The organism is Hylemonella sp. GW821-FHT12C09 (assembly GCF_058807395.1).
Genome location: NZ_JBXAQQ010000006.1, coordinates 111,268 through 165,918, shown reverse-complemented (window position 1 = coordinate 165,918; position 54,651 = coordinate 111,268). Strand labels below are relative to the sequence as shown.

General features: G+C 66.4%; 55 protein-coding genes (1 of these 55 only partly in view). 21 read left to right on the top strand and 34 right to left on the bottom strand.

Features of this window, described 5'->3' with window-relative positions; all coding sequences use genetic code 11:
* Positions 1–47: 47 nt before the first annotated feature.
* Entirely contained in the window at positions 48–938 is an 891-nt protein-coding gene (locus tag AC1RRP_RS11825; RefSeq protein ID WP_493036383.1) for a LysR family transcriptional regulator, read from the bottom strand.
* Positions 939–1,099: 161 nt separating this feature from the next.
* On the opposite strand from AC1RRP_RS11825, the gene AC1RRP_RS11820 reads away from it, so the two are divergent.
* From AC1RRP_RS11820 to AC1RRP_RS11810, 3 genes are read left to right on the top strand one after another with little or no spacing between them, the layout of a single operon-like run.
* Positions 1,100–1,639, top strand: a complete 540-nt coding sequence (locus tag AC1RRP_RS11820) for a carboxymuconolactone decarboxylase family protein (protein WP_493036381.1) — start codon at positions 1,100–1,102, stop codon at positions 1,637–1,639.
* 35 nt (positions 1,640–1,674) lie between these two features.
* Positions 1,675–2,637, top strand: coding sequence for a DMT family transporter (locus tag AC1RRP_RS11815; RefSeq protein ID WP_493036379.1), 963 nt, complete (start codon positions 1,675–1,677; stop codon positions 2,635–2,637).
* A 20-nt stretch (positions 2,638–2,657) separates the two neighbouring features.
* On the top strand, positions 2,658–3,320 hold the full coding sequence (locus tag AC1RRP_RS11810) for a peroxiredoxin-like family protein (RefSeq protein ID WP_493036377.1): 663 nt from the start codon (positions 2,658–2,660) through the stop codon (positions 3,318–3,320).
* A gap of 126 nt (positions 3,321–3,446) precedes the next feature.
* Here AC1RRP_RS11810 and AC1RRP_RS11805 read toward each other — a convergent pair whose 3' ends face one another.
* Positions 3,447–3,788, bottom strand: coding sequence for a hypothetical protein (locus tag AC1RRP_RS11805; RefSeq protein ID WP_493036375.1), 342 nt, complete (start codon positions 3,786–3,788; stop codon positions 3,447–3,449).
* 7 nt (positions 3,789–3,795) lie between these two features.
* Positions 3,796–4,362, bottom strand: a complete 567-nt coding sequence (locus tag AC1RRP_RS11800; RefSeq protein WP_493036373.1) for a cob(I)yrinic acid a,c-diamide adenosyltransferase — start codon at positions 4,360–4,362, stop codon at positions 3,796–3,798.
* A gap of 99 nt (positions 4,363–4,461) precedes the next feature.
* Between AC1RRP_RS11800 and AC1RRP_RS11795 the strand changes: the two genes are divergently transcribed.
* Positions 4,462–5,889 carry an FAD-binding oxidoreductase gene (locus tag AC1RRP_RS11795; protein ID WP_493036371.1) on the top strand — a complete coding sequence of 476 codons (1,428 nt, stop codon included), beginning with the start codon at positions 4,462–4,464 and terminating at the stop codon, positions 5,887–5,889.
* A gap of 22 nt (positions 5,890–5,911) precedes the next feature.
* Positions 5,912–9,313, top strand: a complete 3,402-nt coding sequence (locus AC1RRP_RS11790) for a sensor domain-containing protein (protein ID WP_493036369.1) — start codon at positions 5,912–5,914, stop codon at positions 9,311–9,313.
* A gap of 46 nt (positions 9,314–9,359) precedes the next feature.
* Here the strand turns inward: AC1RRP_RS11790 and AC1RRP_RS11785 are convergent, their stop codons facing one another.
* Positions 9,360–10,079, bottom strand: a complete 720-nt coding sequence (locus AC1RRP_RS11785; protein ID WP_493036367.1) for an OmpA family protein — start codon at positions 10,077–10,079, stop codon at positions 9,360–9,362.
* A 130-nt stretch (positions 10,080–10,209) separates the two neighbouring features.
* On the bottom strand, positions 10,210–10,623 hold the full coding sequence (locus AC1RRP_RS11780) for a hypothetical protein (protein WP_493036365.1): 414 nt from the start codon (positions 10,621–10,623) through the stop codon (positions 10,210–10,212).
* Between the two features lie 219 nt (positions 10,624–10,842).
* On the opposite strand from AC1RRP_RS11780, the gene AC1RRP_RS11775 reads away from it, so the two are divergent.
* The gene (locus AC1RRP_RS11775; protein WP_493036363.1) at positions 10,843–11,307 is read left to right on the top strand and encodes a hypothetical protein; all 465 of its coding nucleotides are present in this window, start codon (positions 10,843–10,845) and stop codon (positions 11,305–11,307) included.
* 43 nt (positions 11,308–11,350) lie between these two features.
* On the opposite strand, the gene AC1RRP_RS11770 is transcribed toward AC1RRP_RS11775, so the two are convergent.
* The 11 genes from AC1RRP_RS11770 to mnmG form a co-directional block, all read right to left on the bottom strand.
* Positions 11,351–12,181 (bottom strand): EamA family transporter, encoded by an 831-nt coding sequence (locus AC1RRP_RS11770; protein ID WP_493036361.1) that lies wholly within the window; start codon positions 12,179–12,181, stop codon positions 11,351–11,353.
* A 121-nt stretch (positions 12,182–12,302) separates the two neighbouring features.
* A complete protein-coding gene (locus AC1RRP_RS11765) occupies positions 12,303–12,521 on the bottom strand; it encodes a hypothetical protein (RefSeq protein WP_493036360.1) in 219 nt (72 codons plus the stop codon).
* A gap of 20 nt (positions 12,522–12,541) precedes the next feature.
* Positions 12,542–13,117, bottom strand: a complete 576-nt coding sequence (locus AC1RRP_RS11760) for a PIN domain-containing protein (protein ID WP_493036359.1) — start codon at positions 13,115–13,117, stop codon at positions 12,542–12,544.
* Entirely contained in the window at positions 13,118–13,582 is a 465-nt protein-coding gene (locus tag AC1RRP_RS11755; protein WP_493036357.1) for a helix-turn-helix domain-containing protein, read from the bottom strand.
* Positions 13,583–13,705: 123 nt separating this feature from the next.
* Positions 13,706–14,443: a class I SAM-dependent methyltransferase gene (locus AC1RRP_RS11750; protein WP_493036355.1), complete on the bottom strand. Its 738-nt coding sequence runs from the start codon at positions 14,441–14,443 to the stop codon at positions 13,706–13,708.
* Positions 14,444–14,458: 15 nt separating this feature from the next.
* Entirely contained in the window at positions 14,459–15,400 is a 942-nt protein-coding gene (locus AC1RRP_RS11745; RefSeq protein ID WP_493036353.1) for a ParB/RepB/Spo0J family partition protein, read from the bottom strand.
* 19 nt (positions 15,401–15,419) lie between these two features.
* Positions 15,420–15,980: an RBBP9/YdeN family alpha/beta hydrolase gene (locus AC1RRP_RS11740; protein ID WP_493036351.1), complete on the bottom strand. Its 561-nt coding sequence runs from the start codon at positions 15,978–15,980 to the stop codon at positions 15,420–15,422.
* Positions 15,981–16,013: 33 nt separating this feature from the next.
* The gene (locus AC1RRP_RS11735; RefSeq protein ID WP_493036349.1) at positions 16,014–16,799 is read right to left on the bottom strand and encodes a ParA family protein; all 786 of its coding nucleotides are present in this window, start codon (positions 16,797–16,799) and stop codon (positions 16,014–16,016) included.
* Between the two features lie 28 nt (positions 16,800–16,827).
* On the bottom strand, positions 16,828–17,442 hold the full coding sequence (locus AC1RRP_RS11730) for a LysE family transporter (RefSeq protein ID WP_493036347.1): 615 nt from the start codon (positions 17,440–17,442) through the stop codon (positions 16,828–16,830).
* Positions 17,443–18,063: 621 nt separating this feature from the next.
* On the bottom strand, positions 18,064–18,729 hold the full coding sequence (gene rsmG / locus AC1RRP_RS11725) for a 16S rRNA (guanine(527)-N(7))-methyltransferase RsmG (RefSeq protein WP_493036345.1): 666 nt from the start codon (positions 18,727–18,729) through the stop codon (positions 18,064–18,066).
* The gene (gene mnmG, locus AC1RRP_RS11720; protein WP_493036343.1) at positions 18,726–20,687 is read right to left on the bottom strand and encodes a tRNA uridine-5-carboxymethylaminomethyl(34) synthesis enzyme MnmG; all 1,962 of its coding nucleotides are present in this window, start codon (positions 20,685–20,687) and stop codon (positions 18,726–18,728) included. Before mnmG ends, rsmG begins: the two co-directional genes overlap by 4 nt.
* A 252-nt stretch (positions 20,688–20,939) precedes the next feature.
* Here mnmG and AC1RRP_RS11715 point away from each other — a divergent pair, with 252 nt between their 5' ends.
* Both AC1RRP_RS11715 and AC1RRP_RS11710 read left to right on the top strand, forming a co-directional pair.
* Entirely contained in the window at positions 20,940–22,235 is a 1,296-nt protein-coding gene (locus AC1RRP_RS11715; RefSeq protein ID WP_493036341.1) for a Glu/Leu/Phe/Val family dehydrogenase, read from the top strand.
* 18 nt (positions 22,236–22,253) lie between these two features.
* On the top strand, positions 22,254–22,511 hold the full coding sequence (locus AC1RRP_RS11710; RefSeq protein WP_493036339.1) for a YkgJ family cysteine cluster protein: 258 nt from the start codon (positions 22,254–22,256) through the stop codon (positions 22,509–22,511).
* A 66-nt stretch (positions 22,512–22,577) separates the two neighbouring features.
* Here AC1RRP_RS11710 and AC1RRP_RS11705 read toward each other — a convergent pair whose 3' ends face one another.
* From AC1RRP_RS11705 to AC1RRP_RS11680, 6 genes are all read right to left on the bottom strand, one after another.
* Positions 22,578–24,032, bottom strand: a complete 1,455-nt coding sequence (locus tag AC1RRP_RS11705) for an aldehyde dehydrogenase (RefSeq protein ID WP_493036337.1) — start codon at positions 24,030–24,032, stop codon at positions 22,578–22,580.
* 27 nt (positions 24,033–24,059) lie between these two features.
* Complete coding sequence (locus AC1RRP_RS11700; protein ID WP_493036335.1) at positions 24,060–24,866, bottom strand: ABC transporter ATP-binding protein; 807 nt, start codon at positions 24,864–24,866, stop codon at positions 24,060–24,062.
* Positions 24,863–25,669 (bottom strand): ABC transporter ATP-binding protein, encoded by an 807-nt coding sequence (locus AC1RRP_RS11695; RefSeq protein WP_493036333.1) that lies wholly within the window; start codon positions 25,667–25,669, stop codon positions 24,863–24,865. The genes AC1RRP_RS11700 and AC1RRP_RS11695 overlap by 4 nt, the downstream gene beginning before the upstream one ends.
* A complete protein-coding gene (locus AC1RRP_RS11690; protein ID WP_493036331.1) occupies positions 25,662–26,690 on the bottom strand; it encodes a branched-chain amino acid ABC transporter permease in 1,029 nt (342 codons plus the stop codon). Before AC1RRP_RS11690 ends, AC1RRP_RS11695 begins: the two co-directional genes overlap by 8 nt.
* Positions 26,687–27,577, bottom strand: coding sequence for a branched-chain amino acid ABC transporter permease (locus tag AC1RRP_RS11685; protein ID WP_493036329.1), 891 nt, complete (start codon positions 27,575–27,577; stop codon positions 26,687–26,689). Before AC1RRP_RS11685 ends, AC1RRP_RS11690 begins: the two co-directional genes overlap by 4 nt.
* A 148-nt stretch (positions 27,578–27,725) precedes the next feature.
* Positions 27,726–28,916 (bottom strand): amino acid ABC transporter substrate-binding protein, encoded by a 1,191-nt coding sequence (locus AC1RRP_RS11680; protein WP_493036327.1) that lies wholly within the window; start codon positions 28,914–28,916, stop codon positions 27,726–27,728.
* 174 nt (positions 28,917–29,090) lie between these two features.
* Between AC1RRP_RS11680 and AC1RRP_RS11675 the strand changes: the two genes are divergently transcribed.
* Positions 29,091–30,044, top strand: a complete 954-nt coding sequence (locus AC1RRP_RS11675; RefSeq protein WP_493036325.1) for an AraC-like ligand-binding domain-containing protein — start codon at positions 29,091–29,093, stop codon at positions 30,042–30,044.
* Between the two features lie 70 nt (positions 30,045–30,114).
* Positions 30,115–30,870 carry a class II aldolase/adducin family protein gene (locus AC1RRP_RS11670; RefSeq protein ID WP_493036323.1) on the top strand — a complete coding sequence of 252 codons (756 nt, stop codon included), beginning with the start codon at positions 30,115–30,117 and terminating at the stop codon, positions 30,868–30,870.
* Between the two features lie 18 nt (positions 30,871–30,888).
* Here AC1RRP_RS11670 and AC1RRP_RS11665 read toward each other — a convergent pair whose 3' ends face one another.
* From AC1RRP_RS11665 to AC1RRP_RS11655, 3 genes are read right to left on the bottom strand one after another with little or no spacing between them, the layout of a single operon-like run.
* Positions 30,889–32,160, bottom strand: coding sequence for an AsmA family protein (locus AC1RRP_RS11665; RefSeq protein WP_493036321.1), 1,272 nt, complete (start codon positions 32,158–32,160; stop codon positions 30,889–30,891).
* A 7-nt stretch (positions 32,161–32,167) separates the two neighbouring features.
* Positions 32,168–32,596, bottom strand: coding sequence for a c-type cytochrome (locus AC1RRP_RS11660; RefSeq protein ID WP_493036319.1), 429 nt, complete (start codon positions 32,594–32,596; stop codon positions 32,168–32,170).
* A gap of 22 nt (positions 32,597–32,618) precedes the next feature.
* Complete coding sequence (locus AC1RRP_RS11655) at positions 32,619–33,311, bottom strand: PA4824 family protein (RefSeq protein WP_493036317.1); 693 nt, start codon at positions 33,309–33,311, stop codon at positions 32,619–32,621.
* 23 nt (positions 33,312–33,334) lie between these two features.
* On the opposite strand from AC1RRP_RS11655, the gene AC1RRP_RS11650 reads away from it, so the two are divergent.
* Positions 33,335–34,069 carry a hypothetical protein gene (locus tag AC1RRP_RS11650; RefSeq protein ID WP_493036315.1) on the top strand — a complete coding sequence of 245 codons (735 nt, stop codon included), beginning with the start codon at positions 33,335–33,337 and terminating at the stop codon, positions 34,067–34,069.
* A 9-nt stretch (positions 34,070–34,078) separates the two neighbouring features.
* Here AC1RRP_RS11650 and AC1RRP_RS11645 read toward each other — a convergent pair whose 3' ends face one another.
* Both AC1RRP_RS11645 and AC1RRP_RS11640 read right to left on the bottom strand, forming a co-directional pair.
* On the bottom strand, positions 34,079–35,482 hold the full coding sequence (locus tag AC1RRP_RS11645) for a sensor histidine kinase (RefSeq protein ID WP_493036313.1): 1,404 nt from the start codon (positions 35,480–35,482) through the stop codon (positions 34,079–34,081).
* The gene (locus tag AC1RRP_RS11640) at positions 35,479–36,174 is read right to left on the bottom strand and encodes a response regulator transcription factor (RefSeq protein ID WP_493036311.1); all 696 of its coding nucleotides are present in this window, start codon (positions 36,172–36,174) and stop codon (positions 35,479–35,481) included. The genes AC1RRP_RS11645 and AC1RRP_RS11640 overlap by 4 nt, the downstream gene beginning before the upstream one ends.
* A gap of 107 nt (positions 36,175–36,281) precedes the next feature.
* Between AC1RRP_RS11640 and AC1RRP_RS11635 the strand changes: the two genes are divergently transcribed.
* The 3 genes from AC1RRP_RS11635 to AC1RRP_RS11625 are packed head-to-tail and all read left to right on the top strand — an operon-like array spanning position 36,282 to position 41,870.
* Entirely contained in the window at positions 36,282–37,562 is a 1,281-nt protein-coding gene (locus AC1RRP_RS11635) for a TolC family protein (protein WP_493036309.1), read from the top strand.
* Positions 37,563–37,587: 25 nt separating this feature from the next.
* A complete protein-coding gene (locus tag AC1RRP_RS11630) occupies positions 37,588–38,799 on the top strand; it encodes an efflux RND transporter periplasmic adaptor subunit (RefSeq protein WP_493036307.1) in 1,212 nt (403 codons plus the stop codon).
* Positions 38,796–41,870, top strand: a complete 3,075-nt coding sequence (locus AC1RRP_RS11625; RefSeq protein ID WP_493036305.1) for an efflux RND transporter permease subunit — start codon at positions 38,796–38,798, stop codon at positions 41,868–41,870. Before AC1RRP_RS11630 ends, AC1RRP_RS11625 begins: the two co-directional genes overlap by 4 nt.
* 9 nt (positions 41,871–41,879) lie before the next feature.
* Here the strand turns inward: AC1RRP_RS11625 and AC1RRP_RS11620 are convergent, their stop codons facing one another.
* From AC1RRP_RS11620 to AC1RRP_RS11610, 3 genes are all read right to left on the bottom strand, one after another.
* On the bottom strand, positions 41,880–42,464 hold the full coding sequence (locus AC1RRP_RS11620; RefSeq protein ID WP_493036303.1) for a hemerythrin domain-containing protein: 585 nt from the start codon (positions 42,462–42,464) through the stop codon (positions 41,880–41,882).
* A 98-nt stretch (positions 42,465–42,562) separates the two neighbouring features.
* Positions 42,563–44,164, bottom strand: a complete 1,602-nt coding sequence (locus tag AC1RRP_RS11615) for a methyl-accepting chemotaxis protein (protein ID WP_493036301.1) — start codon at positions 44,162–44,164, stop codon at positions 42,563–42,565.
* Between the two features lie 94 nt (positions 44,165–44,258).
* Positions 44,259–46,478: a heavy metal translocating P-type ATPase gene (locus AC1RRP_RS11610; protein ID WP_493036299.1), complete on the bottom strand. Its 2,220-nt coding sequence runs from the start codon at positions 46,476–46,478 to the stop codon at positions 44,259–44,261.
* A 158-nt stretch (positions 46,479–46,636) separates the two neighbouring features.
* Here AC1RRP_RS11610 and AC1RRP_RS11605 point away from each other — a divergent pair, with 158 nt between their 5' ends.
* The 7 genes from AC1RRP_RS11605 (at position 46,637) to AC1RRP_RS11575 (ending at position 50,156) form a co-directional block, all read left to right on the top strand.
* Positions 46,637–46,834: a heavy-metal-associated domain-containing protein gene (locus tag AC1RRP_RS11605; protein WP_057674299.1), complete on the top strand. Its 198-nt coding sequence runs from the start codon at positions 46,637–46,639 to the stop codon at positions 46,832–46,834.
* 14 nt (positions 46,835–46,848) lie between these two features.
* Complete coding sequence (cueR, locus tag AC1RRP_RS11600) at positions 46,849–47,256, top strand: Cu(I)-responsive transcriptional regulator (RefSeq protein ID WP_493036627.1); 408 nt, start codon at positions 46,849–46,851, stop codon at positions 47,254–47,256.
* A gap of 52 nt (positions 47,257–47,308) precedes the next feature.
* Positions 47,309–47,512 carry a YgaP family membrane protein gene (locus AC1RRP_RS11595; protein ID WP_493036297.1) on the top strand — a complete coding sequence of 68 codons (204 nt, stop codon included), beginning with the start codon at positions 47,309–47,311 and terminating at the stop codon, positions 47,510–47,512.
* A 103-nt stretch (positions 47,513–47,615) separates the two neighbouring features.
* Complete coding sequence (locus AC1RRP_RS11590) at positions 47,616–48,497, top strand: pirin family protein (RefSeq protein ID WP_493036295.1); 882 nt, start codon at positions 47,616–47,618, stop codon at positions 48,495–48,497.
* A gap of 124 nt (positions 48,498–48,621) precedes the next feature.
* Positions 48,622–49,113, top strand: coding sequence for a Spy/CpxP family protein refolding chaperone (locus AC1RRP_RS11585; RefSeq protein ID WP_493036293.1), 492 nt, complete (start codon positions 48,622–48,624; stop codon positions 49,111–49,113).
* 12 nt (positions 49,114–49,125) lie between these two features.
* Positions 49,126–49,947 (top strand): DUF2189 domain-containing protein, encoded by an 822-nt coding sequence (locus AC1RRP_RS11580; RefSeq protein WP_493036291.1) that lies wholly within the window; start codon positions 49,126–49,128, stop codon positions 49,945–49,947.
* On the top strand, positions 49,947–50,156 hold the full coding sequence (locus AC1RRP_RS11575; RefSeq protein WP_493036289.1) for a DUF2788 domain-containing protein: 210 nt from the start codon (positions 49,947–49,949) through the stop codon (positions 50,154–50,156). The genes AC1RRP_RS11580 and AC1RRP_RS11575 overlap by 1 nt, the downstream gene beginning before the upstream one ends.
* A 15-nt stretch (positions 50,157–50,171) precedes the next feature.
* Here AC1RRP_RS11575 and AC1RRP_RS11570 read toward each other — a convergent pair whose 3' ends face one another.
* The 4 genes in view from AC1RRP_RS11570 to gyrB are tightly spaced (at most 50 nt apart) and all read right to left on the bottom strand, a layout consistent with a single transcriptional unit that may run on beyond the window.
* Positions 50,172–50,750 carry an NnrU family protein gene (locus tag AC1RRP_RS11570; RefSeq protein WP_493036287.1) on the bottom strand — a complete coding sequence of 193 codons (579 nt, stop codon included), beginning with the start codon at positions 50,748–50,750 and terminating at the stop codon, positions 50,172–50,174.
* Between the two features lie 23 nt (positions 50,751–50,773).
* The gene (locus AC1RRP_RS11565; protein WP_493036285.1) at positions 50,774–52,309 is read right to left on the bottom strand and encodes a sensor domain-containing diguanylate cyclase; all 1,536 of its coding nucleotides are present in this window, start codon (positions 52,307–52,309) and stop codon (positions 50,774–50,776) included.
* A gap of 50 nt (positions 52,310–52,359) precedes the next feature.
* Positions 52,360–52,971 carry a 3'-5' exonuclease gene (locus AC1RRP_RS11560; protein ID WP_493036283.1) on the bottom strand — a complete coding sequence of 204 codons (612 nt, stop codon included), beginning with the start codon at positions 52,969–52,971 and terminating at the stop codon, positions 52,360–52,362.
* A 33-nt stretch (positions 52,972–53,004) separates the two neighbouring features.
* Positions 53,005–54,651, bottom strand: the 3' portion of a protein-coding gene (gene gyrB / locus AC1RRP_RS11555; RefSeq protein ID WP_493036281.1) for a DNA topoisomerase (ATP-hydrolyzing) subunit B. It continues 936 nt past the right edge of the window; 1,647 of the gene's 2,583 nt are visible here — the last part of the coding sequence; its start codon lies off the right edge, out of view; it ends in the stop codon at positions 53,005–53,007.

Sequence of the window (54,651 nt, the reverse complement as noted above, 5' to 3'; positions counted from 1 at the left end):
CGCTTCGGTACAGTCGTTCGATCGGCCCTTGGCACAGGCGGATCGTTTCAGCCCGCAGCGACGTGCTGCGCAAACGCCTGCGCTTTGGCCGACTGCCGACGCTGGGGCGGGCTGACGATGTGGATGGGCAAGGGCGGTGCGGACCAGTCCGGCAGCAGCACCTGCAACTCGCCGGCCGCCACCTCGTCCTCGAAAAGCCAGGTGGGCGAGTAGCCGATGCCCATGCCGGCCAGCACCGAGGCGCGGATGACTTCACTGCTGTTGGTCTGCAGATTGCCTTGCGCACGGATGGTGACCTGCGAGCCCATCGGCGCTGGCGCTTCAGGCCCGGCGGTGAACGACCATGCGTTCTGCGTGGCGAGTTCTGAATAGATGATGCAGTTATGCAGCAGCAGGTCCTGCGGCTCACGCGGAGGCTTCACGCCCTTGGGCAAGCCACTCAGGTACTTGGGGCTGACCATTAAAGCCCGCTGCGTGGTTGCAATGCGCCGCGCGATCAGGGAGCTGTCGGCCAGTTCGCCCACGCGCACGGCGACATCAATGCCCTCTTCGACCAAATCGATGAAGCCGTCATTCAAGCGCAGATCGATCTTCACCTCGGGGTGAGCGGCCAGGAAGGTCTTCACCAGCGGCAGCAGCTTGAGCCGCCCATAGCCCACCGACGCGGCCACGCGCAGCCAACCACTGAGTTGCTGTTCACCCTGGCGCAGCACGGACTCAGCCTCGGCGATTTCGGCCACCAGGCGGCGCGCCTGCTCGAAGTAGCGCTCGCCTTCCTCGGTCAGCGCCAGTGATCGTGTGGTGCGGCTCAGCAGCTTGGCACCCAGGGCCCGCTCGAGTGCGGCCACCTGCTTGCTCACGCCACTCTGCGTGGCGCGGAGTTCGCGAGCCACGGCCGAGAAGCTGCCGCTTTCCACCACGCGGACGAAGGTTTGCATCGCGGCCAGCCTATCCATGTCTTGCCTCTATTAATTCCAAATAGGACTAGATATTAGGCCCGAAGGTGGTCTAGCGCAATTGTTTCGACTGAGTCAAAGTCCACTCCATCGATCCCGCCCTGTCTGTTCAACCCGTCCCTCTCAACCTCAAGGAACCCATCATGACCACCTTCAACATCCCCACCTATGCATCCGTCAGCCCCGCCAACCAGGCGCTCTTTGACAACCTGAAGAAAGGTCTGGGCATGGTGCCCAACCTGTATGCCACGCTGGCGCACTCAGACACCGCGCTGGGCAACTACTTGGCCTTCCAGAACGCCAAGAGCAGCATCAACGGCAAGGCGCGCGAAGTGGTGAACCTTGTCGTCAGCCAGGTCAACAGCTGCGACTATTGCCTAGCCGCACATACCGTCATTGGGGGCATGGTGGGCTTTTCGCCAGAGCAGATCATCGAGATCCGCCGCGGCCGCGCCACCTTCGACGCCAAGCTGGACGCGCTGGCCCTCCTGGTGCGCAACATTGCCACCGAGCGTGGCCACGCCGATGCGGCGCTGGTCGACGCCTTCCTGGCCGCCGGCTGGACGCAGGGCAATCTGGTGGACGTGATCGTGGCCATCGGCGACAAGACGGTAACGAATTACCTGCATGGCACCACCAAGGTGCCGGTGGACTTCCCGGCCGCTCCTGCCCTCACCGCCTAAAGACCAACCGTCCACCGAAGCCCAAGGACACCGCGATGAACACCACCATCATGAACTTGCCACCTGTTTTGACCAGCGCGGCGCCGGCAGAGGACACCACCCGATTCGCCAAAGGTGTGGCGGTGGGTTTGCTGGCTGCCAGCATCGGTGCGCTGTACACCGTGTTCGCGCGCTGGGGCATCTCGCACGGACTGCACTCACCTGACTTGACGGTGCTGCGCTTCGGCGTGGCTGGCCTGTTGATGCTGCCGGTGCTGGCCTTGGCCTGGCGGCGCGACAGCACGCAGTTCACGCTGCGCTGGCGCGTGTGGCTGCTGGTGTCACTGTTGGCCGGCACACCCTTTGGCCTCTTGATGTTCGGTGCCCTGCAGTTCGCGCCGCCCAGCCATGCCGCTGTCTTCCCCTTCGCGGCGATGAGCGTGATGGGTATGGTTCTGGGCGCGGTAGTGCTGGGCGATCGGATGACGGCACGCCGAGTGGTGGGCATCGTGGTGGTGCTGACGGGTCTGGTGCTGGTCTCTGGGCTGGAAGCTTCCAGCCTGACGCTGCGCGCTGCCTTGGGCGACATCATGTTCCTCGCTGCGGGCACGCTGTGGGCGGGCTTCGGCATCGTGCTGCGCAAGCACCGCCTCGACCCCCTGCTGGCCACGGCCGTGGTTTCGTTCAGCGCTCTGCTGACCTATGTACCCGCCTACCTGTTGTTCACCGGCGGTGCGGGCTTGGCCATCGCCGCGCCCCAAGTGGTATGGGTGGAGGTATTGGTGCAAGGCGTGATCGCCGGCGCCGGCACGCTCTACACCTACTCCAAGATGGTGTCGCTGCTCGGGCCCTCGCGGGCCGCAGTGTTCCCGGCGCTTGCGCCAGGCCTGGCCGCGTTGATGGCCTGGCCGGTGCTGGGCCATATTCCGGCAACGCTCGAAACCGCCGGTCTGCTGCTGGCCATGGCCGGGCTGATCGTCGCTGTCACAGCACCGGCCGCCGCTTCCCGCAAGTCTTGATCAACACAAGGAGACTCTTCATGAACAGCCCCTCTCTGACCCAGCAGCTCGCCGACTACAAAGCCGGTTTTGTGCAACGCGCAGCCCCGGAGCGCGTCGCTCTGATGGAAAGCGCCACCGCCGATCTGCGGACCAGCGGCATTGAGAACAGCGCGCTACAGGTGGGCGCGCAAGCCCCTGACCTCACCTTGCCCGACGCCACGGGCAACCCGGTGCGCCTGGCGGACCTGTGGCGGCAAGGGCCGCTGGTGTTGATCTTCTACCGCGGAGGCTGGTGTCCCTACTGCAACCTGGAGCTGCGCGCATGGCAGCAGCAGTTTGCTGCACTGGCCGTGCACGGCGCGCGCCTGGTGGCCGTGTCACCGCAGACGCCCGACAACTCGCTATCCACCGCTGAGAAGAATGAACTGGCCTATCCGGTGCTGAGTGACTCCAGCCTGGCGGCGGCCACCGGTTTCGGCATCGCTTTCGAGATGCAGCAGGCCTTGGTCGACCTGTACAGCCAAGTGGGCAACGACCTGCCAGTCCTTAACGGCAACGGCCGCTGGGTGCTGCCGCTGCCGGCCACCTACGTCATCGGGCAAGACGGTCGCATCGCCTTCGCGCACATCGAGGCGGACTATCGGCTGCGCGCCGAACCTGCAGACGTGTTAGCAGCTGCGGCTCGGGTACGCCCTGCTTGAATCGGCGCAATGGCTGGTGTGCCCCCGGTGGGCGAGATCAGGGTGTCGTCCGGGAGCCGCCGGCGCAACGACGCGCCAACAACGGTGGCTCGTTCGACGCGAACATCCCCGAAGGGTCGACATCAGCTACTCGTCACCATTCCGCTCGCAACGCCCCCGCCCCTGAGCCTGCCCCCGGAAATCGCTTTTCCACTGCCCACTGGCGGTGTCCAGGGAGATGCGCTCATTGTCCAGCGCGGTGTGGATCACGGTCCCATCGACGGAAAAGCTGTAGACCGCTACCCCGTCGATACGCAAAACACGGATGCGGCGATCGTCGTACTCGATCTCCACGCTGCGCACCCAGGTGCTGCGCGCCGGCAGATAAACCGCCTCGCAGCGGTAACGCACCTGCTGCCCGTCGATTGCCTGCGCCGTCGCGATCTGCAGCCAGGCCAGCAAGGCGAGTCCGATCGACCGCAGCATCATGGCGCGCTCACTCTGCGGTCGCGCCCTTGAGCCGCTCGCTCTTCCAGTACACATCGTCGCCGCCGTTCATGCGGTTGAGTACACGCGCCAGCACGAACATCAGGTCGCTCAGTCGGTTGAGGTACTGGCGTGGCGCTTCCTTGATGGCCTCCTCATTGCCCAGCGCCACCACGGCACGCTCGGCGCGGCGCGCCACCGTGCGGCAGACATGGGCCAGCGCCGCCGCGCGCGTACCGGCCGGCAGGATGAACTCCTGCAGGCGCGGCAGCTGCTCGTTGTGCGTCGCCAGCGCCTCGTCCAGCGCCAGCACGGCTTCGCCCTTGAGCAGCTCGAAACCGGGGATGGACAACTCGCCGCCCAGGTTGAAGAGCTGGTGCTGGATCTCCACCAGCAGTTCGCGCACGTCGGCGGGCATCTCCTCGCACAGCAGCACGCCGATGTTCGAGTTCAGCTCGTCGACCTCGCCCATGGCATGCACGCGCAGGCTGTTCTTGGAGACGCGCTGGTTGTCTCCCAGGCCGGTGGTGCCGTTGTCGCCGGTGCGGGTGGCGATTTGTGTCAGGCGATTTCCCATGGTGGCAACCTTGCTTCAGAATGTCAGGGTAAGGCCGGGCTTGCCCCGGCATCACAATCGTCACATTATTCCCCAGACCCGCCGTGCGGAGACCCCGACATGAATGCACCCGCCCCCGCCCACCAGCTCCAGCCTGACGTCGCCCTGCGCGCCGTCCCGTCCGCGCTGATCGACGCCCTCAAGGCCCGCTTCGGCGAGCGCTGCTCCACCGCCCTGGTGGTGCGCGAACAACACGGCCGCGACGAATCGGCCTACACCAGCGTGCCCCCGCCCGCGGCCGTGGTCTTTGCCGAAAGCACGGCCGACGTGGCCGCCGCCGTGCAGCTGGCCAGCCAGTACGAGGTGCCCATCATCCCCTTCGGCGTGGGCTCCTCGCTCGAAGGCCATCTGCTGGCCATTCAGGGCGGCATCAGCATCGATGTCAGCCGCATGAACAAGGTCCTGGCCGTCAACGCCGAAGACCTCACGGTCACCGTGCAGCCCGGCGTGACGCGCAAGCAGCTCAACGAAGAGATCAAGAGCACCGGCCTGTTCTTCCCCATCGACCCGGGCGCCGACGCCAGCCTGGGCGGCATGAGCGCCACGCGCGCTTCGGGTACCAACGCGGTGCGCTACGGCACCATGCGCGAGAACGTGCTGGCACTGGAAGTGGTGACCGCCAGCGGCGAGGTCATCCGCACCGGCACCCGCGCCAAGAAGAGCAGCGCCGGCTACGACCTCACCCGCCTCATGGTGGGCAGCGAAGGCACGCTGGGCGTGATGACCGAGATCACACTGCGCATCTACCCGCTGCCCGAGGCTATCTCGGCCGCCATCTGCTCTTTCCCCTCCATCGAGGCCGCGGTGCGCAGCACCATCCAGATCATCCAGATGGGCATCCCGATCGCGCGCGTGGAGCTGATCGACGCCAACACGGTGCGCATGGTCAACGCCCATGCGAAGCTGAGCCTGCGCGAGGAGCCGCTGCTGCTGATGGAGTTCCACGGCTCGCCCGCCAGCGTCAAGGAGCAGGCCGAGACCGTTCAGGAGATTGCCAGCGAGCACGGCGGCAACGCCTTTGAATGGGCCGTCACGCCCGAGGAACGCACCCGCCTGTGGACCGCGCGGCACAACGCCTACTTCGCCGCCATCCAGAGCAAGCCGGGCTGCCGCGCCATCTCCACCGACACCTGCGTGCCCATCAGCCGCCTGGCCGACTGCCTGCTGGACTCCGTGGCCGAGGCCGATGCCAGCGGCCTGCCTTATTTCCTGGTCGGCCACGTGGGCGACGGCAACTTCCACTTCGGCTACCTGATCGATCCGGCCAGCCCCGAGGAATACGCCACGGCCGAACAACTCAACCACCAGCTGGTGCACCGCGCGCTCAAGCTGGGCGGCACCTGCACCGGCGAACATGGCGTGGGCATGCACAAGATGGACTTCCTGCGTACCGAGGCCGGTGACGGGGCCATCGACATGATGCGCACCATCAAACGCGCGCTCGACCCCAAGAACATCATGAACCCCGGCAAGATCTTCACGCTCTAGGAGCCGACAGGCCCCGCCCCCCATGACCCGCCCGGCCCCGCCCCTGCCCGGCCCTCCGATCGACACGCGCCGCAGCGTGCTGGGCGTGGTGCTGCTCTACGCCAGCTTTGCCACCTTGTGGATCCTGCTGTCCGACCGTGTCGTCGAGTGGCTGTTCAGGGAACCTGAGGCCATCCTGTTGGTGAGCACCTTCAAGGGCTGGCTCTTCGTGGCCGTCACCTCCGCGCTGCTCTACTGGCTGCTGCGCAGGCGCCCGACGCCGCTCAGCGCCCAACCCCGGCCCCTCCGCCTCCGGCGCGTGCCGCTGGCGCTGCTGGCCCTGCTGACGGCCACCATCGTCACGCTGGTGGTGCTGACCGTCTGGTATGGCCTGCGCGAGGAAAAGGAAAAGGCCTACGCCCAGCTGCTGGCGATCTCCGAATCCAAGGCCCGCGAAATCTGGACCTGGCACAAGGAGCGGCTCAGCGACGCTTCATGGGCCAACAAGGCGCCCTATCTGCGCAACCAGTGGCTGAGCTGGCGCACCGAGGGCAACGTGGCGGCCGGGCGCACGCTGCAGGCCTTCCTGAAAAGCTACGTCAGCGATGCCGCCTTCCCGCGCATGGAAATCGTCGATGCCCAGGGCCACAAGGTGCTCGACAGCAACGATCCCGATCTGCTGCCGGTCAACCCCGAATCCGCCCCCTTTGTCGACCCGACCCTGCACCTGGCCGTGCTGCGCGCGCTGACGCTGGGCGAGCCCATGCGCGCCGGGCCCTGGCGCGATGCCACCGGCACGCTGCGCCTGGCCTTCGTGGGCCCGCTGGCCGGCGAAACCGCCCACCCCGCCGCGCTGGTGCTGCACATCGACCCGCCCGAATACCTGCACCCCGCGCTGACCGATTGGCCGCTGCCGCAGAAAAGCGCCGAAGCCTTTCTCTTCCGCCAGGACAACGACCAGCTGCTGTTCCTCAGCGAGCTGCGCCACCGCAAAGATGCCGCGCTGCAGTTGCGCCTGCCCCTGGCCGGCGGCCAGCAGCTCAGCGTGCAGGCGCTGCGCGGCGAAGTCGCACCCGGCGTGCTGATCGAAGGCCTGGACTACCGCAATGTGCCGACCTACGGCGTGGCGCAGCGCATCGGCGACACCGAGTGGTGGCTGATGACCAAGCAGGACCGCGCCGAACTGCTGCAGATCGCCCTGGTGCGCAGCGCCTGGATGGTGCTGGCCGGCGCCCTGGCCCTGCTGGCCGTGGGCGGCGCGCTCTACCTGCACAACGAACGCCTGCGCCTGCAGGACTCGGCGCGCGAGATCGAGGAGCTGCGACGCATCGAACATTCGCTCAGCGAAAGCGAGGCCCAGTACCGGCTGCTGGCCGAGAACAGCAGCGACGTGGTGTGGCTCTACGACCTCGTCAACCAGCGCTTCCTCTACGCCAGCCCCTCGGTCGAGAACCTGCTGGGCTACACCGTGAGCGAGACCCTCAAGCTCTCCATGCGCGACGTGGTCAGCCCCGAGATGTACCCGGTCACCGTGGCCCGCATCAAGGCCCGCGTCGAGGCCTTCCTTGCCGGCGACGAACGCGCCCGTACGCAGACCCTGGAATCGACCAATGTGCACAAGGGCGGCCGCCACATTCCGGTGGAAGCCGTCAGCACGCTGCTGGCCGACGAGCGCGGCCAGATCACACGCATGCTGGGCGTGTCGCGCGACATCTCCGAGCGCAAGAAGTCGCAGGCCCAGCTGCTCCAGCTCTCGCAGGCCATCGAACAGAGTCCGGCCAGCGTCATCATCACCGGCCTGGACGGCAACATCGAGTACGTCAACCAGGCTTTCGTGGCGACCAGCGGCTACCAGCGCCATGAGGTGCTGGGCGAGAATCCCCGCATGCTGCGCTCGGGACGCACGCCGCCCGAGGTCTACGCCTCCATGTGGTTCACGCTCACCTCCGGGCAGCCCTGGCATGGCGAGATGATCAACCGCCACAAGAGCGGGCGCGAGTACGTGCAGAGCATGAACCTGGCCCCGGTGCGCGACCCGCAAGGCCAGATCACCCACTACCTGGCCGTGCAGCTGGACGTGACGGCGCAGAAGGATGCCGAGGACAAGGCGCACCAGCTGGCCTGGTTCAGCCCGCTCACCGGCCTGCCCAACCGCCACCGCCTGCTGCAGGATATCCAGGACGTGCTGGACGCCCATGGCCGCACCCACGAGCAGTGCGCCCTGCTGCTGCTCAACCTGGACCGCTTCCAGACCGTCAACGACGCGCTGGGCCACAACGCCGGCGACCAGTTGCTGAAGAAAGTGGGCGAACGCCTGGGCGGGCTGCTGCATGTCGATGACCGGCTGGCCCACCTGAGCGCCGACGAGTTCGCCATCCTGCTTCACGGCGGTGGCGCCAACAGCGAAAGTGCCAGCGCGCTGGCCCTGCGCCTGGCCCAGAACCTGCAGGCGCGGCTGGACCAGCCCTTCGAACTGGAGAGCGCGGTGGCGCTCAAGATCAGCTGCTGCATCGGCATCACCCTGCTCCCCCAGGGCCCGGCCGACAACCCGGGCGACGTGCTGCGCCGCGCCGACACCGCCCTGCACCGCGCCAAGGACAGCGGCGCGGGCCAGACCGCCTTCTTCGACGTGTCCATGGAGCAGCTCATCAGCCGCCGCTTCCTGATCGAGCGCGACCTGCGCCGTGGCCTGGCCGCCAACGAGCTGCGCCTGTACCTGCAACCGCAAGTGAATGCCCAGGGCCGCGTGGTGGGCGCCGAGGCGCTGGTGCGCTGGTTGCACCCCGAGCACGGCCTCATGGCCCCGGGCACCTTCATCCCCATTGCCGAGGAAAGCGAACTCATCACCGAACTCGGCCGCTGGGTGCTCAAGACGGTGTGCCGGCACCTGGGCGAACTCCGCCGCGACGGCCTGCGCCTGCCGATCGCCGTCAACATCAGCCCGCGCCAGTTCCACCAGCCCGGTTTCGTGCACGTGGTGCAGGACACCCTGATGGCACAGGGCGCCGCGCCGGACGACCTGGTCATCGAGATCACCGAAAGCATCGTGATGGACCAGATGGACAGCGTGGTGCAGAAGATGTCACACCTGACCAGCCTGGGCGTGAAGTTCTCGCTGGACGACTTCGGAACCGGCTACTCGTCCCTCGCCTACCTCAAGCGCCTGCCCATCCACGAACTCAAGATCGACCGCAGCTTCGTGCAGGATGCGCCCACCGACCCGAGCGATGCCGCCCTGGTGGAAGCCATCCTCTCGGTGGCCCTCCACATGCGCCTGAAGGTGGTGGCCGAAGGGGTCGAGACGATCGAGCAATCCGACTTCCTCAACGCGCGCGGCCAGGTCATCCAGCAGGGTTACCTGCATGGCCGCCCGGCCCCTGCCGACGAGGTGCTGGCGCGCTGGCGCCAGAGCCAGCAGGCCGACACCCCGCAGCCCCGGGCATGAAAAAGCGGGCCTCGGCCCGCTTTGTTCAAGAGGTGCCCTGCGGCGCTCAGCGCGTCACGCGCACACGCGTTTCTTCCTTCACGGTGTAACGCACTTCCACGCGACGGTTCTTGGCGCGGCCTTCGGCCGTGGTGTTGTCGGCCACCGGGTCGGCCGCCCCCTTGCCATCGGTCGTGATGCGGCTGGCCGCCACACCCTTGCCCACCAGGTAGGCCTTGACGGCATCGGCGCGGGCCTGCGACAGCTTCACGTTGGCCTGGGCATTGCCCTGGCTGTCGGTGTAGCCGCTGATGGTCAGGCCGGCATCGGGGTACTGCCTGGCGGCGTTGACCACCTCATCCAGCTTGGGGCCGGCACCGGGCAGGAGGCGGCTGGAGCCGGTGGCGAAGCTGGCGCCTTCCAGGCGCACGGCCTTGTCGACGATCTGGGTGCGGAACGTCTCGGCCGGTGCGGCGGCAGGTGCCGGGGCGGGAGCAGGCGCCACCACGGGTGCCGGTGCCGGCGCAGCCGCCACAGGCGCGGGGGCCGGTACCGGCGCGGGGAGGACGGCCTTGGCTGTCACACCGCCTTCGCACTCGGGGATGGCCAGTTCCGGCGTCCAGGAACCGGTGTGCCAGCACAAGCCGAAACCGCTGCGCACGACGAACCCATTGCTATCGCTCCAGTAGCCGGGGTTGGCGCGCACCTTCTGGGCCTGCAGGGAGCCGCTGGCCCCGAGCAGGGCGATGGCAACGGCAATGAAGGGGGTCTTGTGGCGTGTTTTCACGAAGGTTCCTTTGGGTGATGGCCGCGACAGGCGACGACGTTTTCAGTCTAGTAAGGATCCGCCTTGCTGCATTGATGCGAGGCAGTATTCGTGGTGCGTTTCCGCTGAAATTCTCAGAATGGAACAGCGCTCAAGACCCTTGCCGTTGCAGGCAGGCCCAGAGCGGCAGGGGGCCATAGATGCGGTAAGACCCCGCCGTGCCGTCGCTCACGTAGAGGTAGCCCGTGCGCTCACGCTCCTGCACGTGCAGCCGGTAGGCCAGGCCGTCGCGGCGCTGGGTGTTGGGCGCGAACTCCACGGCATACAGCGCCTTGCTGCCCAGCTGCGTGTCGCCCGGTTTCAGCTCGGAAGCGCGCTGGCGCAATTGGTCCATGCAGGGGTCCGTGAAGAAGGACTGCTGCAGGACCTGCATTTCCTTCTCGATCTGCGCCTGCGTGGCCGGCGGCGGTGGCGGCAGGCGGGCGCCCGGACCGGCACAGCCCACCAGCAGGGCCACCAGCCCCAGGGCCACCGGGGCGTGTCTGCATCGTTGCGGTGTGCTCACGAACTTCCCCCTTGCAGGCATCCGGTGTCTGCTTTATCGCGGAGGGCCGGCGCCCTGTCAATGTTTCTTTCGGCCCGATACATGGCGTACCCTCATGCCCGCAGCCGCGGGCTCATGGATTTCCCGCAAAGACAATGGCCGCTGTGCTGCTTATCATCACGCTGCCGCCTGGCGGCATCCTTCAAAACCACAAAGCTGACACTTCAGAGAGGACCCCCGATGACCCCGATCCGCACCCTCGCCCTTGCCCTGGCCGCTACCGCCATGGTCGGCTGCGCCTCCTTCAAGCCGGGCGACAAGACGGCCGAAGCCGAGCTCAAGAAATTCGCCACCGTCCCGGGCAAATCCAGCCTCTACGTCTGCCGCGAGAAGGCGGTGCTCGTCGCCGCGGGGGTCAGCTCCAACGTCTTGGTCAACAAGCAGGACGTCGGCACCGTCAAGCCCAACACCTTCGTGCACGCCATCGTCGAGCCCGGCAAGCACGAAGTGCAGTTGAAGAACGACGGCGTGATGTCGGTGACCGCGCCCACCATTTCCATCGAGACCAAGCCCAACGAACTGGCCTTCCTGTGGGTGGGCGTGACCGGCGGTGGCTGGGGGGCTTACACCATCGACCATTTCCGCAATGCGACCGAAGGCATGGGCTGCGTGACGGACGCGACCTACTCCGTCAAAGCCATGTAGGCCTTGCTGCCTCCGCGCAAAGGGCGTCGCACGACGCCCTTTTTCATTTGCGGATCACCAAGGCGATGCCGCCCAGGATGGCGGCCGAGGCCAGCAACAAGCGCAGCGTGAGCGGCTCCCCCAGCCAGAGGATGCCGCCCACGGCCGCGATCACCGGCACGCTGAGCTGCAGCGTGGCCGCACTCGTGGCTTTCAGATGCGGCAGCGCGGTGTACCAGATGGCGTAACCGATGCCCGAGGTGAGCGCGCCGGACGCGACAGCGTAGAGCGCGCCCGCCGTGTCCACCTGTGCGCTGCCCAGGAACAGCAGGCTCATGCCCAGCGCCACCGGCACCGTGCGCACGAAGTTGCCCGCCGTCACGCGCAGCGCATCGCCCGCCCCCTTGCCGCGCAGCGAGTACACGGCCCAGGCCAGGCCGGCGGTGATCATGAGCAGGGCCGCGCCCAGCGGCGGCGCGGACAGGCCCGGCAGCAGCAGGCCCACCAGTCCCGCGAGGGCCAGCGCCAGGCCGAGCCACTGCAGCGCCTTGAAGCGCTCGCCCTTCACCAGCCCCCAGCCGATCATGCCGGTCTGCACTGCGCCGAAGAGCAGCAGCGCGCCGGTGCCGGCGGGCAGGTTGACGTAGGCAAAAGAGAAAGCTGCGGCGTAGGCGAAGAGCGCCAAGGCCGAGGGCCAACTGCCGCGGCCCGTGACACCACGGCGAGTCAATTGCACCAGCAGCCAGAGCGTGAGCGCGCCCGAAATCAGGCGGATGGTGGTGAAGCTGGCGGCGTCGATGAGGGTGTGCTGCAGGGCGGCGCGGCAGAGCAGGGAGTTGCCGGCGAAGGCGAGGAGCGCCAACGTTGTGTAGCTAACCACGCGTACTGTTGCCATCGCACCCGTCTTTTTTTACAGCACATCGCAAAGTCACTAAATTGATAGTCTTTGTGTTGCGTCCGGATGCGCTGACAAATCGATTCCTCTTCTGCGAACTTAGCATCCGCATTTTAAGGCGTCACTTCTTCTTAAGTGCACGGGCTACCGTGACCAAGCCAAACACAAAGAGAATTAACGGCCAACCCCAAGGCACATTGTTTGAAATCCACCCCAGCCTTTCGGCGATAAGCAGCGCGCCGGCAATTACGGCAAAGAGCCCGACGCCAAGCCCGTCCCAAGGTGCGGGGGCTTGTGTGGGGGGTTCTGCTTGTTGAGAAGTTTTGTTTTCTTCGTTCATAACATCCTCCTGTGACGAAACTAAATTAACTCCACCAGAGAACTGAGGTGTGCTGCCGTCTGAGGGAGCCCGCGTTTTTCCAGCAAATCGACAAGGGCTTCGGCGGTTACTTCTGGCCTGTCCCATCGCATTCGCATTGCCTTTAATGCAGTTAGAGCGACCGGCGCCTTGAGCATGATCTGGTTCAGAACAAATTCATCTGGCGTTTGCAACTCAATTCCAAATGAATTCAGCACCTCTTCCGGGAAATCGCGTTGGTTCCACGTAATGATTGCATCGGCATGTCCTGTAATTGCTGCTGCAAGCACATGGCGATCATCTGGATCGGGAAGCTTTAAACCGGCGATCAAGTGCTCATAGCCTGTCACCAAACAATCTGGGATCGCCTCCTCCATAGCAGCAACTGACGCTTGAATTTTCTCGCTCATCGTTGGCCGATCTCTCAACAGAGAGCGTGTCCATTCGTCTCGTATGTGTGAACTCCACTTTGCGCTGTAGAGATCTGCATGGGCTAGGCTGAGCAACACGTCCCGCAGGAGGACTGGATACAAAACATTTGCATCCAGCACCGCTGTGTAACGCGCGCTGCCTGCCATTTACAGTTCTTCTCCCATCTCTTGCGAAAGCTTGCTTAGCTTATTCAGAGCTATTTCTGAGCGCTCTTTTTGGGACTTCTGATATCGCATAAGTTCCTCAAATTCAATTCTTCGATGTCGATTTACGAGTCGATGCTTCAATCTTCCAGCTTCAATTTCCTTGATCACAAATGGCCGCGAAACGTTTAAAAGTGCTGCAGCCTCTTGCGTTGTCAATTCAAGTTTCTGCGGCAGCAAAACCATAGGCTCACGCTTTGCCATTTGCCTCAACACATCTGCGAAAAATCGCAGGGCACGAGGCGGCAGGTGTAGCACCGGCGGCTCGCCCGTTCCGTCATCAACCTCAATAGTGACCTTGATCGTGTCAGCCTTTGAATGATCCAAGGCCGATACGATGCAGGCGCGTGCCGCTCCGGCCATCTCAGCTTCCGCCTCGCTGGCCGGGTCCAGTATCTGTTGGCTCATCTCGCTTCTCCTTGCAGTTGCCGTCTCTAAATGGGAGTCTCTAATGGCTCCTCTGAGCGAAATATACGCACTATTCGAAATATTCGCAATTTATAATTGCAAGTAACCGCACACATCTAATTTCTATTGAAATTGCGCACGGTAAATCCACACCGGTTTACCCTGCGCCCCTTCCAGCTTGGCCACCGGCGTTTGCCCCACCGCCTCGAACTCCAAACTCACCAGCCAGGCCCCGGGTTTGAGTTCCGCCCGCGCCTTCGCTATCGCACGCGGCATGCTCTCGGGCCGCTGGAAGAGATAGACCAGGTCGTAACCCGACCAATCGGCCTGCCAGATATCGCCCCGCTCCACTTTGGCCCAAGGACAACGCCGCGCGCAGAGCCAGGCCAGCGGCCGGCTCCATTCGATGCCGTGCAGTTCAGCCAGCGGGTAAGCCTGCCTCAAGGCTTCCAGCCCCTGGCCCAGGCCGCAACCGGCGTCCAGCACGCGGGCGCCCAGCTCCAGCGGTGCCACGGTGGGCAGTTCGTTGAGCGCATTGGCCGGTGTGGGGAACAGCGGCGCGTCGCGCCAGGCATTGAGCGGGTAGATCAGCGCGAGCAGGGCCAGCGGCAGCAGCCAGCCCCAGGCAGGTAGCGCGAGGCCACCGGCCAACAGCAGCGACACCGGGAAACCCAGGCCGATGATGACGCGGCGCCACCAGCTCTTGCCGATGAGGCTGAGCAGCACGCCGAGCAGGGTGGACGCAGCGAGCGCGTCCGTGGTGGCCAGGCCCGCACGCAGCAGCAGCGAGAGCACCAACCAGCACAGGCCCCAGCTGAGCAGGGCCGGCAGGGGCCAGGGGAAACGGGCGAGCGGGTTCATGTGCTCGCCCGCTGATCAGTTACCGCCGCTGCGGCGCAGCCGGTCGATCAGGCCATTGAGTTCGTCGAGCGAGCCGAACTGGATGCTCAGTTCGCCCATCTCTTCCACCCGGCCGTGGCGCTTGACGCGCTTTTTCACTCTTACTTCCACTTCGGCGGTGAGCAGGTCCGACAGCTCTTCTTCCACGCGCTTCAAGTCGCGTGATTTTTCCTTGCCGGGTTTTTGCGGCGTGAGCGAAAACTCGGCGCTGAGTTTCTTGACCAGGTTCTCGGCCTCGCGCACCGACATCTTCTTCGCGGTGATCTGGTTGGCGGCGGTGATCTGCGTGGCGCGGTCCAGCGCGAGCAGCGCACGCGCGTGGCCCATGTCGATGTCGCCGGCCATGAGCAGGGTCTGCACCGGCTCGGCCAAATTCAGCAGACGCAACAGGTTGCTGGCAGCGCTGCGCGACCGGCCCACGGCCTGCGCGGCCTGTTCATGCGTGAGACCGAATTCGCGGATCAGGCGCTGCAGGCCTTGTGCTTCTTCCAGCGGGTTGAGGTCTTCACGCTGGATGTTTTCGATCAGGGCCATGGCGGCGGCGGCCTCGTTGGGCACGTCGCGCACCAGCACGGGCACGCTGTCCAGACCGGCCAGCCTGGCGGCGCGGAAGCGGCGCTCGCCGGCAATGATTTCGTGCTTGCCGGCGTTGGGGCCCTCGGTGAGTTTGCGCACCAGGATCGGCTGCATGATGCCCTGGGCCTTGATGGACTCGGCGAGTTCATACAAGGCGCCTTCGTCCATGCGGGTGCGCGGCTGGTAGATGCCGGCCACCATCTCGTCGAGCTTGAGGCTGCCGGTGCTCTGGCCTTCGCGCGCCTCGTTCATCGCCGCCACTTCGGCGCGGGTGTCGTCGACCTTGGGGCCCAGCAGGGCTTCGAGTCCGCGGCCGAGGCCCTTGGGTTTCTTGGTGACCATATCGTTCTACTCTCTGTTATCAGTTCGCTGTGTTCATTTCCTGGAGGGCCATCAGACGCTCCAGCAGGCCGTGGCCCCGGGGCCAGTCGCCCAGGTTCGAGTCGGCATTCAGGTGGCCGGCGTCACCGGCATCCACGAATTCGGAGCCCCAGTCTTGCGCCAGGCCGGCGGCCATGTCGAAGGGGCAGCGCTCGTCGTTGCGGCTGGCGACCAGGATGCTCCTGAAAGGCAGGGCCTTGCGCTCGATGGGCCACCAGCTGGGCAGTGTGGCGCGGGTCTCGTCACGCGCCACGTCACCGGGCGCGACCAGCAGCGCCCCCTTGACGCGGTGCACATTGCGCGAGTGCGCGGCCCAGGCCGCGACCAGGATGACGCCCAGGCTGTGCGCCACCAGCACGGCCGGTTCGCGGCACAACAGCACCGCCTCTTCCAGCTGGATCTGCCAGTCTCCGCGCATGGGGCGTTCCCAGTCATGCTGCTGCACCCGCGTGTAACCGTACGTCGCCTCCCAGCGGCTCTGCCAGTGGTCCGGGCCGGAGTTGTGCCAGCCCGGCAGGATGAGGACGCTTGAGGAATGCATGCTATTGTTTTTGTAGCTTACGAGGCCGGTCGATCACATCTTCTGGATGCGGTCGACCATCTCCTGCGCGAAGCTGACGAAGGACTGCGCCCCCTTGGAGGCCGGGTCGAAAACCACGCCGGGCACGCCGTAGCTGGGCGCTTCGGCCAGGCGCACATTGCGCGGGATGACGGCGTCGAACACCTTGTCACCGAAGTGGGCCTTGAGCTGGTCGCTCACCTGGGCCTGCAGGGTGATGCGCGGGTCGAACATGACACGCAGCAGGCCGATGATCTGCAGGTCGGGGTTGAGGTTGGCGTGCACCTGCTTGATGGTGTTGACCAGATCGGTCAGACCTTCGAGCGCGAAGTACTCGCACTGCATGGGTACGATGACACCGTGCGCGCTGCACAGGCCGTTGAGGGTGAGCATGGAGAGCGAGGGCGGGCAGTCGATGAGCACGAAGTCGTACTCGTCGTTGACCTTGGCCAGCGCTTCCTTGAGGCGGCGTTCGCGGCGTTCCACATCGACCAGCTCCACTTCGGCGCCCGCGAGTTCGCGGTTGGCACCCAGGATGTCGTAGCTGCAGCCGCCTTCGATGAGCTTGTCGCTTTTGACGCGGGCCTCGGCGATGGTGGCCGACTCCAGCAGCACGTCGTAGAGGCTGAGCTTGAGCTGGCGCTTGTCCACGCCCGAGCCCATGGTGGCATTGCCCTGCGGGTCCAGGTCCACCATGAGCACCCGCTGCCCCACCTTGGCCAGGCCGGCCGCGAGGTTCACGGTGGTGGTGGTCTTGCCGACGCCGCCCTTCTGGTTGGCCACGCAGAAAATTTTCGCCATCAGGTCATCCCTTGTTTATGTAGTGAGATCAGCGGGTGAAAGCAAGACGCAGACCGAAGCCGATCAGGCAGAGGCCGGCGATTTTCTCCAGCACACGACCGAACAGCGGGTTGGCGCGCAGACGGTCGGCCAGAAAGTGCGTGAGCAGGGTCATGCCCAGGCCGTAGAGAAAAGTGAGGAAGGCGATCGTCACGGCCATGAAGCCGAAGGTGAACAGGCCCTGGTGCGTGGCCGGGTCGACGAAAAGCGGGAAGAAGGCCAGGTAGAACATGATGGCCTTGGGGTTGAGCAAGGTGATGACCATGGCCTGGCGCAGGTAGTGGCCGGCCTTGATGTTGAGCACCGGCGCCGCGCCGGGTTTGGCCAGCAGCATCTGGACACCGAGGAAAGCCAGGTAGGCCGCTCCACCCCACTGCAGCAGATTGAAGGCGGTCGGGTAGGCAATGAGCAAGGCGGCCACACCGGCCACGGCCGCCCACATCAGCACTTGGTCGCCGAGGATGACACCCAGGGTAGCCGCCAGCCCGCCACGCACGCCACCCTTGCTGGTGGAGGTGATCAGCGCCAGATTGCCAGGGCCCGGGATCAGCAGAAAAATGATGACGGTGACGACAAAAGCGCCGTAGTCGGCTACGCCAAACATGGGGGATGGGGTCTTGAATGGGGAGGCTTGGGGAAGGGTTGAGTGTACGGCAGCTTTTTGGGGGTTCTGGTCGGCTGGGGTGCTGGTTTGCCCGGGTTTTTGTTTCACGTGGAACGTTTTCTGTCTAGGAACGCTTTTCCTGCGGCGCTTTTGTAGCCCCCCACTCATCCCCCCGCCCTTCTCTACCCCCGCCGGGGTAGAGAAGGGCGCCCGGATTTGATCTCATCGCACCGGCGACGCTTCTACGGCACGAATCGTCGCCACAGTCTTTGGCCCGCCTGGATTCCTGAGCTGCGGTCGTAGTGAACGGCTCCGAAGTAGCTAGCTACTAACGGCGGTTGGCTCCGCCGATCTGCCATTTCCGAGTCCAGAGTACCGGCCGCCTCTCCCATTTCTCGCCGCTGGCGCGCAGCCGCCAGCCAGAGCCGCGCCGACCCAGCACCATTTACTACGACTGGCTTCCCAGAAATGCAGGCATCCAGACCACGGCGGCGACCACACCCCCGTAGAAGCCTAGCCGGCGCGCAACTCCAAAATCAGGCTCCCCCTTCCCACCCCGGCGGGGGTGGGAAGGGGGCTGGGGGGATAGGGGGGGATTACAAAAGCGCCGCAGGCAAAGACTCAAGCCGAAACCAAGCGCATCCAGACAATGCACCGCTCGGCACCAAGCCCAGGAACAGCAAGCTGTTCCACGTGAAACACAGCGACATCCCCCGGCAGGGCAGCCAGCTCGTCAACAGGCGACTTCCCCTTCATCGCCATCCAGACCCCCGCCGGCGCCAGGGCCGAACGGGACCAGGAGGTGAAGTCCACCAAGGAAGCGAACGCCCGGGAACTCACCACGTCGTAATGGTCGTCCAGGTTTTCCACCCGGGCATGCAGACCTTTGAGGTTGGAGAGCTTCAGGGTCAGGGCGGCCTGCTGGATGAAGGTGGCTTTTTTGGCGACGGTGTCCACGCAGCTCACGGCGATGTCCGGACAGCAGATGGCGATGACCACGCCGGGCAGGCCGGCGCCGGAGCCGACGTCGAGCAGACGGAAGCCCCGCCCGTCCGCCGGCTGGCGACTAAGCAGTTGTTGGCGCAGCGGACGGATGACGGCCAGGCTGTCGAGCAGGTGGTGGGTCAGCATCTCGGCCGGGTCCCGCACGGCCGTCAGGTTGTAGACCTTGGTCCACTTCTGGATCAGGGCCAGGTAGTCCAGCAACTGGGTGATCTGGGCCTCGGACAGGTCCAGGCCGAGTTCGGCCACCCCGTTTTGCAGGGTGGTGGAGAGATCGAGGCTCATGCCGCCTCGGCCACTTCGGTCTTGGCGAAGCCGCGGAAACCACCTTTTTTCAGGTGGATCATCAACAGGGAAATGCTGGCGGGGGTGATGCCGGAGATGCGCGAGGCCTGGCCCAGGGTTTCGGGGCGGTGCTTTTGCAGCTTCTGCCGGGCTTCGATGGACAGGGCCGAGACGGCCATGTAGTCCAGGTCGGCGGGCAGCTTGAGGTTCTCGTAATGGGCGGCGCGCTCGACCTCGTCCTTCTGGCGGTCGATGTAGCCCGAATACTTGGCGGCAATCTCCAGCTGCTCGACCACGGGCTCGGCCAGCTCACCCAGGGTTTCACGTGAAACATCGGGGTTGGCGTACTTGCCCCCGTCCAGCGACATGAGGCCGGCATAGCTCACATCGGGCCGGCGCAGCAGGTCGAAGAGGTGGTACTCGCGTTCGATGGTGGTGCCCAGCACCCGCTCGGCCTCGGCCGCGGACAGGATGCGGGGGTTGACCCAGGTGGCCTTGAGGCGCTCTGTTTCACGTGAAACAGCATCGCGCTTGCGGCAGAAGGCATCCCAGCGGGCGTCGTCCACCAGGCCCAGCTGGCGGCCGGTTTCGGTCAGACGCAGGTCGGCGTTGTCCTCGCGCAGCTGCAGGCGGAACTCGGCCCGGCTGGTGAACATGCGGTAGGGCTCGGTCACGCCCTGGGTGGTGAGGTCGTCGACCAGCACGCCCAGATAGGCTTCATCCCGGCGCGGCTGCCAGGCTTCGGCGCCCCGGCACTGCAACGCCGCATTGATGCCGGCGTACAGGCCCTGGGCTGCCGCCTCTTCATAACCGGTGGTGCCATTGATCTGGCCGGCAAAGAACAGGCCGTTGATCTGCCTGGTCTCGAAACTGCCCTTGAGCGAGCGGGGGTCGAAGTAGTCGTATTCGATGGCGTAACCCGGGCGCAGGATGTGGGCGTTCTCCAGGCCCTTCATCGAGCGGACCAGCTCGTACTGAATATCGAAGGGCAGGCTGGTGGAGATGCCGTTGGGGTAGTACTCGTGGGTCGTCAGACCCTCGGGCTCCAGGAAGATCTGGTGGCTGTCCTTGTCCGCAAAACGGTTGATCTTGTCTTCCACGCTGGGGCAGTAGCGCGGGCCCACGCCCTCGATCTTGCCGGTGAACATGGGGCTGCGGTCGAAGCCGGAGCGGATGATCTCGTGGGTGCGCTCGTTGGTGTGGGTGATCCAGCAGGGCATTTGTTGCGGGTGCATGGCCGCCGTGCCCAGGAAGCTGAACACGGGCACGCTGTCGCCCACGCCGCCGGGCATGCCGTCACCCGGCTGCTCGGTGCACTGGGAAAAGTCGATGGAGCGGCCGTCGATGCGCGGCGGGGTGCCGGTCTTGAGGCGACCCTGCGGCAGCTTGAGCTCCTTGAGCCGGGCCGACAGGCTGACCGCCGGCGGGTCGCCCGCACGGCCGGCCGCATAGTTGTTCAGGCCGACGTGGATCTTGCCGTCCAGGAAGGTGCCGGCCGTCAGCACCACGGTGCGGCTGCGGAACTTGATGCCGACCTGGGTGACGGCGCCGACCACACGGTCGCCCTCCACCATCAGGTCGTCCACCGCCTGTTGGAACAGCCAGAGGTTGGGCTGGTTTTCCAGGCGGCGGCGGATGGCCGCCTTGTACAGAATGCGGTCGGCCTGGGCGCGGGTGGCGCGCACGGCCGGGCCCTTGGAACTGTTGAGAATGCGGAACTGGATGCCGCCCTCGTCGGTGGCAATCGCCATGGCGCCGCCCAGCGCATCCACCTCTTTGACCAAGTGGCCCTTGCCGATGCCGCCTATGGAAGGGTTGCAGCTCATCTGGCCCAGGGTCTCGATGTTGTGCGTCAGCAGCAGGGTCCTGGCGCCCATGCGCGCGGACGCCAGCGCGGCTTCCGTGCCGGCATGGCCGCCGCCAACGACGATGACATCGAATTCTTGTGGGTAGAGCATGGAGAGATCCCGGTGGTCGTGCGCGCGTGCTGCGCGCGCAGGCCCAAAGGAAGGTGAATACCCGCTTTAGGCCGAAAAACGCATTTTACCGGGCCTGCCCATTTTGTGTGCAGTCTCCTGGACACACACGACCATCGAGAGGCCCAGATCTGCACTTATGCGGAAAAAACATGGGCAGACAAAAAGACAGCTTTGGACGGGAAGGGCTTGGCAGCTTAAGCTGGCACGGCCCACAACTCCGAGGTGAAGCCCATGCCCCAAGCCGCCCCCAGCCCACACGCCCTGCCCTCCTACCTGCAGGCCGACGACCTCGGCCCCTGGGGCACCTATCTGCAGCAGGTCGACCGGGTGACGCCCTACCTCGGCCCGCTGGCGCGCTGGGTCGAAACGCTCAAGCGGCCCAAGCGCTGCCTCATCGTGGACGTGCCCATCCTCCTGGACAACGGCACGGTTGCGCACTTCGAAGGCTACCGCGTGCAGCACAACACCTCGCGCGGACCGGGCAAGGGCGGCGTGCGCTTTCACCAGGATGTGACGCTGTCCGAAGTGATGGCCCTGTCGGCCTGGATGTCGGTCAAGAACGCAGCGGTCAACGTGCCCTACGGTGGCGCCAAGGGCGGGGTGCGCGTGAATCCCAAGACGTTGTCCCTCGGTGAACTGGAGCGTGTCACGCGGCGCTACACCAGCGAGATCGGCATCATCATCGGCCCCAGCAAGGACATCCCTGCCCCGGACGTGAACACCAACGAACAGATCATGGCCTGGATGATGGACACCTACTCCATGAACGTCGGCGAGACCGCCACGGGCGTCGTCACCGGCAAACCGCTGGCGCTGGGCGGCTCGCTCGGGCGACGGGAGGCCACGGGGCGCGGCGTGTACACCGTGGGCGCCGAAGCGGCGCAACAGATCGGCCTGAAGATCGCGGGCGCACGTGTGGCCGTGCAGGGCTTCGGCAATGTGGGCAGCGTCTCAGCCAAGCTGTTTGCCGAAGCGGGCGCACGCATCGTGGCGGTACAAGACCACTCCGGCACCGTCTACCGCGAGGCGGGGCTGGACCTGGCCGCCCTGGCCGAGCACGTGCGGCTTACCGGCAGCGTGACCGGCTTTGCGTCCGCCGAAGCGCTGGCGTCCACGGCCTTCTGGCAGGTGCCCTGCGACATCCTGATCCCGGCCGCGCTCGAAGGCCAGATCACGGCGGCCAATGCCGGGCTGATCACCGCCCGCATGGTGATCGAGGGCGCCAACGGCCCCACCACGCCGCAGGCCGACGACATCCTGCAGGAGCGCAACATCCTGGTGGTGCCCGACGTCATCGCCAATGCCGGCGGCGTCACCGTGAGCTATTTCGAGTGGGTGCAGGACTTCTCGAGCTTCTTCTGGAGCGAGGACGAGATCAATGCACGGCTGGTGCGCATCATGAAAGAGGCCTTCGCCGTGATCTGGCAGGTCGCGCAGGAAAACGGCGTGAGCCTGCGCACGGCCACCTTCATCGTGGCCTGCAAGCGCATCCTGCACGCACGCGAGCTGCGCGGGCTCTATCCCTGAGCGCCGACAATGGAGGGCATGAACTGCCGCCCCGGCTGCGCTGCCTGCTGCATCGCGCCCTCCATTTCCAGCCCCATCCCCGGCATGCCGCAGGGCAAACCGGCCGGCGTGCGCTGCGTGCAGCTGGACGCGGCGAACCGCTGCCTGATCTTCGGCGAGCCCGAGCGACCGGCCGTCTGCGCCAGCCTGGCGCCCTCGCCCGCCATGTGCGGCGACTCGGCCGAACAGGCCCTGCACTATCTGCAGCGACTGGAGAAAGAAACCGCGCCGACCTGAAACAGATGGGCGCGGTGGAGGCGAAGAAAACTTCTTGTTGTTCTTCGGTCTTGTTCTTCTTGGATCTCAGAAGGGATAGTGGCGCGGCGTGGTCTGCATCGTGATCCAGCGCAGCTCGGTGAACTCGTGGATGCCAGCTTTGCCGCCGAAGCGGCCGATGCCCGAGCCCTTGACGCCGCCGAAGGGCATCTGCGCCTCGTCGTGCACCGTGGGGCCGTTGACGTGGCAGATGCCGGAGTCGATACGGCGCGCCACATTGAAGGCGCGCGCGATGTCGCCGCCGAACACGGCGGACGACAGGCCGTACTCGTTGTCGTTGGCGCAGGCCACGGCCTCCTCCACACCGTTGACGCGCACGATGGGCTTGACGGGACCGAAGCTCTCCTCGTGGTAGATCTTCATGGCGGGCGTCACGTGGTCCAGCACGGTGGCGGGCATCAGCGTGGTGGTGGCCTTGCCGCCACAGAGCAGCTTGGCGCCCTTGGCCAGCGCATCGTCGATCAGCGCATTGCAATGCTCGACCGTGCTCATGCCGATCACCGAACCCAGCACAACGGGCTCGGGCTTGCGCGGGTCGCCCAGCGGCAGGGCCTTGGCCTTCTCGACGAACTTCTTGACGAAGGCGTCGGCTATTCTGTTGTCCACGATGATGCGCTCGGTGCTCATGCAGATCTGCCCGCTGTTGGCAAAACAGCCGAAGGCCGCGCCGTTGACCGCGTCATCGATGTCGGCGTCGTCCAGGATCACCATGGGCGCCTTGCCACCGAGCTCCAGCACCACGGGCTTGAGGTATTTGGCGCAGGTCATGGCAATGATCTTGCCCACACGCGTGGAGCCGGTGAAGTTCACACGGCGCACGGCCGGGTGCGCCACCATCGCTTCCACCACCACACCGGCGTCGGCCGGGGCATTGGTGATGTAGTTCACCACGCCGGGCGGGAAACCTGCGTCCTGGAAGGCCTCGATGATGAGCTGGTGGGTGCGCGGGCAGTTTTCCGAGCCCTTCATCACCACGGTGTTGCCGCAGGCCAGCGGCACGCAGATGGCGCGTACGCCCAGGATGACGGGCGCGTTCCAGGGCGCAATGCCCAGCACCACGCCGGCGGGCTGGCGCACGGCCATGGCGAGTGAGCCCGGCACGTCCGAGGGGATCACTTCGCCAGCCACCTGGGTGGTCAGGGCAGCGGCCTCGCGGATCATGCCGGCAGCCAGGAAGACGTTGAAGCCGGCCCATTGGCCCGAGGCGCCGGTCTCGGCGGCGACGGCCTCGATGAACTGGGGCGTCTTCGCTTCGAGCGCGTCGGCCGCTTTCAACAGCAACATGCGGCGCTCGCTGGGACCGGTCTGGCTCCAGGTCTTGAAGGCTTCGGCGGCGGCCTCGACGGCCATCACGGCATCGGCCGGCGAGGCGGCAGGCGCACGGGATGCCACGCTGCCGTCCAGCGGGTTGCGGCGTTCGAAGGTGGCGCCGCGCTCGGCCGTCACCTTGAGGCCGTTGATGAGCATGGACATGTCGGACATGGTTTTCTCCTTGACTAGATCGGTTCGTTAAACGGTGGTGGTCTTGCGGCGGCGCTGCACCGCATCGGCCGCCGTGGTCTGGTCAGCGGCGTCGGCACCCAGGTAGGCTTCGCGCACGACGTTGGAGCGTTCCAACAGACGGGCGGGGCCGCTGGCCACCAGCGTGCCCCGCTCCAGCACGTAGCCGCGGTCCGCGACAGCCAGCGCCTTCTTGACGTTCTGCTCCACCATCAGCACGGTGGTGCCGTGGTCGGCGATGCGCCGCGCGATGGCCAGCAGCTCGTCGACCATGCGCGGCGCCAGCCCGAGCGAGGGCTCGTCCAGCATCAGCAGGCGCGGTGCGCTCATCATGGCGCGCGCCACGGCCACCATCTGCTGCTCGCCACCGCTCATGGTGCCCGCCAGCTGATGGATGCGCTCGCGCAGCTTGGGAAAGTCGTTCAGCACCCGCTCCAGACGCCGCGTGCGCTCGGCCTTCGGGCACAACCAGCCGCCGAGTTCCAGGTTCTCCAGCACGCTCATCTGCGGGAAGAGCTGGCGGCCTTCGGCCACCAGGGTCACGCCGCTCTTGACGATCTCATGCGTTTTCTCCGCCAGGTCATCGCCGTCGAGCAGCACCATGCCGCTGCGCGGGATCAGGCCCATGAGGGCTTTGAGCAAGGTGGTCTTGCCGGCGCCGTTGGGGCCGAGGATCACGGTCAGGCCGGGCTTCACTTCAAAGCGCAGATCCCGCAGCACGAGGAAGGCGCCGTAGCCGGCACTCAGGCCCCGCACCTGCAAATGGGCGTGCTTGTCGTCGCCCAGCACAAAGGGGGTGTCGCGGTACCACATCATGCGGCCACCTCTTCGTCGTCGGTTGAGGTTTCGGCCATCTCGTCGCCCAGATAGGCTTCGATGACCTCGGGGTTGCGCACCACGTTGCGCGGCGTGTCGTCGGCAATCTTGCGGCCCTGGTGCAGCACGATGACGCGCTCCACATGGCGCAGCAGCGTGGTCACGGCGTGCTCGATCCAGATCACGGTGAGGTCCAGCTCGTCGCGCAGGCGGCGGATCAGGCGGGCCATCTCCTCGATCTCGGCCTCCGTCAGGCCGGCGGCCACTTCGTCCAGCAGCAGCAGCTTTGGTCGTGTGGCCAGGGCCATGCCGATCTCCAGCAGGCGCTGCTGCGAAGGGGTGATGGCCGCGGCCGGCAAGTCGGCCTGGGCCGAGAGGCCGATCAGCTGCAGGATGCTCATGGCGTCGCGCAACGCCCAGGGCACGCCCACCTCATCGCCCCAGAAGACGTACTTGCGGCGGCGCCGGCCCGCGAACTTGAGGCCGAACTCGATGTTGGCAACCACCGGCATGTCGGGAAAGACACGCGGCGTCTGGAAGGTGCGCGCCACGCCGTGGGCGGCAAACCGGTGGGGGCCACGCCCCGTGAGATTGCGCCCGTTGGAAACCAGACGACCGGAGGTGGGAACGAGCACGCCGGAGATGGCGTTGAAGAAGGTGGTCTTGCCGGCGCCGTTGGGGCCGATGATGCCCACCAGCTCGCCGGGCACAAAACTGGCACTGACGGCGTCCACCGCCACCAGGCCGCCGAAGCGCACGGTCACGTTGTGCGCCTCCAGCAAAGGCGTGATGTGCTCAGACAAAGTGGCTCTCCTTCTCACGGCGCTTGAGGCGCTGCTTCTCGCGTTCCTTCTCGCCGCTCAGCTCACTGCGGATGTCGCGGGCCCACGCACGGCTGTCGTTCCACCAGTCCTTGAACGTGGCCCAGCGCAACGAGGCCAGGCCGCCCGGCAGGTACAGCACGCAGAGGATGAGCAGCAGGCCCAGGGACATGAGATAGATCTGCGGGAACTGCAGACGCAACGACTCGGCCAACACGCTGAAGATGATGGCGGCCAGCAAGGGGCCCCAGAGCGTGAGCACGCCGCCGATCAGCGTGATCAGCACGGTCTGGAAACCGATGAAGGGGTTGAAGACGGTGTGCGGGTCGATATAGGTCCAGCGCACCGCCATCGCCGCACCGACCGCACCGGCAAAGGCCGCGGTGATGGCAAAACCGGCGATCTTGACCAGGCGCGTGTTGACGCCCAGGGTCTGGGCCCGTTGCTCGTCGGCACCGATGCCCATGAGGGCCAGGCCGAAGCGCGTGCGCCGCACCCCGATGGACGTGGCCACCGCCAGCAGGGCCAGGGCCAGCATGGTCAGGTAGATGGTGTCGCGCTCGGGCACCACGGTGAGCACGCGCCCCACGGTGCCGGTGACCGTCTTCTCGAAATAGGTCACGGCGTGCAGGATCAGCTCGGTCATGCCGAAAGTCAGCACGGCGAAATAGGTGCCACGCAGGTGCAGCACGGCCGCGCCCATGACAATGGCCACCAGCACGGCAATGCCCGCGCCGAGGGCGATGGTCTCGATCCAGCCGAACTGGCCCAGCAGGATGGCGCTGGTGTAGGCCCCGATGCCGAAGAAGGCCGAGGTCGCCAGCGACAGGTATCGCGTGCTGCCGCAGAACAGGCCCCAGCTGGACGACAGGGCCACGTACATCAGGCAGGTCAGCGCCATGGAAACGACGAACTCGCTGGCGTAGAACGGCAGGGCCAGGCACCAGCCGGCAAAGGCCAGCAACACCAGCAGGTCGCGGATGAGGAATTGGCGCGAATTCATGCCTTGCGTCCTTTACGGGCAAACAGACCTTCGGGGCGCAGCAAGAGTACGGCGATGAACACCGCGTAGGACAGCAGGGCCTTGAGCGAGGGGTTGGTGAAGTGCATGCCCAGGGCCTCGATCACGCCCAGGAACAGGCCGCCGAGCAGCGCACCGCTCATGCTGCCGAAACCGCCCAGGGTGATGACGATCAGCGCCGTCACGGTGTAGGGCTGGCCCATGTAGGGGGTGATGGTGTAGGCCATGGACAAGAGCGCGCCGGCAATGCCCGAGAGGCCCAGGCCGATGCCGAACATCAGCGGGTGCAGGCGTTTGGTGTCGATGCCCATGAGCTGCGCGCCGATGGGCGACTGCATCAGCGCGCGCACGCCCTTGCCCAGCAGGGTCAAACGCAGGAGCACGATGAGCGCGCCCGAAAACAGCAGGGCCAGGGCAAAGACCAGCAGCTTGTTGGCCGCGAACTGCACCTCGCCGAACTTCACGGGCTCGGTCAGATAGTCGTAGCCGCGCAAGTCCCCGCCCCACACCCAGGACACGAAGTTCTGCACCAGGAACATGAGGCCGAAGGCCACCATGAGGCCACGCGCCTCGAAGACGTCCAGGTTGGGCGAGGTGGCCGTCAGGCGGCGGAAGCACAGGAAGTGCAGCACCAAGCCCAGCACGAGCAGCACGAGAAAGGCCACGGGCACCATGAGCAGGGGCGAGATGCCGAACTGGGTCTGGACCAGCCAGGTCAGGTAGGCCCCCACCATGAGGAACTCGCCGTGGGCGATATTGAGGATGCGCATCAGGCCGTACTGGAGGTTGAGCCCCAGGGCGACCAGCGCATAGATACCGCCGGTGATGAGACCGGAGGCGATCAGTTCGAGCCAGGCAGTGAGTGACATGAGAACAGGATGGATCAGGGGTCAAGTGAGACGAAGGCCGGGCCATGAGGACCCGGCCTCCATCGGGGCCGCCGCGGAACCGGCTCTGCCGGGCCGCTGGCGGCGTCCCCCTTGGGGGAAGGCGGCCTCAGGGCCGCTTCAGGGGGCTTCACCACACCGGCTTCGGTGCCAGCTTGGCCGTGGCGATCTTCTGCGGCCACACCACTTCGAACTCGCCCTTTTGCCACTGGCCCACGGTACCCGGGGTGCCCACGTTCTCGCTGCCGACGAACTTGATGTCGCCCAGGATGGTCTTGTGCGTGGTGTTGGCCACGTAGTCGCGGATGGCCTTGCGGTCCAGGCCATGCATCTTGACCGCGTTGGTCAGGATTTCCAGGCCGGCCCAGGTTGCACCACTGGCCCAGCGATCCGGTTCCTTGCCGCCGAATTTCTTGGTGTGCGCGTCGAAATAGGCCTTGGCGCCGGGGCTGGTCTTGCTGTTCCAGGAGCCCATGCCCAGCACGCCCTCGGCGCCCGCTGGCGTCATGACGTTGCGGTAGAGCTGGAAGGCGGTGCCGACCGAGGCGTAGAAATACTTCGGATTGAAGCCGATCTCCTTGGCCTGCTTGCTGGCCAGGATGGTGTCGGGCGGATAGGTGAAGCCGACGAAGGCGTCCGGGTTCTTGTCCTTCATGGAGCGCAGCACCGGCGACAGGTCCTTGACGCCGCCCGGATAGCTCTTGTCTTCCACCATCTGGATGCCGGTGCCCTGCAGGGCCACCTTGAGCGCAGCGTAGTTCTCGAGGCCGAACAGGTCATCGACGTAGATCACGGCGATGGTCTTGGCGCCATTGGCCTTGAGCATGTCGACCAGGGCCTCGCACATGGGCTTGGGCTGCTGCAACAGCAGGAAGAAGTAGGGCAGCTTCATCTCGATCAGGCGCTTGGACAGGGCCGTGGGCGCCAGGAAGGGGTAACCGAAGCGGTTGGCCAGCGGCGCGACGGCGAAGTTGGCGTTGGAGCCCCAGGGGGGCAGCACCAGGTCGACCTTGTCGCTGCCCATGAGCTTTTCATAGGAGCGCACGCAGGTCTCGATGTCGCTGCGGTCGTCGGAGCTGATCAGCTCGATCGGGCGCTTCTCGCCCTTGACGTTGAGGCCGCCGGCCGCGTTCTGCTGCTCCGCCCACAGCAGGTAGTTGGGCTCCTGGCTGACCTGGGCGCCGCCGGTCCACGGGCCGGTACGGGCGATGGCATAACCCACACGCACCGGGGCGGCTGCGAACAGGTGCGGGGCAAAGGTGGCAGCACCGACAGCGGCGGCAGTGCCTTTGAGCAGGGTACGTTTTGTTTGTTGAACCATGGTTGTCTCCGGTGGATTTGCTTTTCGGGATCGCACAGCAATACTAGAAAGCCCGGTGGCTTGCGGCTTTGCTGAACGTGCACAAAGTAGTTGACGGTTCATGCAAGGGCACCCGGGTTAACCCTAGGCGTCGGGTTTGTCCCGGGGCAGTGATACGCCGATAATCCGGCCACCATGACCCACGCCACGGCCGTCAGCACCGACGATTACGCACCCGCCGACCGCGCACCGGTCTGGCGCGAGTGGATCTGGAAGCAGTTCGGCGGCCTGGAATCCGACCTCTACGGCGATACCGACTTCGACGGCCACCTGGCCTCGGCCCGCGCCGGCGACCTCATCCTCACCAAGCTCGAAGCCAACCGCCACCGCGTGGTGCGCACCCGCGACATGGTGCGTGCCAGCGACGAGGGTTACCTGAAGATCGTGGCGCCCATGAAGGGCTCGGCGGGCGTGGAGCAGATGGGCCGCCAGGCCTGGGTGACCCCCGGCGCCTGGACCATCTACGACACCACGGGCAGCTACTCGGTGGCCAACCCGGAGCGCGTCGAGCACCTCATCGTCATGCTCCCGAAAGCGCAGATGATCGAGCGCGGCCTGCGCCTGGAAAACCTGATGGCGCGGCCGGTGGGCGGCGCCAGCGGCATCGCGCGTGTGGCCCTGTCCACCATGCGCAGCACCTTCCAGGAGCTGCCGCACATGAGCGCCGATGCGGCGCGCGGCGCCGGCGAGCTGATCGCCCAGCTGGTGCGCCTGTCCCTGATCGAACTCTCGGGCCAGGAAACCCAGCTGACCCAGCGCGAAGCGCTGAAAGACCGCATCCGCGGCTACGTGGCCCTGCACCTGCGCGACCCCGACCTGACGGTGGACCAGATTGCCGTGGCCCTGAACTGCAGCAAGCGCCACCTGTACAACGCCTTCGCCGAGGAAGACCAGACCCTGGCCAGCTACATCCAGGGCCTGCGCCTGGACGCCTGCATCCGCGAGCTGCAGCACCCGATGGCGCAAACGCGCCCGATCACCGACATCGCCCTGTCCTGGGGCTTCAACAGCCCCTCGCACTTCAGCCGCGTGTTCCGTGAACACACGGGCAAGAGCCCCAGCGAATTCCGCGCCGCGTCGCCCACGTGACCCCGCAGCGTTGATCGTTGCGCCGTTAGGGTGGACAGTGCGGTATCGGCCCCACCCGCAAGGAGACACCATGCACATCCCCTCTCTCAAGGAAGTCGTCAGCGCACAGGAGTGGCAGCTGCGCTGCGACCTCGCCGCCGCCTACCGCCTGGTAGCCGCCTACGGCTGGAGCGACCTGGTCTTCACCCACATCAGCGCGCGCATTCCCGGGCCCGAGCACCACTTCCTGATCAACCCCTACGGCCTGATGTTCGACGAGATCACGGCCTCCAGCCTGGTGCGGGTGGACCAGGACTGCAAGAAGCTCAGCGACTCGCCCTTCCCCGTCAACCCGGCGGGTTTCGTGATCCACAGCGCCATCCATGCCGTGCGAGAAGACGCAGGTTGCGTGCTGCACACCCATTCGCGCGCGGGCGTGGCGGTCAGCGCGCAGAAGTGCGGTGTGCTGCCGATCAGCCAGCAGTCGACCTTCGTGCTGGGCTCGCTGGCTTATCACGCGTACGAAGGCGTGGCGCTGCGCGATGAAGAGAAACCGCGCCTGCAGGCCGACCTGGGCACGGCCAACTACCTGATGCTGCGCAACCACGGCCTGCTGACGGTGGGCAAGACCATCGCCGAGGCCTTCCTCAACATGTACATCTTCGAGGCCACCTGCCGCATCCAGATCGATGCGCAGGCCGGCGGCGAGCTGGTCATGGTGGACCCGAAAATCCTGCAGGGCATCGCCGGTGTGATGAAAACCGCCACCGCCGGCCAGGGTGCCAACCTGGCCTGGCCCGCGCTGCTGCGCAAGGCCGAGCGGCTGGACCCCGGCTACAAGACCTGAGCGCTCCGGGCGAGCCCGCTATTTGCTGAACAGCTCGCCCAGCTTGCCGCCCATGGACGCACCCGCACCCGTGCCCACGCCGGGCATCAGCAGGGTTCCCAGGGCCGCACCGATCTTGGCGCCCGCCGTCAGCGACACCTCGGGTTCGTCCGCCGTACCGCTCACCAGCAAGGGCACGCCCACCGCGCCACCCAGGTCCACGTTCACCCGCCCGTTGAGTTGCTGCGTGGTGGACACGCTGACCTGACCGGTGGCGCTGAGCGAACCCGAACTGGCCGCCAGGTTCTGCAATTCGATGGCCTTGCCACGCGTCGAGACCTGACCGGACAGCGTGTCCAGCGGCGTCTTGCCGCCACGGCTCACGCCCACGGTCTGCACCGCCTTGACCAGGTCGATGCCATTGAGCATGCCGCTGCGCACGGTGAATTTCGATTGCGTCTGCAAAAGATCGAGCAGCGCCGAGGGTTGACGCGCCCGCGCGTTGAGCGTGGTGCTGGCCTCCAGCCGGCCGCTCAGGGGCTGGCGGGCACGCACGGCCTCGGTCGGCTCGGGTGCCGTGAGCTGCGAGAGTTCGACGTCGCGCGTCTGCAACCGGCCCTTGAGCATGAACTCGGCGCCGACCTCACCCACGGGCTGCACCTCCACGCGCCCCTGCACCGTGCCGCCAGCCACCTGGAGCAGCACCTCCCAGGCCAGTGCATCGCTGCGGCGCAGGTCCAGGCGCGTGCCCTCCAGGCGCCCGCGCAGGACATCCAGCTCCAGCCGCTCGGGCAGGGCATCGCCGTCGAGCCGGGCCTCGGCCTGGATCACGATGGCCTTGCCCCGGGCATCGACCCAGCTCAGCTCGTCGAGCACGGTGCGTCGCGGCAGCAGCTGCAGCGCAGACCCGGTCTGCGGCGTCTTGTCGCGCTGGCGGATCTTCTGCAGCGAAACGAGCAGCGCGTCGATGCCCTGCTGCGGCAGCACGGCGCGACGGACCACCAGGGTGGAGATCGCAACGCGGCCGATCAGCAGATGCAGCCAGGCCGGCCGCAGCTCGACGCGCTCCACCTTCAGCGGCTGGCGCGTGCGCAACTCCACGCCATCCAGCGCCACACCGGGCAGCGGCCACAGCGTGAGTCCCACGCGCTCCAGTTTGAGCGGCACGCCAAGTGCGGCCGTGGCCTCCTGTTCGACGCGCAGGCGGAATTCGTCGGTGGATACCCAACGCTGCACCACCAGCAGCGCGGCGGCCAGCACCAGCAGCAGTGCGCCCAGTGCCCAGAGCAGGTATTGGCGCGCGCGGCGCATACAGGTCTCAGCCCTTGGCGGGCACCTTCTTGAGCTGCTCGATGCGCTTGGCTTCCTCGGCTCGGATGCGTTCGAGCATGCGGGCATCCGGGTCCTGCCAGTTGCCGCCCGATCCGCGCACCATCCAGGCGGTGGCACGGGCAAACTCCTCCAGGCTCAGGTCATTGCGTCCGCCCCTGGGAGGCATGGCCCGCACGCCGACCCAGGCGTGTGCTGTCAGCACCTGCTGGCCTTCCACGATCAGCTTGCTCCAGGCCTTCTTGTCGCCCATGCGCGGCACATTGGGCAGGCCAGGATTGACGCCTGGGCCATGGCAGGCCATGCAGGTTTCACGGTAGACCTGCTCGCCGGACTTGAGCGCGGGCGCCGTCTGCGCCAGAACCACCGCCGGCACGGCCAAGCACAGCAGCAAAGTGGCAAAAAAACGTTGCATCATGGTCTCCTGGATGACCCCGGTTTCAGAACAGGCGCTCGGGCGTCCAGCGTAGTCCGAAGGACAGCCAGCGGCTGGCACTGGCGCCACCATACTGCTGTCCCGTCGTGATGTCGAGCTGGAAAAGATTGGGGACCACCGAATAGCGCAGGCCGGTCTGCCAGTAAGGCCGGGTCTTGTCGTCCCCGAAAGACTCCGCAATCAGCGCCAGGCGCGGTTGCGGGTAATACTCGCCGCCCAGGCCCCAGGTGTTGCGGTCCTGCTGGCTGGCCTTGTCGCGCAGCCAGCCCGTGTTGGCATGCAGGATGAAGCGGTCCTCGGCAAAGGACATCGAGAAAGGCAGGTAGACATAGGTGTTGCCCAGCTGGTTGGGACCGGGGGCGATCTCCGGATGCTCGACGCGTCCCACGGCCAGCCCCAGTCCCCAGCCATTGGTCGTCAGGGGCTTGAACAAGGTCTTGAGTTGCAGGACATAGTCGTCTGTCGTCGGGGCGTCCGTATAACTGGCACGGCCGCCGCCCAGGGTGATCTCCAGATTGCCCGTCGGGTTGCAGGCCGGCAGGGCCCAGAATTCGCTGCTGCCTTCATACTGCCGCACCCAGCTCTCGAGCTGGCAGCTGCCGGCCGTCGTCAGGCGCGCGTCGTCCGTCACGAAGGGACGCGCGGCCCAGGCCGGCGCCGTCAGCAAGAAAGCGGCAAAGAGAATGGCAAACTTCATGCAGGCATTCTAGGAGCGCTCTTTTGCAACTTCATTTCTTCCGGATCCTGACCGCGGCCTGCCTCGGGCTTGCGATCCACGGCGCCTGGGCGCAGGAAGCCGACAAGGCGGCCTTCAAGCTGACCGCCGGCCTGTACCAGTCCAGCGGTGGCGGCGTGGCAAGCAGCGACTCGACCGACATCAACCTGCGCCACAGCTCCGGGCTCGGCACGGTCTGGATCGGTCGTTATGTGGCGCCGGCCCGCGAACTGATCCAGGACCGTGTCGGCTGGGACCGCACCTGGGCGGTCGGGGCCGTGCGCGTCCAGCCCTCGGCCCAGCTGGCCACCGGTGGCGCCCTCAACGGCAGCGTAGGCCTGGAAACCGGCGAGGACTGGTATGTCGGAGCCGGCCTGGGCCGCACCAACCAGCGTGAGACCGTCAACCTGAACTTCGACCCCAACGACGCCTACAGCCTGAGCGGCGGCTACCGCTGGGCCGAGGGCCGTTCGCTGGGCTTGCTCTATGTGCGCGACAACCGGCTCAACCCCGACCAGCAGCACCTGCACCTGGTCTGGCGCACGCCCCTGTCCGACGGGCACCGGCTGACCGTGGACCTGCTGTTCAAGCGCGGGCTGGTCGAAGACGAGATGATCGAGCGCAGCGGCCTGTCGGTGGCCTATGACTGGCCGCGCTGGTTCCTGCGCCTGAGTTATGACCCCAAGGTCAACTTCACGCCGCAGGACATGTGGCGCCTGGCCTTCGGCACACGCTTCTAGAACCAGGCTTCACGCCGCCGGCCGGGCCTGAAACAGCACGCTGGCGCACAGGCCGGGACCAACCGGGGCATCGCCGAGTTCGAACTGCGCCTGCATCAGCAGGGCGAACTTGGCCACGATGGCCAGGCCCAGGCCCGCGCCCTGGCCCAGGCGCGCGGCATGCGGGCCGCGCGCACCGCGCTGCATCAGGTGCTGGCGCTCCTGCGCTGTCAGGCCGGGTCCGTTGTCGATCACGGAGAGTCGCACGCGATCACCCTCGCGCGCCAGTTCCACGGTCAGGGCACTGGCCTGGCCGGCCGGTGCGCGCCCGTAACGCAGGGCGTTGTCCAGCAGGTTGCCCAGGATGCCTTCGATCAACGCCACATTGCCAGCCACCTGCACGGGCTGGTCCAGGCCCTGCACGCCCAGGTCCACCCCGGCCGCATCGGCGCGCGGCAGGTAGCGCAGCACCGTGTCGCGCACCAGCTCGTCGAGCGCCACCGGTCCGGTCTGCACGCCAGCATCGGCCTCTTCGGCCAGGGCCAGGGCCAGCAGCTGGTCCACCAGACGGCTGGCTCGCGCCTCGCTGGCCGCGATGCGCTGCAGCTGCTCGCGCCAGGCGGCGGGATCGGGTTGCGTCAGGCCGTACTCGGCCAGCGCGCGGATGCCGGCCAGCGGGGTGCGCAGTTCGTGCGCCACATTGCCGGAAAACTCGCGCTGCGCCTGCATGCTCTGGCTGACGCGCGCCAGCAGCGCATTGATGGCCGTGCCCAGGTGTTCGATGTCGCGCGAACTGGCCGAGACCGGCACCGGCGTGAGGTCCAGCGCGTCGCGCTGCTCGACCGAACGTTGCAAGGCGTTCAACGGCCGCAACTCCTGGCCAATGATGCGCCGCAGCGAGACCGCCAGCAGCAGCAGCAGCGCGATCTGCGGCACCACCGAGTAGGTCAGCACGTCGCGCAACAGGGTGCGCCGGCTGCGCGTGGTCTGCCCCACCATCACGGTGAAGTTGTGGGGTTCGTCCTGTAGCAGCGTTACGGTGCGCAGGGGCTGGCCCTCGTAGACCGTCTCCGAAAACAGGATGGCGGCCGGGCTGCGCGGCATGGGTGCATGCAGGCCGGGATGGCCGGCCATGACCGAACCATCGGCACGGCGCACCACGAAATAGATGCTCTCGCTCTGGTCGAACAGCACCGTGCTCATCTCGCGGCTGGACAGCTCCAGCGCCAGCCCCTGGGGCAGGGCACGCACGCGCGAGGCCAGGGCGTAGGCGTCGTCGAGCAAGGCACGGTCGAAGGCCTTTTGCGCAAAGTGGTAGGCCACCGCCACCGTCACGGCCGTGCCCAGCAGCCAGGTCAACGCCAGCGGCAGCAGCACATGGCGCACCAGGCGCGCGCGCAGGGAGGGCTGGCCCTGCGGCAACGGCTGGTTCACCCCTCTGCCCCCCGCTCCAGCGCATAGCCCAGGCCGCGCAAGGTGCGGATGCGGGCGCCGCTGCCGACCAGCTTCTTGCGCAGGCGCGAAATGAAGGCCTCCAGCGCGTTGTCGCCCAGCGCGTCGGAAAAATCGGACAGCTTGTCCGACAGGCTGCGCTTGCTGACCACCCGTCCGGGCGGTGTCATGAGTTCCCACAGCACCTCGAACTCGCGCGCCGGCAATTCCAGCAGGGCGCCATCGACCGCAAAACGCCGCGCCTTGCGGTCCAGGCTGAGACGACCGATCTCGGAGAAGTCGTCGGTGCCCGCGGTGCGGCGCACCAGGGCGCGCAGCCGCGCCTCGACCTCGGCCAGCTCGAAGGGCTTGCCCAGGTAGTCGTCGGCACCCGCGTCCAGGCCGGCAATGCGCTCGTCCGTGCGGTTGCGCGCCGTCAGCACCAGCACGGGCGTGCGGTCGCCGCGAGCCCGCGCCTCGCGCAGCAGGGACAGGCCGTTGGCCAGGGGGCTGTCGTGCGTGGCGTTCTGTGGCAGGTTCAGGTCCAGCAGGACGGCGTCGAAAGGCTGTACACGCCAGAAATGCGAGGCCTGCTCCAGGGTGCCGGCCTCGTCCACACGATGGCCGGCATCACGCAGGCTCAGGCGCATCACCTCGCGCAGCACGGGATCGTCTTCAACCAGCAGAATTCTCATGACGCGTAAGCCCGTAGCAGTTTTTCGTACGCATTTTCACTCGTGTGGGAGTCAGTCAGTGGTCAGGCGCGGCCGGAGACACTCGATCCCCCCGAGTGGATTGATCCATGAGCATACGTCAGTTATTGTTGTTGAGCAGCCTCTTGCTGCCGGTGGCCCTCCAGGCCCAGACGCCGGCCGCTGCGCCGCTGCCCGTCTCCCTGCAGCAGGCCCTGCAAGCGGCCCAGGACAATCTGGACGTCGCCCTCGCGCGGCGCACGCTGGCCGGTGCACAAGCCGACATCACCAGCGCCGACCGCTCCCCCTTTCCCGTGCTGTCGGCCAGCGTCAACCAGATCGACCTGCAGAACGGCAACGGCAGCGGCAATGCCTGGACCGAGCAGCGTTATGACAAATCGGTCGGCCTGGACTGGACCTGGGAACGCGGCAACAAGCGCGAGCTGCGCACCTTGACCGCCCAGCGCGCAGCCGATGCAGCCCGCGCAGAGCTGGACGAGACCGGCACGCAACAGCGCCTGGCCGCCCTGACCGGTTTTTATGACCTGCTGGCCGCGCAGGAACGCGTGGCCGAGGTGACGCAGATCGAGCGCAACGCCGCCGAACTGGCCCGCATCGCCGGACGGCGCCTGCAGGCCGGCGACCTGTCGGCCCAGGAGACGGCCCGCACGGAAATCGAAGCCCAGCGCGCCAGTGCCGACCTGCGTCAGGCCGAGCTGGAACAACAGCGCGCCGCCCTGGTACTCTGGCAGCTGACCGCCCTGGTGCCCGCCCCGGAACAGCTGCAGGCCCGCGCCGACTGGCCGGCCCTGCCCGCCGCGCCGGTCGCCGCTGCCGTGCTGGAGGACCTGGTCGAAGCCCGCGCCGATGTGCGCGCCGCCCGTGCCCGTGTGCAGGCGGCCCAGGCGGCACTGGACGGCAGCAGCGCGCAGAAAAAATCCGACATCACCTGGGGGGTCTCCTACAACCACTACCCTGGCACGTCCACCGCCCTGATGGCCCTGCGCATGCAGATGCCGCTCCAGTGGGGCTACGGTTACGAAGGCGAGATCGGCCGCGCCAGCGCCCAGCTGGCCCTGGCCGAGAGCGCGCTGGAAAAAACCCGGCGCCTGGCACGACTGGAACTGCAGCGCCTGCAACATGAGCTGCAAAGCGCGGCCTTGCGCGCCAGCGCCTACGACACCGAGATTTTGCCGCGCGCGCGCCGTGTGGCCGAAGGCGCCGAACTGGCCTACCGCAAGGGCGCGCTCTCGCTGACCGACCTGCTGGACGCGCGGCGCACCCTGCGCGCCACCGTGCTCGATGCCGTGGCCGCACGCAGCGAGCACGCCAAGGCCCTGGGGGCCTGGCAACTGCGCAGCGGCCTGCCGGTGGCCGCCGCCGCCCCATGAATAAAGACCCGAAATGCCGTTGACCATGCTGAAATGCCCGAACGCCCCTCTGCCCCTGTTGCTGGCCGCCCTGCTGCTGACGGGCTGCAACGAACAACCCGCGCCCAAGGCGGACGCCCAGGCCCCGATCATGCAGGGCCAGCAGCTGCGCTTTGCCGCCGGGCATCCACAACTCAAGCTGCTGACAGTGGCAACGGCCGAACCGGCCAGGTCCATCGCCATCGAACTGCCCGCCAAGCTGGTGTGGAACGAGGAGCGCACCCAGCGCATCTATCCTTCTTTCGCCGGGCGGGTGATGGGCATCAAGGCCGACGTCGGCCAGCGTGTTCAGGCGGGCGCCGCGCTGGCCCAGCTGGCCTCGCCTGACTTCGGCCAGGCGCAGAGCGACACCGCGCGCGCCGAGGCCGATGCACGGCTGACGGCCAAGGCCGTGCAGCGCCAGCGCGAACTCTTCGACGCCGGCATCGTGGCGCGCAAGGAGCTGGAGCAGACGGAAGCCGACCACGAGCGCGCCCGCGCCGAAGTCGAACGCGCACAAGCCCGCACGCGCCTGTACGGCGGGAGCGGCAACGTCAACCAGCAACTGGTGCTGACCGCCAGCATCGGCGGCGTGGTGGTCGAGCGCAACCTCAATCCTGGCCAGGAGCTGCGCCCCGAGTTGAGTGGGCCAGGCGTGCCGGCCCTGTTCGTCGTGTCCGACCCGACCTCGCTCTGGATCCAGATCGACGCGCGCGAGTCCGAAGTCGGCGTCGTGCGGCCAGGCACCCGCTTCCAGTTCCATGTCGCCGGTCTGCCCGGCCAGACGTTTTCAGGTCGCGTGGTCACGGCGTCCGACTTCATCGACCCGTTGACGCGCACCATCAAGATCCGTGGCGTGGTGTCCAACCCGGATCGCCGCCTGAAGGCGGAAATGCTGGCCACGGCGCGTTTCGAACGCACTTTCCCCGGTTCGGTCGTGGTGCCGTCAACCGCCGTGCTGCTGCGAGGCACACGCCAGTCCGCCTTTGTGGAAACACGCCCGGGCGAATTCGAGCGCCGCGCCTTGGAACTGGACTACGAGGGCCCCCAGCAGGTGGTCGTGAGCAGCGGCCTGAAGGCCGGCGAGCAGGTCGTGGTTGAAAACGCCCTGCTGCTGGCCCGTTTGCTGCGCCTGGCCGAGGAAGAGGCGCGAACCGGCAGTGGCACCAACGCCGCGCCAGCCGCCACGACGCCGGGTCGCGGGGCGGACCAGAAATGAAACGTCTCATCCAGTATGCGGTGCACCAGCCGCTGTTCATCGTGCTGGGCACGCTGCTGTTTGTGCTGGCTGGCGTGTTCGCTTTCAAGAGCCTGTCGGTCGAGGCCTTCCCCGACGTGACAGACACCCAGGTCACGGTGATTTCCCTGTTCCCGGGGCGCGCGGCCGAAGAGGTCGAGAAGCAGGTCACGCTGCCCATTGAAACCGCACTGGCCGGCCTGCCCAACGCGATCCGCCTGTTTTCCCACACCCAATTCGGCCTGTCGTACACGGTGGTGACCTACGACGACAGCGCCAACGTCAACCTGGCACGCCAGCAGGTGATGGAGCGGCTCAACGGCGTGGACCTGCCAACCGGGGCCCAGGTGAACATTGCGCCGAACGCCACCCCCGTAGGCGAAATCATGCGCTACCGCCTGCGTGGCGATGGCCTGTCCACCACCGATCTGAGAACGCAGCAGGACTGGGTGGTGGAGCGTGCGCTGCGCCAGGTGCCCGGTGTGGCCGACGTGGTGGCCATGGGCGGCTTCATCAAGCAATACGAGGTGCAGCCCGACCTGGACAAGCTGCGCGCCTACAAGCTGACCTTCCAGAACCTGCTCGACGCGCTGGGGCGCGGCAACTCCAATGCGGGGGGCAGCTATGTGGCCCAGGGTTCGCAGCAGTTTGCCATCCGCGGCATTGGTCTGTTGCGCTCGCCCGACGACATCGGGCGCATCGTGCTGGACTCGCGCAATGGCACGCCCATCTTGATCCGCGATGTCGCACAAATCAAGCTGGGTTCCGTGCCGCGCCTGGGCATCACCGGGCAGGACCATGACGACGACGCCGTCATCGGCATCGTCATCATGCGCAAGGGCGAGAACGCCAGCGTCGTGCTCAAAGGCGTGAAGGACAAGATCGAGCAACTCAATGAACGCGGCCTGCCGCCAGGCGTGCAGATCGTGCCCTTCTACGATCGCACCTGGCTGATGGGCAAGACCCTCTCCACGGTGTTCCGCAATCTGGTCGAGGGCGCGCTGCTGGTGTCCCTGGTGCTCTACATCTTCCTGTCCAACCTGCGCGCCAGCCTGGCCGTGGTGGTGGTGATCCCGCTGGCGCTGCTGGCCACCTTCATGGGCCTGAAGATCATGGGCGTGCCAGCCAACCTGCTGTCGCTGGGCGCCATGGACTTCGGCATCATCGTCGATGGCGCGGTGATCGTGATCGAGAACATCATGCACCGGCTCGAGAAGGACAACGAGAACATGTCCGAAAGCGAGCGGCGCCAGACCATCATCGACGCGGCCAACGAGGTGGGGCGGCCCACGCTGTTCTCCATGCTGATCATCATCGCCGCGCACATCCCCATCTTTGCGCTGCAACGGCACGAAGGCCGCATCTTCCAGCCCATGGCGCTGTCCGTCACCACGGCGCTGATCGGCTCGCTGATCTTCTCGCTCACGCTGGTTCCCCTGCTGGCCTACTGGATGCTGCGCAAGAAGCTGCCGCATGGCGACAACCGCGTGGTTGCCGCCGCCAAGCGCATTTACGCACCGGTGCTGGACTGGGCCCTGACACACCAGCGCAAGGTGGTGGTGATCGCGCTGGCCGCTTTCGTGCTGGGCCTGGGGGCCGCCGCGCGCTTGGGCTCCGAATTTCTTCCTGAGCTCAATGAAGGTACCTTCTGGGTCAACTGGGACATGCCCGCGAGCCAGTCACAGGAGCAGGCCGTCAAGGTGTTGCGCATCGCGCGCGAGCAACTGCTGACCGTGCCTGAAGTGCGTACCGTCGTCTCCAAGGCCGGCCAGCCCGAAGATGGCACGGACCCCAAGACCCTGAGCATGGCCGAAGTCTTCGTCGATGTGAAACCCGTGGAAGAGTGGCGCAAGGGCATGACGCGGGATGCGCTGATTGAGGAAATGGACCGCAAGCTGGCGGTGATTCCGGGCGTTGATCCCGCCTTCTCTCAGCCCATCCGCGACAACGTGCTCGAATCCATCTCGCAGATCAAGGGCCAGATCGTCGTCAAGGTGGCCGGCGAGGATCTGGGTGAACTGCAACGTACGGTCGAGGCCATGCGCCGCGAGTTCCGCCAGGTGCAGGGCGTGCAACGGGCCGAGGTAGACCGCCTGGGTGAGCTGCCGCAGCTGCTGATCGACATCGACCGCGAACGCGCCTCGCGTTTCGGCTTGAATGTCAGCGACGTGCAGGACGTGATTGAATCGGCCCTGGCCGGCCGTGCCGCCACCCTGCTGTGGGAAGGCGAGAAGAAGTTCGCCGTCGCGGTTCGCCTGCCCGAGGACGAGCGCACCATCGCCAATCTACCCTCCACCCCACTGGCCATTCCCGGCGGTGGTTACACGACCCTGGGCTCGGTCGCCACCATCCGGCAAGCCACCGGCGCGATGAACATCGCCCGCGAAGCGGGTCGCCGCACCATGGCCCTCGGCGTCTTCATCAAGGGACGTGACATGGGTTCCGTGGTGAAAGACATGAAGGCGCGCGTAGCGGCCAATGTCAAGGTACCCGAGAACTACACCGTCAACTGGTCCGGCGAGTTCGAGAACCAGGAACGCGCCATGCAGCGCCTGTCCGTGGTGGTGCCGATCTCGCTGCTGCTGATCTTCGTGCTGCTGTTCGACGCCTTCGGCTCCTTCAAGAAAGCGGCGCTGATCCTGGTCAATGTGCCGCTGGCGCTGATCGGCGGTTTCATCACGCTGTGGGTGTTCGACATCCCGCTGTCGGTGTCGGCCGCCATCGGCTTCATCGCCCTGTCGGGCCAGGCCGTGCTCAACGGCGTGGTCATGCTCTCGGTGTTCCAGCAGCTGCGCAACTCCGGTTACACCGTGCTGGAGGCCGCCCGCACCGGGTCGATGCAGCGCCTGCGTACCGTGCTCATGACGGCCATGCTGGCTGCACTGGGCCTGCTGCCCATGGCGCTGTCGCAGGAAATCGGTTCGGAGACGCAGCGGCCTCTGGCGCTGGTGGTCATCGGCGGCCTGGTGACGGCCACCCTGCTCACCCTGGTGGTGCTGCCCGTGCTCTACGTCGCCTGGTTCACAGGCAAGCGCCTGGACGAGGAAAACTAGGCCCCCGGATCAGCCCGCGCCGACGCCGATCGGTGCGGGTGCGCGCATCACGATGCGCGTGAACAGGCGGTCGTAGACCGGGTCGCGCGGGTACTTGCCGGTCAGCGGGTCGCAGTTGCTGGCAAAGGCCGCGTCCAGTGCCTGCCAGTCCTGCGCGCTCAGGACCTTCTCCGCCTCGGGCAGGATGACGGTCTCCTCCAGCTTCATGTGCTCCAGGTAGAAATCCAGGTAGCGCGCCACGGCCTGCTCGAAGGTTTCGCGGCGCGAATCGCCCAGCAGTTCCCAGGCCAGCAGCAGGTGCTGCAGTTCGCGCACGGCCGTCTCGCCACGGGCGTGATCGCGGTCAAGGCGATCCAGCGCATCCTTGAGGTGCGGCGCACGCGCGCGCACCGGCGGGAAGAGCAGCTCGGTTTCCTTGGTGTGATGCAGGCGTTCGGGAAACTCGTCGATGTAGAACAGCATGGCGCGCAGCACGTCGAAGAACTGCTCCGGACCGTCGCCCGGTCCGCGCCGCACCATCATGCGCAGGGATTGCAGCATCGCCGACAGTGCGGCATGCTCGTCTTGGATGATGCGTAAGCTGGCATGGGCCATGGGGAACCTCCGATCGGATCAGATGATGGTTCCCAGCTTGGCACGGCTGGCACCGCGCTGGCTTGACGCTCGTCAAGCTTTGCGCAGTCTGGCGCGGTTCAAGCCAGCAGCAGGGGAGCGCCGCGGCTCTGGGCCTCCAGGCGGAACTGCCGCACGATGCCGGCCAGGCGCTCGGCCTGCTCACGCATGGATTCGGCGGCCGCGGCCGACTGTTCGACCAGTGCCGCGTTCTGCTGCGTCATGCGGTCGATCTCCTGCACCGCCTGGTTGACCTCGCCGATGCCGCTGGACTGGCTGCCAGCCGCCACGGTGATCTCGCCGATGATGTCGCGCACGCGCTGCACGCCGCTGACGATCTCCTGCATCACGGTGCCGGCTTCTTCCACCTGGCGCACGCCGCCATCCACGGCCGTCACGCTGGCGCCGATCAGGGCCTTGATCTCCTTGGCGGCCTCGGCGCTGCGGCCCGCGAGCGAGCGCACCTCGCTGGCCACCACGGCAAAGCCGCGGCCCTGCTCGCCGGCGCGCGCCGCTTCCACGGCAGCATTCAGCGCCAGGATGTTGGTCTGGAAGGCGATACCGTCGATCACGCCGATGATGTCGTTGATCTTGCGGCTGGACTGCGAGATGCTGTGCATGCTCTGCACCGCCTGCGTCACCACCGAGCCGCCGCGTTGTGCGGCCTGCGAGGCCGTGGCCACCAGCTGGTTGGCGGTCTGCGCCGAGCTGGCGGTCTGCTGCACATTGCCGCTGAGAGCGCCGATGGAGCTCACCGTGTGCTGCACGTTGCCGGCGGTCTGCTCGGTGCGGTTGGAGAGGTCCTGGTTGCCGGTGGCAATCTCGCTGCTGGCGGTGGAGATGCTCTCGCCAGACTCGCGCAACTGCGCCACCATGCCCGAGAGCCCGCTGCGCATCTGCTCCAGCGCGCGCTGCAGGTCGGCCGCCTCGTCACGGCCCTGCACCTCCATGCGCTGCGAGAGGTCACCGCTGGCGATGGCCTGCGCCAGCCGGCGCGCCTGCTCCACGGGTTGGCAGATGGCCTGCATATTGAGCAGGGTCAACGGCACGACGATCGCGAGGCTGAGAATGACCAGGCCGGCAAAGATGAAGAGCGCCTGATCCAGCACGGCATTGCGGTTGGCGTTGGAGGCCTGCGCCTCGGCGCGAACGTCCCGGTCCATCTGGGTCAGCAGCTTGTCGGCCTCCTCGAACTGGGCCACCGAACGGGCACTCATGCGGCTGGCCACCGTTGCGGTTTCATAGGCGCTGCTCTCGAGCTGGCTGGCTGTCCCGCTGAAGAACTGATGGTAGTTCTTGAGGAATTCGATCGCTTTCTGCAGCTGTGCGCCGCGCGCCTCGGGCAGGCTGGCCGCCAGATCGCCGGCGGTCTGCATGATGGTCTTCATCTCGGCTTCCCAGCGCTCCCGGATCTGGCGGATCAGTTCCGGCTTTTCGTACTGGATGATCATGTCCTTTTCATGGCGCCGCACCTGGGCCATGTCCAGCCGCAGCCGGGCCACACGATCCACCACGGCCATGGACTCGTCGATCACCTCAGCGCTGAGTTGGTGAATGCGGAACATGCCGAACATGCCCGCACCTCCCACCAGGGCCAGCAAGGCCAGCACCACGCCGATCGCTCCCAGCATGCGAAAACGGATCGTGAACTGGCGCATCAATGCAAACAACTTCGTGCTCATGGGACGACCTCGCCGGGTGGGGGTGAAAGCGGCACATTCTAGACCCCACCCTGCAGCGCCCTTGACAAATTGAAACGCCTGAAAACAGGGCTATTCAGGCCTTCGGCCGCCAGCGGCGCAGCAGCAAGGCGTTGCTCATCACGCTGACCGAACTCATGGCCATGGCGGCACCGGCAATCACCGGGTTGAGGTAGCCCAATGCGGCCAAGGGTATGCCCGCCACGTTGTAGATGAAGGCCCAGAACAGGTTCTGGCGGATCTTGGCCACGGTGCGGTCCGACACATCGAGGGCCGCGGCCACCAGCAGCGGGTCGCCCCGCATCAGCGTGATGCCAGCTGCGTGCATGGCCACGTCGGTGCCGTTGCCCATGGCCATGCCGACATCGGCCGCCGCCAGGGCCGGCGCATCGTTCACGCCATCCCCCACCATGGCCACGGTATGGCCGCCTTCCTTCAATCTGGCCACCATGGCCGCCTTGTCACCCGGCAGTACCTCGGCGAGCACCTCGCCCGCTTCGGGACGCAGACCCAGGCGACGCGCCATGGTCTCGGCGGCGCCGCGGTTGTCGCCCGAAATCATGACCGTACGGATGCCGCGCGCACGCAAAGCCGCCAAGGCCTCTTTCGCACCCGGCTTGGGTTCGTCGCCGAAGGCCAGCAGGCCGCGCAGCGCGAGCCCCTGCGTGGTGCGTTCGACCATGGCCGAGACGGTGGCGCCCTGCGCCTGCAGCGCGGTGGCACGCGGCGCCAGTGCGCCCAGGCCCACGCCGAGCTCCTCCATCCAGCGCAGGCTGCCGATCAGGTAGCTGGTCACGCCCACCTCGCCCTCGCTGCCGCGCCCGGGCACGGCACGCACGTTGTCCGGCGCCTGCACGGACAGCTGGCGGGCCTGTGCGGCCTGCACCACGGCACGTGCCAGCGGGTGTTCGCTGCCGCTTTGCAGACTGGCGGCGGCGGCCAGCAGGCGCGCCTCGTCCTGATCCGGCAGCACCTCAAACGCGGTCAGGCGTGGCTGGCCCACGGTGAGCGTGCCGGTCTTGTCGAAGGCCACGGTATCCACCTTGTGCGCGAGCTCCAGGGCCTGCGCGTCCTTGATCAGGATGCCGTGTTTCGCCGCCACCCCGGTCCCCGCCATGATGGCCGCCGGCGTGGCCAGGCCCAGCGCACAGGGGCAGGCGATCACCAGCACCGCCACCGCGTGGATGATGGCCGACTCGGCCGAGGCGCCGGCCCACAACCAGCCCAGCAGGGTCAGCAGGGCAATCATCAGCACCACCGGCACGAACACCGCCGAGACCTGATCGACCAGGCGCTGGATCGGCGCCTTGGCGGCCTGCGCATCCTCCACCAGATGGATGATGTGCGCGAGCACGGTCTCGCTGCCCACGGCGCCGACCTGCAGCACCACACGGCCCTCGCCATTGATGGAGCCGCCGGTCAGCCTGGCGCCGGCGTCCTTGGCCACGGGCAGGGGCTCGCCGGTCAGCATGGACTCGTCCACCTGGGTGTGGCCTTCGAGCAGGATGCCGTCCACCGGGAAACGCTCGCCGGGGCGGACCACCAGCTTGTCGCCCACCAGCACCTCGGCCACCGGCACGTCGACCTCGCCGTCCAGCCCGATCAGGTGCGCAACGTCCGGCCGCAAGGCATGCAGGGCGCGGATGGCAGCCGTGGTCTGGCGCTTGGCGCGCGCCTCCAGCCACTTGCCCAGCAGCACCAGCGTCACCACCACCGCCGAAGCCTCGAAATACAGATGCACCATGGTGCCGGACTCGGCGCTCAGCCACAGCCACATGGACAGCGCCCAGCCCGACGTGGTGCCGATGGCCACCAGCAGATCCATATTGCCGGTCAGGGCCTTGAGCGCAAACCAGCCGGCCTTGTAGAAGCGCGCCCCGAGGATGAACTGCACCGGCGTGGCCAGCAGAAACTGCGCCCAGGCCGGCAACATCCAGTGCTTGCCGGCCAGATCACCCAGCATGGGCACCACCAGTGGCAACGACAAGGCCAGGCCGATGGCCACCGGCGCAAAACCTGCCCAGGGCGAGGCCTCTTCCGGCTGCTCCAGCGCATCGGCGGCACGCGGCTCGTAGCCGGCATCGCGTACGGCACGGCGCAGCCGCGCCTCGATCTGCTCCGAGGGCGCGAAACTCACGCGCGCCGACTCGGTGGCCAGGTTGACGGCGGCGTCACTGACGCCCGGGACCTTCTTCAGGGCCTTTTCCACCCGGCTCACGCAGGACGCACAGGTCATGCCGCCGATGCCGAGGTCCAGCGTGGCCGGGGGAGAAGCGAGGGATGTTGAAGTGTTCATGCAACGAATTCTGAACCTTGCCACGATGGCAGGGTCAAGTCTTGCGCCAGATCAACCTTGTTGTCGAGAAGGTCGAAACCAGGAGCTTGACCTTCCCATCGTGGCAAGCTTCAGGATATGCTTTCCCTGAACCCAACTCCCAGCGAAAGGAAGGCCCCATGAACCAGAACTTCAACGTCAGCGGCATGACCTGCGGTCACTGCGAAAAGGCCGTGACACGCGCCATCAAGCAGGTGGACCCGCAGGCCGAAGTCAAGATCGACCGAAGCAAGAACCTGGTGGAAGTGCAGTCGCAGCAGGCGCGCGAAACCCTGGCCCGGGCGATCGCCGAAGAAGGCTACACGGTCGCCGCCTGAAGGCCATGGCGCACATGCTCTGGCCCGTCAACATCGGCAGCGCAGCCGAGCTGTCCGGCATCTCGGCCAAGATGGTGCGGCATTACGAGTCGCTCGGCCTGTTGCCGCACGTGGCACGCTCCGACAGCGGCTACCGCCAGTACAGCGAGGCCGACGTGCGCACGCTGCAATTCATCAAGCGCTCGCGCGACCTCGGCTTTTCCATGGCCGAGATCGCCGAACTGGTGACGCTGTGGCAGAACCGTCGGCGCAACAGCGCCAGCGTCAAGCGCATCGCCCAGAAACACGTGGACGAACTCGCCACGCGCATCGAAGCCATGCAATCGATGCAGCGCACACTGCGACAACTGCTGCACCACTGCCATGGCGACGAACGGCCCGACTGCCCCATCCTCGACGACCTGGCCAGCCGGGGCGGTTGACGGCAGCCCCCCGGACCCCAATAATGAACCGCATCCACAACAGGAGTACAGCATGAAAACCAATATCGGCGGCATGGAACGCGTCGCTCGCATCCTCGCAGGCGCCATCCTGGTCGGCCTTGCAGCCACCGGCACCGTCGGCTGGTGGGGCTGGCTGGGGCTGATCCCCATGGCCACCGGCCTGATGGGCTGGTGCCCGCCTTACGCCCTGCTGGGCATCAACACCTGCTCCGTCAAGGACGCTCCCAAGGCCTGATAAAGCACGGCGGCGCAGGGGTTTCGGCCTCCCGCTAACATCTGTCCATGCTCTGGGCCATTCCGGCCCGGCAGTCATTTCACCCGACAGGACCCTGCCGCCCATGACCGTCACCTCTCCCCGCGCCGTCGAACGCCTCGTCACCGGCCAGCCCACCACCGACGGCGCCGGTGTCAAGCTCACACGCGTGCTCACGCACGACCTGCAGCGCCGGCTCGACCCTTTCCTGATGCTGGACAACTTCGCCAGCGACGACCCCAAGGACTACGGCGCCGGTTTCCCCGATCACCCGCACCGCGGCTTCGAGACGGTCACCTACATGATCGCCGGGCGCATGCGCCACCGCGACAGCGCCGGCAACGAAGGGCTGCTGCAAAACGGTGGTGTGCAGTGGATGACGGCAGGCCGCGGCCTGGTCCACAGCGAGATGCCTGAACAGGAAGCGGGCGTGATGGAAGGTTTCCAGCTCTGGCTCAACCTGCCGGGGCGCGACAAGATGTGCACGCCGGGCTACCGCGATATCCAGAGCGCCGAGATCCCCGAACTCACCACACCCGAAGGCGTGACCGTGCGCGTGATCTCCGGCCACAGCCACGGTGTGAACGGCGCCGTGGCGCGCCCGGTCGATGCCTACCCGACCGACCCGCTCTACCTGGACCTGCATTTCCCCGCCAGCGGCGCCATCTTCAACCAGCCGCTGCCAGCGGGCTACAACGCCTTCCTCTATACCTACCGCGGCACCGTGCAGGTCGTGGATGGCAGTGGACAAGCCACCCCGGTACCGCTGCACCGCATGGCCATCCTGGACAACAGCGGCGACGGTGTACGCCTGCAGGCCGAGACCGGCAGCGCACCCGCACGCGCCCTGCTGATCGCCGGCCGCCCGCTCAAGGAACCGATCGCCCAATACGGCCCCTTCGTCATGAACACGCGCGAGGAGTTGATGACGGCGGTCGAAGACTTCCAGAACGGACGCCTGGCCTGAGATCGCGGGGGCAGCGACCGACTTTACACAGGCGATGCACACCCTCATCCTCGCGATACACAAGCCGCGCAGACTGCATGCACCCTGTTACTTCGCAACAGGTCTGATCTGAAAGGATGAGGATATGAAAGTCAACTTCAAACCCGTTGTGCTGGCCACCGTGCTGGCTACTTCCGCCCTGGTGGCCCTGGCGCAATCCGGCCCCGGCCCGGCCACAGGCGCGAGCGCTGGCCCCGGCATGCACCAGCCCGATGGCGAGCGTCACGCCCGCCAGCAGGAACGCATGAAAGAGCACATGGCCAAGCGCGCGGCCGACCTCAAGGCCAAGCTCAAGCTGAGTGCCGAGCAGGAAGGCAACTGGAACGCTTTCCTTGCCGCCATGCAGCCCCCGGCCCGCGCGTCCATGCCCAAGCGTGAAGAGCTGGCCAAGCTCAGCACCCCCGAGCGCCTGGACAAGATGAACGAACTGCGCAAGCAACGGGATGCCGCCTTCGAGCAACGTGACGCGGCCACCCGAACCTTTTACGGCGCGCTGAATGCCGACCAGAAGAAGGTCTTCGATGAAAGCACGGCCCGCTCCTCCCACCGCCATGGACCCCATCGCGGGCACGGTTAACATCGGAGCCTGATGAAGCCCACCGCAGCACCCGTCATCCGCACGATCGATCTGCACCAGCCGATGCGCTGGCTGGTGCTGGGCTGGCGTGACATCGGACGCTGCGGCTGGGTCAGCTTCGCGCATGGCCTGGTGCTGACCGTCGTCGGCCTGGGCCTGCTGGTGCTGGCACGTCACCAGTTCTGGTGGCTGGCCGGCGCCTTCTCCGGCCTGCTGGTGGTGGGCCCGGTGCTCGCCACCGGCCTGTATGCACTCAGCCGGGCGGTGGAACGCGGCGAGGCCACGTCCTGGCGTCTGGTGCTGAAGACCTGGCTGAGCTGGCGCCGTCATGGGGACAGCCGTGACGGCAAGGACTGGCGCCTGGTGCAATTCGGCCTGCTGCTGGGCCTGGCCGGTACCGGCTGGGTTGTGACCTCGGCCGCGCTGGTCACTCTGATGTCTCCGGTTCCCATCGAACAGCCCCTGGATTTCCTGCGCCACGTGGTGCTGGCACACGACAACTGGCTGTTCGAAGTCTGGCTGGCCCTCGGGGGCCTGATGGCCGCGCCCATGTTCGCCTCCAGCGCGATTGCCATCCCCTTGCTGCTGGACCGCCGCATCAGCGTGCTGCAGGCCGTGATCACCAGCTGGGAAGCGGTGCTGAACAACCCCGTGCCCATGGCCTGGTGGGCCACGCTCATCATGGGTTTCACCCTGCTGGGCCTGCTCTCGGCCCTGCTGGGGTTGATCGCTGTCATGCCCATGCTGGGGCATGCCAGCTGGCATGCCTACCGCGACCTGGTGGATGCCTCGGCCTGGCCCGAGCGGACGACGGGTCAACCGGGAGCGTACTGATGTTCGGCTACACCGAGGAGCAGATCGCCGCCTTCGGCCTGTCCTTCGGCGTGGGCGCCTTCATGCTCTACATGCTGTTCATCATCGGCCACCTGGCCTGGGAATCAAAGGCCGGGCGCTTCGGCACCTTCGTGATCTTCCTGGGCCTGGCCTTCGGCATGGTGGGCTTTGCGGCCAAATTCGTGATCCAGTGGGTCCTGGAAAAATAGCCGCCGCAGGCAGTGTCAGCCAAACGGCTTGACGCCGATCAGCAGGCCATGCAGGCCAAAGGCAAACACGGCCCAGGAGGCCACCCCCAGCGCCACGGTCACGCCGGTGGCCACCCCACGACCGGGAGGGTAGGACACGCGATCGCGACGATCACGGCGGCGCGAGATGCTGAAATTGAAAATGGCCCAGACCAGGAAGGCGCCGAACAACAGCAGGTGCGCCAGCATGCCCGTGGCCAGCAGGTGGGCCAGCGCCCAGGTCTTCACGCCCAGGACCATGGGGTGGTGCAGGCGCGCCTTGATGGCATTGCCCGGTACGTAAGCCGCCGCGAGCAGGACAAAGGCCAGCAGGGTCAGCAGCGAGGCCACGTGGCGCAGGCCCGTGGGCGGGGTCCACAGGACCACCGGCTGCTCTCGCGCCAGGTCGAAGCCCCAGGCGATCAAAGCCAGCCCGGCCAGCGACAGCAGGGAGTACAGGCCCTTCCAGGCCCCTTTGCCGAGGCGGCTGCGCATGCGCTGGCGCCAGTCCTCGGCGAACATGCGCACCGAGTGCACGCCCAGGAAGATCAGCAATCCGGCCAACAGCATTTTCATCGGAGGTCTCCTGGAAAAAGTGGTCAGGCGGCGATGACGCGGTTCTTGCCGGCACGCTTGGCCAGGTACATGGCCTGGTCGGCACGCTTGATGGCGTCGGCACCGGTTTCACCGGTGGCCAGCTGGGCCACACCGGCACTGAAGGTGATGAGAATCTTGTCGTTGCCCGCGAGAAAAAAGCGCTTGGTCAGCTCGCGCTGCAGGCGCGTCATGGCCTCCACGCCCTTGTCCAGCGGCGTGTCGGGTAGCAACACGACGAACTCCTCGCCGCCATAACGTGCCAGCGTGTCCTGCGGGCGCATGCACTCGCGCGCGACCGTGGCCAGGTGCTTGAGCGCGGCGTCGCCGGTTTCGTGCCCCTTGCCGTCATTGAGCTTCTTGAAGTTGTCGATGTCCAGCAAGGCCACCGACAGGATGGCGTCCTTGCGACGCACACTGGACACTTCGCGGTTCATGGCCTCGTCCAGGCCCTGGCGGTTGAGCGCGCCGGTCAGGCTGTCGTGGCGCGCCTGCGCGCTGACGCGATCGAGCTCGCGGTGCAGCTTGACCATCTCGGCCTCGGTGGCCTGCGCCTTCTCGCGCATGGCGCGCAACTCGTCGCGCGCGCTGGTCGACTCGCTGGTCATGTGGCGCGTGGCGCTGATGACCTCCTTGAGCACGGGCGCGATCTCCTCGATCTTCTTGGCCTGCTCAAGCTGGCGCATGCTCTCTTCCATCTTGCCCTGGTAGGCGCCGCTGGTCTCGCTCATCTGCGAGAGCCGGCTGATGAAGGTGGCGAGCATCTGGCGCAGTTCTTCCTGGGCTTCCTGCGCCCGCCCCTTGGCCTCGGTCTGCTTGAAGATCACATCCTTGAGGCGGCGCTCCACATCGTCCAGGCGGCGCAAGGTCAGCGGCGGCTGGGCGGCTTCCTTCAGCGCATCGGTCTGGCCCTTGAGCCAGTTGTCGTCCGGGCTGAGCTCGCCGATGTTGTCGATGATGAGCTGCAAGAGCTTGAGCAGCGTCAGATGGATCTCGGCCTGGTCCTCGGCCGCAAAGGACAGGCGATGGCTGAAGTCGGCCAGCTGCGCCTTGACCTTGTAGGCCTCGGCTGCCGGGTCACGCAGGGCCTGGATCAACTGCTGCATCTGCTCCTGGAAACGGGTGTCGTCCGTGCCCAGGGCGGGCCGGGCGTATTCGATCAGGCGTGCAATCTGCTCGAAGAATTCCGGCGTGAGTGCCGGTGCCGCGATGGGCGTGGGCGCCAGCGGTGCCGGCGCCGAATCCCCACTGCCCGGCATGGCAAAACCGCTATAGGCCACCAGGGCGTTCTGCACACCCAGCCAGTTGCGCTGCCCGATCGCGTACTCCAGCAGGCTGCGCTGCTTTTCCTGGCCCGGGTTACGCGCCGGCAGGGCCTGGGCAATCTGTCGCAGGGGCTCTTCCGGGAAGGGCTGCACATTTGGCACGCCCGCAATCTCGTTGTAGATCGCCTGGTAATTCACTGGCGTGGGCGCCAGCTGGCGTGCCGTGATCTGCTTGAGCGCCTCGCGCGCGATCTCGAAAGGTTTTTTGTCACTCATGGGATGAGCCATTCAGCAGGCATCGCCTGATTATGCGGTCAGGGAGCATCCTATACCCGGGCGTGCCGCGACAAGAGGGCCGAAACACCCTGGCGCTGGCAATGCTGCAGCGCCATCAGCAGATCATGGTCGACGTCCGCGACATCGTGGCGGCGCTGCAGGTCCTGCTGGATCCGAAGCAGCAACTCGGCCGCCATTTCAGCGTCCGCCAGGGCCCGGTGGGCCGCACCGGTGCGCGGCAGCCGGTGGTAGTCCACCAGCGTGCCCAGCTTGTGGTTCGGCGCCTGGGGGTAGAGCCGGCGCGACAGCAGCATGGTGCAGGCAAACGGCTGAACGGCCGGCAGTCCCAGGCGGGACAACTCGCCGGTCCAGAACTTGCGGTCGAAGGAAGCGTTATGGGCCGCCATGGGAGCGTCACCCACGAAGTTGCTGGCTTGGCGCATCACCACGCCGGCGTCGGGCGCGGCTTGCACCATCGCGTTACTGATGCCGGTGAGCTGAGTGATGAAGGCAGGAATGTGGGCGCCGGCATTCATCAGGCTCTGGAAACGGTCGACGATGCGCCCTTGTTCCACCAGCACGATGGCCACTTCCGTGGCACGGGCGCCCTGTTCGGGTGAAATACCCGTGGTTTCGAAGTCGATGACGGCGACAGGCTTCATGCCGGTGAAAAGCCTGCGCCGCCTTGTCGGATCTCAGACGTCGATGTTGCCGGCGCGCAGCGCGTTGGTCTCGATGAAGTCGCGCCGCGGCTCGACCTCGTCGCCCATGAGCATGGTGAACACGCGGTCGGCCTCGATGGCATCATCGATCTGCACGCGCAGCAGGCGGCGCACGGCCGGGTCCATCGTGGTTTCCCAGAGCTGTTCCGGGTTCATCTCGCCCAGGCCCTTGTAACGCTGACGTGCGGTCGCGTTCTCGGCCTGCCCGATCAGCCAGGCCATGGCCTGGCGGAAGTCGCCCACCTTCTCGTCCTTCTGCTTCTCGCCTTCGCCACGCATGACGCGTGCGCCCTCGGCCAGCAGGCCGCGGAAGGTGTTGGCAGCCTCCGCCAGCGCAGCGTAATCGGCCCCGTGCACGAAGTCCTGGGTGATAACGCTGCTCTTGACGTTGCCGTGGTGGCGGCGGCTGATGCGCAGGATGGGCTTGTCGGTCCGGGCGTCAAACTCGCCCGCCACTTCAGCACCCGCCAGCTTGGCCTGGAGGGCGACGGCAGACGCCTCGGCTTCTGCGACGGTATCGAGCTTGAGCACCACGCCATCGGCGATGGAGCGCAGCGCCTCGGCGTCCATGAAGTTGTGCAGGCGGGCGATCACGCGCTCGGCCAGCTGGTGCTTGCGCGCCAGCTCGGCCAGGGTGTCACCCGTGATCACGGTCCCGTTGGCACCGCCCGTGTGGATGGAAGCCCCGATCAGGGCTATGCGCAACAGGTAGGTATCGAGCGCGGAGGCATCCTTGAGGTAGAGTTCCTCCTTGCCCGACTTGACCTTGTACAGCGGCGGCTGGGCGATGTAGATGTGGCCGCGCTCGACCAACTCGGGCATCTGGCGGTAGAAGAAGGTCAGCAAGAGCGTGCGGATGTGGGCCCCGTCCACGTCGGCGTCGGTCATGATGATGATGCGGTGGTAACGCAGCTTGTCGATGTTGAAGTCATCGACGCCCGACTTGCCGCTTTCAACCGCGGCCTTGCCGATGCCCGTTCCCAGCGCCGTGATCAGCACCACGATTTCATTGCTGGTGAGCAATTTCTCGTAACGTGCCTTCTCCACGTTCAGGATCTTGCCGCGCAGTGGCAAGATCGCCTGGAACTTGCGATCGCGACCCTGCTTGGCCGAACCGCCAGCGGAGTCACCCTCGACAATGTAGATTTCGCACAGCGCCGGGTCTTTTTCCTGACAGTCCGCCAGCTTGCCGGGCAGGCCCATCCCGTCGAGCACACCCTTGCGGCGCGTCATCTCGCGCGCCTTGCGGGCCGCCTCGCGGGCGCGGGCCGCCTCGATGATCTTGCCGCAGATGATCTTGGCATCGTTGGGGCGCTCTTCGAGGAAATCCGTCAGCGACTTGGCCACGATGTCTTCCACCGGGGCACGCACTTCGGAACTGACCAGCTTGTCCTTGGTCTGGCTGCTGAACTTGGGCTCCGGTACCTTGACCGACAGCACGCAGCACAGGCCTTCACGCATGTCGTCACCCGAGATCTCGACCTTGGCCTTCTTGGCCAGTTCATTGCTCTCGATGTACTTGCTGATGACACGGGTCATGGCCGCGCGCAGACCCGTCAGGTGGGTACCTCCGTCGCGCTGCGGAATGTTGTTGGTGAAGCAGAGCACGGACTCGTTGTA

Excerpts from the sequence above, each read along its gene's own strand:
- AC1RRP_RS11735 (WP_493036349.1), bottom strand. The coding sequence starts at position 16,799 with ATGGCGAAAATTTTCTGCGTGGCCAACCAGAAGGGCGGCGTCGGCAAG.
- AC1RRP_RS11665 (WP_493036321.1), bottom strand. The coding sequence starts at position 32,160 with ATGCGCCGCGCGCGCCAATACCTGCTCTGGGCACTGGGCGCACTGCTG.
- AC1RRP_RS11585 (WP_493036293.1), top strand. The coding sequence starts at position 48,622 with ATGAAAGTCAACTTCAAACCCGTTGTGCTGGCCACCGTGCTGGCTACT.
- AC1RRP_RS11565 (WP_493036285.1), bottom strand. The coding sequence starts at position 52,309 with ATGAGTGACAAAAAACCTTTCGAGATCGCGCGCGAGGCGCTCAAGCAG.
- AC1RRP_RS11655 (WP_493036317.1), bottom strand. The coding sequence starts at position 33,311 with ATGAAGTTTGCCATTCTCTTTGCCGCTTTCTTGCTGACGGCGCCGGCC.
- AC1RRP_RS11605 (WP_057674299.1), top strand. The coding sequence starts at position 46,637 with ATGAACCAGAACTTCAACGTCAGCGGCATGACCTGCGGTCACTGCGAA.
- AC1RRP_RS11760 (WP_493036359.1), bottom strand. The coding sequence starts at position 13,117 with ATGGCAGGCAGCGCGCGTTACACAGCGGTGCTGGATGCAAATGTTTTG.
- AC1RRP_RS11570 (WP_493036287.1), bottom strand. The coding sequence starts at position 50,750 with ATGAAAATGCTGTTGGCCGGATTGCTGATCTTCCTGGGCGTGCACTCG.
- AC1RRP_RS11595 (WP_493036297.1), top strand. The coding sequence starts at position 47,309 with ATGAAAACCAATATCGGCGGCATGGAACGCGTCGCTCGCATCCTCGCA.
- AC1RRP_RS11610 (WP_493036299.1), bottom strand. The coding sequence starts at position 46,478 with ATGAACACTTCAACATCCCTCGCTTCTCCCCCGGCCACGCTGGACCTC.
- AC1RRP_RS11765 (WP_493036360.1), bottom strand. The coding sequence starts at position 12,521 with ATGAACGAAGAAAACAAAACTTCTCAACAAGCAGAACCCCCCACACAA.
- AC1RRP_RS11775 (WP_493036363.1), top strand. The coding sequence starts at position 10,843 with ATGACCCCGATCCGCACCCTCGCCCTTGCCCTGGCCGCTACCGCCATG.
- AC1RRP_RS11790 (WP_493036369.1), top strand. The coding sequence starts at position 5,912 with ATGACCCGCCCGGCCCCGCCCCTGCCCGGCCCTCCGATCGACACGCGC.
- AC1RRP_RS11755 (WP_493036357.1), bottom strand. The coding sequence starts at position 13,582 with ATGAGCCAACAGATACTGGACCCGGCCAGCGAGGCGGAAGCTGAGATG.
- rsmG (WP_493036345.1), bottom strand. The coding sequence starts at position 18,729 with ATGAGCCTCGATCTCTCCACCACCCTGCAAAACGGGGTGGCCGAACTC.
- AC1RRP_RS11670 (WP_493036323.1), top strand. The coding sequence starts at position 30,115 with ATGCACATCCCCTCTCTCAAGGAAGTCGTCAGCGCACAGGAGTGGCAG.
- AC1RRP_RS11750 (WP_493036355.1), bottom strand. The coding sequence starts at position 14,443 with ATGAACCCGCTCGCCCGTTTCCCCTGGCCCCTGCCGGCCCTGCTCAGC.
- AC1RRP_RS11690 (WP_493036331.1), bottom strand. The coding sequence starts at position 26,690 with ATGAATTCGCGCCAATTCCTCATCCGCGACCTGCTGGTGTTGCTGGCC.
- AC1RRP_RS11640 (WP_493036311.1), bottom strand. The coding sequence starts at position 36,174 with ATGAGAATTCTGCTGGTTGAAGACGATCCCGTGCTGCGCGAGGTGATG.
- AC1RRP_RS11685 (WP_493036329.1), bottom strand. The coding sequence starts at position 27,577 with ATGTCACTCACTGCCTGGCTCGAACTGATCGCCTCCGGTCTCATCACC.
- AC1RRP_RS11745 (WP_493036353.1), bottom strand. The coding sequence starts at position 15,400 with ATGGTCACCAAGAAACCCAAGGGCCTCGGCCGCGGACTCGAAGCCCTG.
- AC1RRP_RS11620 (WP_493036303.1), bottom strand. The coding sequence starts at position 42,464 with ATGGCCCATGCCAGCTTACGCATCATCCAAGACGAGCATGCCGCACTG.
- AC1RRP_RS11820 (WP_493036381.1), top strand. The coding sequence starts at position 1,100 with ATGACCACCTTCAACATCCCCACCTATGCATCCGTCAGCCCCGCCAAC.
- AC1RRP_RS11560 (WP_493036283.1), bottom strand. The coding sequence starts at position 52,971 with ATGAAGCCTGTCGCCGTCATCGACTTCGAAACCACGGGTATTTCACCC.
- AC1RRP_RS11675 (WP_493036325.1), top strand. The coding sequence starts at position 29,091 with ATGACCCACGCCACGGCCGTCAGCACCGACGATTACGCACCCGCCGAC.
- AC1RRP_RS11615 (WP_493036301.1), bottom strand. The coding sequence starts at position 44,164 with ATGAGCACGAAGTTGTTTGCATTGATGCGCCAGTTCACGATCCGTTTT.
- AC1RRP_RS11795 (WP_493036371.1), top strand. The coding sequence starts at position 4,462 with ATGAATGCACCCGCCCCCGCCCACCAGCTCCAGCCTGACGTCGCCCTG.
- AC1RRP_RS11815 (WP_493036379.1), top strand. The coding sequence starts at position 1,675 with ATGAACACCACCATCATGAACTTGCCACCTGTTTTGACCAGCGCGGCG.
- AC1RRP_RS11730 (WP_493036347.1), bottom strand. The coding sequence starts at position 17,442 with ATGTTTGGCGTAGCCGACTACGGCGCTTTTGTCGTCACCGTCATCATT.
- AC1RRP_RS11680 (WP_493036327.1), bottom strand. The coding sequence starts at position 28,916 with ATGGTTCAACAAACAAAACGTACCCTGCTCAAAGGCACTGCCGCCGCT.
- mnmG (WP_493036343.1), bottom strand. The coding sequence starts at position 20,687 with ATGCTCTACCCACAAGAATTCGATGTCATCGTCGTTGGCGGCGGCCAT.
- AC1RRP_RS11625 (WP_493036305.1), top strand. The coding sequence starts at position 38,796 with ATGAAACGTCTCATCCAGTATGCGGTGCACCAGCCGCTGTTCATCGTG.
- AC1RRP_RS11770 (WP_493036361.1), bottom strand. The coding sequence starts at position 12,181 with ATGGCAACAGTACGCGTGGTTAGCTACACAACGTTGGCGCTCCTCGCC.
- AC1RRP_RS11805 (WP_493036375.1), bottom strand. The coding sequence starts at position 3,788 with ATGATGCTGCGGTCGATCGGACTCGCCTTGCTGGCCTGGCTGCAGATC.
- AC1RRP_RS11580 (WP_493036291.1), top strand. The coding sequence starts at position 49,126 with ATGAAGCCCACCGCAGCACCCGTCATCCGCACGATCGATCTGCACCAG.
- AC1RRP_RS11575 (WP_493036289.1), top strand. The coding sequence starts at position 49,947 with ATGTTCGGCTACACCGAGGAGCAGATCGCCGCCTTCGGCCTGTCCTTC.
- AC1RRP_RS11635 (WP_493036309.1), top strand. The coding sequence starts at position 36,282 with ATGAGCATACGTCAGTTATTGTTGTTGAGCAGCCTCTTGCTGCCGGTG.
- AC1RRP_RS11660 (WP_493036319.1), bottom strand. The coding sequence starts at position 32,596 with ATGATGCAACGTTTTTTTGCCACTTTGCTGCTGTGCTTGGCCGTGCCG.
- cueR (WP_493036627.1), top strand. The coding sequence starts at position 46,849 with ATGCTCTGGCCCGTCAACATCGGCAGCGCAGCCGAGCTGTCCGGCATC.
- AC1RRP_RS11810 (WP_493036377.1), top strand. The coding sequence starts at position 2,658 with ATGAACAGCCCCTCTCTGACCCAGCAGCTCGCCGACTACAAAGCCGGT.
- AC1RRP_RS11590 (WP_493036295.1), top strand. The coding sequence starts at position 47,616 with ATGACCGTCACCTCTCCCCGCGCCGTCGAACGCCTCGTCACCGGCCAG.
- AC1RRP_RS11700 (WP_493036335.1), bottom strand. The coding sequence starts at position 24,866 with ATGATGTGGTACCGCGACACCCCCTTTGTGCTGGGCGACGACAAGCAC.
- AC1RRP_RS11710 (WP_493036339.1), top strand. The coding sequence starts at position 22,254 with ATGAACTGCCGCCCCGGCTGCGCTGCCTGCTGCATCGCGCCCTCCATT.
- AC1RRP_RS11630 (WP_493036307.1), top strand. The coding sequence starts at position 37,588 with ATGCTGAAATGCCCGAACGCCCCTCTGCCCCTGTTGCTGGCCGCCCTG.
- AC1RRP_RS11740 (WP_493036351.1), bottom strand. The coding sequence starts at position 15,980 with ATGCATTCCTCAAGCGTCCTCATCCTGCCGGGCTGGCACAACTCCGGC.
- AC1RRP_RS11800 (WP_493036373.1), bottom strand. The coding sequence starts at position 4,362 with ATGGGAAATCGCCTGACACAAATCGCCACCCGCACCGGCGACAACGGC.
- AC1RRP_RS11705 (WP_493036337.1), bottom strand. The coding sequence starts at position 24,032 with ATGTCCGACATGTCCATGCTCATCAACGGCCTCAAGGTGACGGCCGAG.
- AC1RRP_RS11715 (WP_493036341.1), top strand. The coding sequence starts at position 20,940 with ATGCCCCAAGCCGCCCCCAGCCCACACGCCCTGCCCTCCTACCTGCAG.
- AC1RRP_RS11825 (WP_493036383.1), bottom strand. The coding sequence starts at position 938 with ATGCAAACCTTCGTCCGCGTGGTGGAAAGCGGCAGCTTCTCGGCCGTG.